Origin of the sequence: Prevotella sp. P5-64, from assembly GCF_002251285.1 — a bacterium.
GTDB lineage: Bacteria > Bacteroidota > Bacteroidia > Bacteroidales > Bacteroidaceae > Prevotella.
This window is the reverse complement of the sequence record NZ_NPJK01000016.1, coordinates 1-57,671: the sequence shown is the minus strand read 5'-3', so window position 1 is coordinate 57,671 and position 57,671 is coordinate 1. Positions and strand designations below refer to the sequence as shown.

45 protein-coding genes and 2 pseudogenes are annotated in these 57,671 nt (G+C 53.3%); 16 read left to right on the top strand and 31 right to left on the bottom strand.

Going from position 1 to position 57,671, the window contains the following annotated elements; all coding sequences use genetic code 11:
- Positions 1 to 176 precede the first annotated feature (176 nt).
- From CIK87_RS03670 to CIK87_RS03645, 5 genes are all read left to right on the top strand, one after another.
- On the top strand, positions 177 to 533 hold the full coding sequence (locus CIK87_RS03670) for a zinc ribbon domain-containing protein (RefSeq protein ID WP_094385564.1): 357 nt from the start codon (positions 177 to 179) through the stop codon (positions 531 to 533).
- Positions 534 to 541: 8 nt separating this feature from the next.
- Entirely contained in the window at positions 542 to 1,780 is a 1,239-nt protein-coding gene (locus tag CIK87_RS03665) for a hypothetical protein (RefSeq protein ID WP_144008095.1), read from the top strand.
- A gap of 1 nt (position 1,781) precedes the next feature.
- A complete protein-coding gene (locus CIK87_RS03660; protein WP_094385560.1) occupies positions 1,782 to 2,453 on the top strand; it encodes a DUF805 domain-containing protein in 672 nt (223 codons plus the stop codon).
- Positions 2,454 to 2,638: 185 nt separating this feature from the next.
- Positions 2,639 to 3,286 (top strand): hypothetical protein, encoded by a 648-nt coding sequence (locus CIK87_RS03655; protein WP_144008094.1) that lies wholly within the window; start codon positions 2,639 to 2,641, stop codon positions 3,284 to 3,286.
- A 1,012-nt stretch (positions 3,287 to 4,298) separates the two neighbouring features.
- Positions 4,299 to 5,057, top strand: a complete 759-nt coding sequence (locus tag CIK87_RS03645) for a helix-turn-helix transcriptional regulator (RefSeq protein ID WP_094385556.1) — start codon at positions 4,299 to 4,301, stop codon at positions 5,055 to 5,057.
- A gap of 46 nt (positions 5,058 to 5,103) precedes the next feature.
- On the opposite strand, the gene CIK87_RS03640 is transcribed toward CIK87_RS03645, so the two are convergent.
- From CIK87_RS03640 to CIK87_RS03610, 7 genes are all read right to left on the bottom strand, one after another.
- A complete protein-coding gene (locus CIK87_RS03640; RefSeq protein WP_144008093.1) occupies positions 5,104 to 5,691 on the bottom strand; it encodes a hypothetical protein in 588 nt (195 codons plus the stop codon).
- 50 nt (positions 5,692 to 5,741) lie between these two features.
- Positions 5,742 to 8,066: a TonB-dependent receptor domain-containing protein gene (locus CIK87_RS03635; RefSeq protein WP_094385552.1), complete on the bottom strand. Its 2,325-nt coding sequence runs from the start codon at positions 8,064 to 8,066 to the stop codon at positions 5,742 to 5,744.
- A gap of 426 nt (positions 8,067 to 8,492) precedes the next feature.
- Positions 8,493 to 9,104 carry a hypothetical protein gene (locus CIK87_RS03630; protein WP_094385550.1) on the bottom strand — a complete coding sequence of 204 codons (612 nt, stop codon included), beginning with the start codon at positions 9,102 to 9,104 and terminating at the stop codon, positions 8,493 to 8,495.
- A 12-nt stretch (positions 9,105 to 9,116) separates the two neighbouring features.
- Positions 9,117 to 9,596 (bottom strand): RNA polymerase sigma factor, encoded by a 480-nt coding sequence (locus CIK87_RS03625; RefSeq protein ID WP_094385548.1) that lies wholly within the window; start codon positions 9,594 to 9,596, stop codon positions 9,117 to 9,119.
- A gap of 402 nt (positions 9,597 to 9,998) precedes the next feature.
- Positions 9,999 to 12,494 carry a C10 family peptidase gene (locus tag CIK87_RS03620; RefSeq protein ID WP_094385546.1) on the bottom strand — a complete coding sequence of 832 codons (2,496 nt, stop codon included), beginning with the start codon at positions 12,492 to 12,494 and terminating at the stop codon, positions 9,999 to 10,001.
- A gap of 16 nt (positions 12,495 to 12,510) precedes the next feature.
- Positions 12,511 to 13,848, bottom strand: coding sequence for a hypothetical protein (locus tag CIK87_RS03615; RefSeq protein WP_144008092.1), 1,338 nt, complete (start codon positions 13,846 to 13,848; stop codon positions 12,511 to 12,513).
- Between the two features lie 55 nt (positions 13,849 to 13,903).
- A complete protein-coding gene (locus CIK87_RS03610; RefSeq protein WP_254046504.1) occupies positions 13,904 to 15,835 on the bottom strand; it encodes an endonuclease/exonuclease/phosphatase family protein in 1,932 nt (643 codons plus the stop codon).
- A gap of 364 nt (positions 15,836 to 16,199) precedes the next feature.
- Here CIK87_RS03610 and CIK87_RS03605 point away from each other — a divergent pair, with 364 nt between their 5' ends.
- A complete protein-coding gene (locus CIK87_RS03605; protein ID WP_094385542.1) occupies positions 16,200 to 17,528 on the top strand; it encodes an inositol-3-phosphate synthase in 1,329 nt (442 codons plus the stop codon).
- Between the two features lie 337 nt (positions 17,529 to 17,865).
- Here CIK87_RS03605 and CIK87_RS03600 read toward each other — a convergent pair whose 3' ends face one another.
- Positions 17,866 to 18,339 (bottom strand): N-acetyltransferase, encoded by a 474-nt coding sequence (locus CIK87_RS03600; protein ID WP_254046503.1) that lies wholly within the window; start codon positions 18,337 to 18,339, stop codon positions 17,866 to 17,868.
- Between the two features lie 126 nt (positions 18,340 to 18,465).
- Positions 18,466 to 18,627 carry a hypothetical protein gene (locus tag CIK87_RS14470; RefSeq protein WP_173823477.1) on the bottom strand — a complete coding sequence of 54 codons (162 nt, stop codon included), beginning with the start codon at positions 18,625 to 18,627 and terminating at the stop codon, positions 18,466 to 18,468.
- 368 nt (positions 18,628 to 18,995) lie between these two features.
- Between CIK87_RS14470 and CIK87_RS03590 the strand changes: the two genes are divergently transcribed.
- Together CIK87_RS03590 and CIK87_RS03585 are read left to right on the top strand one after the other, a co-directional pair.
- Positions 18,996 to 19,649 carry a DUF4476 domain-containing protein gene (locus CIK87_RS03590; protein WP_094385538.1) on the top strand — a complete coding sequence of 218 codons (654 nt, stop codon included), beginning with the start codon at positions 18,996 to 18,998 and terminating at the stop codon, positions 19,647 to 19,649.
- A 104-nt stretch (positions 19,650 to 19,753) separates the two neighbouring features.
- A complete protein-coding gene (locus tag CIK87_RS03585) occupies positions 19,754 to 20,122 on the top strand; it encodes a hypothetical protein (protein WP_094385535.1) in 369 nt (122 codons plus the stop codon).
- A 203-nt stretch (positions 20,123 to 20,325) separates the two neighbouring features.
- Here the strand turns inward: CIK87_RS03585 and CIK87_RS14720 are convergent, their stop codons facing one another.
- Positions 20,326 to 20,451, bottom strand: a complete 126-nt coding sequence (locus CIK87_RS14720) for a hypothetical protein (protein ID WP_256387365.1) — start codon at positions 20,449 to 20,451, stop codon at positions 20,326 to 20,328.
- Between the two features lies 1 nt (position 20,452).
- Here CIK87_RS14720 and CIK87_RS03580 point away from each other — a divergent pair, with 1 nt between their 5' ends.
- Positions 20,453 to 22,606, top strand: a complete 2,154-nt coding sequence (locus tag CIK87_RS03580; protein ID WP_094385533.1) for a TonB-dependent receptor — start codon at positions 20,453 to 20,455, stop codon at positions 22,604 to 22,606.
- Positions 22,607 to 22,683: 77 nt separating this feature from the next.
- Here the strand turns inward: CIK87_RS03580 and CIK87_RS03575 are convergent, their stop codons facing one another.
- The 5 genes and pseudogenes from CIK87_RS03575 to CIK87_RS03555 form a co-directional block, all read right to left on the bottom strand.
- A complete protein-coding gene (locus CIK87_RS03575; RefSeq protein ID WP_022310706.1) occupies positions 22,684 to 23,922 on the bottom strand; it encodes an ABC transporter permease in 1,239 nt (412 codons plus the stop codon).
- Between the two features lie 53 nt (positions 23,923 to 23,975).
- The gene (locus tag CIK87_RS03570) at positions 23,976 to 24,746 is read right to left on the bottom strand and encodes an ABC transporter ATP-binding protein (protein ID WP_094385531.1); all 771 of its coding nucleotides are present in this window, start codon (positions 24,744 to 24,746) and stop codon (positions 23,976 to 23,978) included.
- Positions 24,747 to 24,783: 37 nt separating this feature from the next.
- Positions 24,784 to 25,961, bottom strand: a pseudogene (locus CIK87_RS03565) (efflux RND transporter periplasmic adaptor subunit).
- A gap of 61 nt (positions 25,962 to 26,022) precedes the next feature.
- Positions 26,023 to 27,356, bottom strand: a pseudogene (locus CIK87_RS03560) (TolC family protein).
- A 140-nt stretch (positions 27,357 to 27,496) separates the two neighbouring features.
- Positions 27,497 to 27,946 carry a hypothetical protein gene (locus CIK87_RS03555; protein WP_094385529.1) on the bottom strand — a complete coding sequence of 150 codons (450 nt, stop codon included), beginning with the start codon at positions 27,944 to 27,946 and terminating at the stop codon, positions 27,497 to 27,499.
- A gap of 406 nt (positions 27,947 to 28,352) precedes the next feature.
- Between CIK87_RS03555 and CIK87_RS03545 the strand changes: the two genes are divergently transcribed.
- A complete protein-coding gene (locus tag CIK87_RS03545; protein ID WP_144008091.1) occupies positions 28,353 to 29,066 on the top strand; it encodes a hypothetical protein in 714 nt (237 codons plus the stop codon).
- A gap of 122 nt (positions 29,067 to 29,188) precedes the next feature.
- Here CIK87_RS03545 and CIK87_RS03540 read toward each other — a convergent pair whose 3' ends face one another.
- From CIK87_RS03540 to folP, 4 genes are all read right to left on the bottom strand, one after another.
- Positions 29,189 to 30,391, bottom strand: a complete 1,203-nt coding sequence (locus CIK87_RS03540) for an acetate kinase (RefSeq protein ID WP_022310700.1) — start codon at positions 30,389 to 30,391, stop codon at positions 29,189 to 29,191.
- Positions 30,392 to 30,413: 22 nt separating this feature from the next.
- Positions 30,414 to 31,457, bottom strand: a complete 1,044-nt coding sequence (gene pta, locus CIK87_RS03535) for a phosphate acetyltransferase (protein WP_094385523.1) — start codon at positions 31,455 to 31,457, stop codon at positions 30,414 to 30,416.
- A gap of 130 nt (positions 31,458 to 31,587) precedes the next feature.
- The gene (cdaA, locus tag CIK87_RS03530) at positions 31,588 to 32,361 is read right to left on the bottom strand and encodes a diadenylate cyclase CdaA (RefSeq protein WP_022310698.1); all 774 of its coding nucleotides are present in this window, start codon (positions 32,359 to 32,361) and stop codon (positions 31,588 to 31,590) included.
- 1 nt (position 32,362) lies between these two features.
- A complete protein-coding gene (gene folP / locus CIK87_RS03525) occupies positions 32,363 to 33,208 on the bottom strand; it encodes a dihydropteroate synthase (RefSeq protein WP_094385521.1) in 846 nt (281 codons plus the stop codon).
- A 25-nt stretch (positions 33,209 to 33,233) separates the two neighbouring features.
- On the opposite strand from folP, the gene CIK87_RS03520 reads away from it, so the two are divergent.
- Complete coding sequence (locus CIK87_RS03520) at positions 33,234 to 33,527, top strand: hypothetical protein (protein WP_094385519.1); 294 nt, start codon at positions 33,234 to 33,236, stop codon at positions 33,525 to 33,527.
- 18 nt (positions 33,528 to 33,545) lie between these two features.
- Here the strand turns inward: CIK87_RS03520 and CIK87_RS03515 are convergent, their stop codons facing one another.
- Positions 33,546 to 34,874, bottom strand: coding sequence for an ATP-binding protein (locus CIK87_RS03515; RefSeq protein WP_094385517.1), 1,329 nt, complete (start codon positions 34,872 to 34,874; stop codon positions 33,546 to 33,548).
- Between CIK87_RS03515 and CIK87_RS14270 the strand changes: the two genes are divergently transcribed.
- Positions 34,875 to 35,249 (top strand): hypothetical protein, encoded by a 375-nt coding sequence (locus CIK87_RS14270; protein ID WP_144008302.1) that lies wholly within the window; start codon positions 34,875 to 34,877, stop codon positions 35,247 to 35,249.
- Positions 35,250 to 35,516: 267 nt separating this feature from the next.
- Here CIK87_RS14270 and CIK87_RS03505 read toward each other — a convergent pair whose 3' ends face one another.
- The 6 genes from CIK87_RS03505 to CIK87_RS03480 are packed head-to-tail and all read right to left on the bottom strand — an operon-like array spanning position 35,517 to position 46,049.
- Positions 35,517 to 36,563, bottom strand: a complete 1,047-nt coding sequence (locus CIK87_RS03505; protein ID WP_094385513.1) for a BACON domain-containing protein — start codon at positions 36,561 to 36,563, stop codon at positions 35,517 to 35,519.
- A 43-nt stretch (positions 36,564 to 36,606) separates the two neighbouring features.
- Positions 36,607 to 39,204, bottom strand: a complete 2,598-nt coding sequence (locus tag CIK87_RS03500; protein ID WP_254046502.1) for a zinc-dependent metalloprotease — start codon at positions 39,202 to 39,204, stop codon at positions 36,607 to 36,609.
- Positions 39,205 to 39,232: 28 nt separating this feature from the next.
- Positions 39,233 to 40,780, bottom strand: coding sequence for a PKD-like family lipoprotein (locus tag CIK87_RS03495; RefSeq protein WP_094385510.1), 1,548 nt, complete (start codon positions 40,778 to 40,780; stop codon positions 39,233 to 39,235).
- A gap of 7 nt (positions 40,781 to 40,787) precedes the next feature.
- Entirely contained in the window at positions 40,788 to 41,594 is an 807-nt protein-coding gene (locus CIK87_RS03490; protein ID WP_094385508.1) for a DUF4843 domain-containing protein, read from the bottom strand.
- A gap of 8 nt (positions 41,595 to 41,602) precedes the next feature.
- A complete protein-coding gene (locus tag CIK87_RS03485; protein ID WP_094385506.1) occupies positions 41,603 to 43,057 on the bottom strand; it encodes a RagB/SusD family nutrient uptake outer membrane protein in 1,455 nt (484 codons plus the stop codon).
- 22 nt (positions 43,058 to 43,079) lie between these two features.
- Positions 43,080 to 46,049, bottom strand: a complete 2,970-nt coding sequence (locus tag CIK87_RS03480) for a SusC/RagA family TonB-linked outer membrane protein (RefSeq protein ID WP_254046140.1) — start codon at positions 46,047 to 46,049, stop codon at positions 43,080 to 43,082.
- A gap of 71 nt (positions 46,050 to 46,120) precedes the next feature.
- Between CIK87_RS03480 and CIK87_RS03475 the strand changes: the two genes are divergently transcribed.
- The 3 genes from CIK87_RS03475 to xylE all read left to right on the top strand — a co-directional run bounded on the left by CIK87_RS03475 (position 46,121) and on the right by xylE (position 49,679).
- Complete coding sequence (locus CIK87_RS03475) at positions 46,121 to 46,330, top strand: hypothetical protein (protein WP_094385502.1); 210 nt, start codon at positions 46,121 to 46,123, stop codon at positions 46,328 to 46,330.
- Between the two features lie 27 nt (positions 46,331 to 46,357).
- A complete protein-coding gene (locus CIK87_RS03470) occupies positions 46,358 to 47,779 on the top strand; it encodes an Ig-like domain-containing protein (protein ID WP_094385500.1) in 1,422 nt (473 codons plus the stop codon).
- Between the two features lie 445 nt (positions 47,780 to 48,224).
- On the top strand, positions 48,225 to 49,679 hold the full coding sequence (xylE, locus tag CIK87_RS03465; RefSeq protein WP_022310513.1) for a D-xylose transporter XylE: 1,455 nt from the start codon (positions 48,225 to 48,227) through the stop codon (positions 49,677 to 49,679).
- A 90-nt stretch (positions 49,680 to 49,769) separates the two neighbouring features.
- Here xylE and CIK87_RS03460 read toward each other — a convergent pair whose 3' ends face one another.
- The 5 genes from CIK87_RS03460 to CIK87_RS03440 all read right to left on the bottom strand — a co-directional run bounded on the left by CIK87_RS03460 (position 49,770) and on the right by CIK87_RS03440 (position 56,939).
- Positions 49,770 to 51,341: a S41 family peptidase gene (locus CIK87_RS03460; RefSeq protein ID WP_094385497.1), complete on the bottom strand. Its 1,572-nt coding sequence runs from the start codon at positions 51,339 to 51,341 to the stop codon at positions 49,770 to 49,772.
- A 25-nt stretch (positions 51,342 to 51,366) separates the two neighbouring features.
- A complete protein-coding gene (locus CIK87_RS03455; RefSeq protein ID WP_094385495.1) occupies positions 51,367 to 53,346 on the bottom strand; it encodes a DNA topoisomerase IV subunit B in 1,980 nt (659 codons plus the stop codon).
- Complete coding sequence (locus tag CIK87_RS03450) at positions 53,346 to 54,494, bottom strand: N-acetyltransferase (protein WP_094385493.1); 1,149 nt, start codon at positions 54,492 to 54,494, stop codon at positions 53,346 to 53,348. The genes CIK87_RS03455 and CIK87_RS03450 overlap by 1 nt, the downstream gene beginning before the upstream one ends.
- Positions 54,495 to 54,561: 67 nt before the next feature.
- Positions 54,562 to 55,752 carry a class I SAM-dependent methyltransferase gene (locus tag CIK87_RS03445; protein WP_094385491.1) on the bottom strand — a complete coding sequence of 397 codons (1,191 nt, stop codon included), beginning with the start codon at positions 55,750 to 55,752 and terminating at the stop codon, positions 54,562 to 54,564.
- A gap of 23 nt (positions 55,753 to 55,775) precedes the next feature.
- On the bottom strand, positions 55,776 to 56,939 hold the full coding sequence (locus tag CIK87_RS03440; RefSeq protein WP_144007677.1) for a sialidase family protein: 1,164 nt from the start codon (positions 56,937 to 56,939) through the stop codon (positions 55,776 to 55,778).
- 211 nt (positions 56,940 to 57,150) lie between these two features.
- Between CIK87_RS03440 and CIK87_RS03435 the strand changes: the two genes are divergently transcribed.
- Positions 57,151 to 57,671, top strand: a 521-nt coding sequence (locus CIK87_RS03435) for a hypothetical protein (protein ID WP_144008090.1), incomplete at its 3' end; no start/stop codon positions are given.

Genomic DNA, 57,671 nt, shown 5'->3' with positions numbered 1-57,671 from the left:
GGAATTATATACTTACATCAACGTGGGGCTTTCGGCGTTGCTCGTTTCGACTGGCAGGGCAATGCGAAGGCCTTTACACTGTGGGACGAGTGACAGGACTGGCTCCACGTTTCTTATTTTTTGTATATCAAACTATTGTATAACGTTTAAATTTCTCCTAAGGAGTCAAAGGAGATATGTTTGGAACTATGAAATGCAAAAACTGTGGAAAAGAAATCCCTGATGATTCTAAGTTTTGTACGTTTTGTGGGGGAAAAATAATCAAACAACAAAGCTTTCTGAAAATGTATTATGCTCAAATAAGAGATGTTTTATTTCTGAGCGTATTTATAGCTATTACTATTGAACTATTGCTAATATTTCTTCAAAATACAGGTGTTTTTTATACCGCCCCTGTAAGGATAAGTGGTGTAGTTGACGTTAATCTCCAGCAAATCAATGGGTCATCAGACGCTTTTATTTACAAGGAGAAGTGGAACAACTATGATGAAAAATATAGCTCAGAACCAACAATACCAGTAACAGCTAAATAATCATGAAAATGAAATGTATATTATTCTGTGGATTGCTCGCTTTTCTTGTGGCATGCTCCACTGATGAACAGACAGATTTGAATCGATTGAATATAAAAGGCAATGTTGTGAAACTTGAGGTTTCGACACAGACAACAATCCCCATAAGTGAATGGCTGTACACAGATATAGATAAGGTTGATTTCCATCGCAGTATCAGAAATGACGCAGTGTATTCGTTCTGTGGACAAAGCTCAATGACATTTGACAAAGCAGGTAAACTGTCTGAACTTATTGTGTTTGACAATATGGGAAACACGATATATAGAAATCCAGAAATTACACGACCGCTAACATTATATAATCCTATAAATATTAATGTAAATGAGTTGGCTGATGGCTGGAGTTATGAAAATGACAGTATGGGGCGCATCGTGAAACAAAAGAATGAGCATGACGGAAAATTAATCTTTGAGAGGTTTGTAACCTATAACAAAAGAGGCGATATAGATATGATAGTATGCAAATACAATCATCTAAAATTGCAAGCATACGACGAAACGTATACTCCTGCTGACACAACCTTTTTCAAATATACCCAATTTGACGGGGAGGGCAATTGGACAGCGGCAACTATACAAAAGCGTGGTCGGCTGAAAACAGACTCTTACGCAATGAATGTTCGGCGACAACTAACTTACGCCGAGCACGAAAAGCAGAAAGACTTGATTCGCAATTTGCAAAGTTGGAATGAGGGAATAATAAAAAGCATGCCCGTGCATATTAAAATGAAACCATGGTATTTCTTTGGAGATGCCCTCCAACTGGAAATGCCGGAACGCATGCGATTGGAAGAGACTTTGTCTACAAACGACAATTTGAAAGTCTACAAACTGGACACAGACAGTGGATATTTTTCTATTTCCGTATCAATAGGGCAACAAGACGAAAGTATATATGATGTGACAGATGAAGAGGCGAACAATGCAATGACGTATTCGTTGGCGCAGAGCGGAATCGTCATTCTTAAATGGCAAGGGTTCTCAATAGTAAATGTCAATGGAAAACGTTTTGGCGAAATAAATTACAGCCATTACGCTTCTGGGGGTTTTCTTTCCACAGGCGACCCAGTTGTCGTGAAAATACTGTCGTATCAAGAAAACGGAACAAACGCTTGCGCAAGTATATCATTCGGTTACGACTCGTGTCATGAGAGTTTATACAAGCCTCTTATAGAAAAAATATTATCAACTATAAAAATCAATTAACATGATGACATTTAGTGAATCAATCAAGACGTGCTTCAAAAAGTATTTTGACAGTGAAGGGCGTGCCACACGTGCAGAGTATTGGTGGTTTCAATTATTATGGTGGTGTGTCATAATATTCGGTATAACTATGATGTTTGCGACAAAAGGCGATACGGCTGGTGCATTTGCCATAGTATGGATGTTGTTCTTTGCATTTACAGTGGTACCGAACTATTGTGTATGCGTAAGACGATTGCACGATACGGGGTGGTCTGCCAGAGCTTTCTTCTGGTGCTTGTTGGGAGTTTGGGTAGGGCTTATTATCATCAATATAAGAAATATATTTCCAAGCGATGATGACAATGAGTATGGACGTAACCCATTTATGTTGAAAAAGTTAAAAGAGGCACAAATGGAGCACACATCCTGTATTCCAGTAAGAATTGAGGAAAATGAAATATCACAGGATGAAGATACTCGCTATATGCCACACAGCACAATGGCAGAAGACATTTCAAAACCGGCAGAAACCGCAGAAAGCACGCCTACAACGACGGCTATGTCTGCGGATGCAATAAATGTGGCATCGCAAGAAAAAGAACATACCCAAATGAGATATTGTCGTTTCTGTGGGGAAAAAGTGGCTAACAAGGACGCTGTGTACTGTAAGAAATGCGGAAAAAAGCTATAACAAACAAATAGAAGTATATGCAAAACTGTAATAATCAATCATATTGCCGTTACTGCGGCTATATGATTGATGCTGATTCAAAGTATTGTATCTATTGCGGTGTGAAAGTGTCATACAGCAACACTTCATATTATAAGTTGAAAAGGGTTGTCTTGAAATTTTTTAAGGTAATATTGGGTACAATAATGGCGGTTTTTGGGGGTCTGATTCCTTTTTTGATAGCATATTTATTATTTCCTTATACGTTATGTGACGTCCAGGAATGGATGTGGAATTTTTCGTTTACAGGTGGCGTAGCTTTTTTGTTAGGATGCTTATTATGTGTTTTCACGAAACTGAAATCTCGAAATGTTGCTTATAGCATCGTTTCATTGTTGATTTTAGCCTGGGGTATAATGATATATGTGCGTTATCAAGAAAAATCTTATGTTTTAAGGGATGAAAAGCAGGCAGATGAAATCTGTACATCATCGTTAGATGAATCTTGGCCAAATGATATTTATGATAAAGACAATAATGTTTTGCCAACACAGGAAGAAATAGACGAGACTAATGCCAGACTGCCTATTATAGAAGCAGAAGGAACATTGTTCACCCATGTTTCATATGATGAGGCGACAAACACACAAACCTTTTATTATGATTACACTCAAGAAATAGACGAATCCGTAATAACCGCTGAATTTATCAATCAGCGCAAAGCACTTATGATTCAGGCTCTGAAAGATGGAAATACGGAGAGATTAGAAGCTGGTGTTACTTACCTGTATGTATATCGTTCTGTAGGTGGTAGAGTTTTATACCAAATACAGATAGATTCTGACGATTTATAGGTACTGACAGTATGTTGCTTATAATGATTTCCATTACACAACGATTCACGGAATAGAATAACCCTTCTACGAAGGTTTGGTAAACTCACTTTCCCCAATAATAGGAAAGAACACCCTTATGGTCATGGCTTGCCCTAAATACATAAGGCGATGACAAAGGTAATGGCTTTTTTACAGATTGCCAAATAAATGGAGTTTCTTTGAGATTGTTTAACTATCATACTTGCTGTAGAAGCATAAATTAGACTTGAAAACGAGTCGTACACTATCTAATACAGGGAAAAAGTGGCAATATTGCCAAAAATTCCGTGTACATACTATATTGCACGACTAAAAAATGCCAACATTGACCTTTTTTAGTCGTGAAGGTTTGTCGACCTGAATTAAATCCGCTACCTTTGCATTACCAAAAAAATGCCAATATTGGCAAAAATAAGGAATGGCATGGAAGAGATACAAGAATCCCGATCACTGATGAGCATAGATGACTCTTTCAAGAAGATTATCATTGTTAAAGACCACATCATGCCCCGTCGAAATGAAGAAGGTATTCTTACAATCGGGCTTTTCGATTTCTTGCTCAAAGAAAACAGTTTGGATTTATAGCCTCTGAATAAAGTGTTTGTGTGGGTTAAGAGAATTCCTCCGATATCTGCGTAAACAATGCGTAAACAAACTGTTTGAGTCATGGATATTCAATGGTATAGTATAATATATCAAGTGGAGATAACTCGTTGATTATCATCAAAAGTTTATAATAACAAAATATCACGGACTATCATTCTATTGGTCTCATAATCTGGAGGCCCCTGGTTCAAGCCCAGTCTGGTCCACGCTTCTGTTACAGCGACTTACGCTTCGGCGTAGGTCGCTGTTTTGGCTGTACGCTCGCCATAAGTATTCTCCAACGGGTAAAAAAACAGCCTGCTGCCCCATAATTAAGCGATGTTGTAGACGCATAATTGGGGAAAATGCTGTACTTTTGTAGGCGAGGATAATAATCAAGTGGCTTATGAATAAAGAAAAAGGCAATTTCTTCCTCCGTTCCAACGAGGTGAATCATATCAGTAAGGAGGATTACGCCAAGGTAGAAGTATTGGTGAATGCAGTAAAGGCTTTTGCTCGTAGCACCTACCAGTGCGTCTATATCATCGACTATTTTCATCAGGATTTCGTCTATGCATCCAACAACCTCGCTTATCTCTGCGGATTGGAACCCGAGCAACTGATAGAGGCCGGCTATCAGATGTATATCGACCATGTTCCGGAAGACGACCTGCAGATGCTGCGCGAAGTGAACAAGAAGGGTTTCGACCTTTTCAACGAATTGCCTGTGGACGACCGGCTGGACTATACCATCTCATACGACTTTCATCTTATCAATGGCAGACACAGCCGATTGATTCATCATCACCTTACTCCTATCCTCCTATCTGAAGACGGAAGAATCTGGCTCGCCCTCTGCACCGTATCGTTGGCAGCTACTGATGAACCAGGACATATCATTATGCAGAAGAATGGTGAGAGTAGCTATTATGAATATTCCACCTCGCGCCACAAGTGGGAAAAGAAAGAAGGCATAACCTTGAGCGAGACCGAGAGAGATGTCTTGAGATTGTCTGCCCAAGGTTACACGATGAAGAATATCGCCGACCGACTCTGCAAATCGGAGGATACAATAAAGGCTTGCAAGCGCAACCTTTTCGCAAAGATGGGCGTGAAGAACATTGCCGAGGCGCTGTTTCATGCCGTCAATTATCAGATGATATAATGTCAGGCTGTATGGAAGTTAACTCCTAAAACTCCTGATATATGAATCATATCTCTTCCAACGATGGCGAGAGATAGAACTTGGGGAAGTATTTCACCTCCTTGCCTTCTGCAAGGTCAACGAGGATATTGGCACAATAGCCGGCGGCAATATATGTCCCGATGCCCAGTTGCGGAAAAGACTTCTCAGAATAGTGCCTGATGGCTTCACAAGGTGTAGGCATCTGCCAGAACATACCGTACTGCGAGATATACTTGCCCAATGAGCAACGGAAATCATCAGTTTCTCTTTTCACTACTTCGCTGAATGGATAGCCTTTCGGTTTTTCTACAGCGAGAAAGGCTGCCTTGCCAAGATTGACGGCATGGATAACGGTGATGCCCAGCTCCTTGCATTTTTCATCGAAAGCAAACGAGGTTTCGTTGTCATGCAAGGTTGCATTCACTGCATACCGGATGCCCGACAAGTCGCATGCATCCACATCTTCCATCGTCAGCGTATCCTTTCCTATGCGATAGATATGAAATCTATCTTCCTGCCGAGGGCTTTCATGGAAGTCATGGCGCAAGGCACAGGAGGCTATCAAGCCTCCCATGTCTGCGCCACTAATCAACAATTTTATTGGATTGTTCATTTATAGAGAGATTTATTGTCATTACACCATTACCGGATGCTGCAGACAGATTACATTCTGTTCTTCTGGCTTTCTCCGGCACCTGTACCTTTATACTTGCTTCTTGTTATGTTGAACTTATACCGTACAGTAAGCGACACTTTGCTTGTTGACTGTATATCAACAACCATGTCCTTCATTTTGCCAAAATGAGCAATCATGTGACTATTGTTTGTTCCAAACAAATCATAGATGAAGAGCTGAAACGACAAACGGTTTTTCAAGAAAGCCTTATATACGGAAACATTCGTACAAAACATAGGCTTGTACAGATACAGGTTCTCATTATGGCCTTTTGTAATATACGACATCATCCATGTAAACATTCCTAATTTGGTGTTGAGCGTATTGTCAAAACGGAATGAAGCCATTGGCTTGTTGAGTGATTTCCCATCGTGCGTCTCCATATCAAACCATTGCTTATCAATGGATGCTGTAAGCGAAGGGTACCAGATGCCAAACGAAGGGCGCAAGTTGATGGATGCAGCTACGTCATTATACGAATTCCCATTTACTGGCTTCATCAAGCCTATTGCAGGATTATCCTTATAAGTCTCCACTGTGGATATAATCGGATTGGAAGTATGGCTGTAGGTCATATCGAATGTCAACCATTTGTAAGCCAACTCGTAGTTGAGATTTCTACTTATCTGAGATACCAGAAATGGATTTCCCGTTTCATACGTGTATCGGTTGTCATACTGAATGCCACTGCGCAAATTATGATAGGAAGGACGATTAATGTCGGCTGCATAGCTCAATTGCATCTGTACCTTGCCTACAGGCATCGATAAGCTAAGCGATGGGAACCAATTGCCGTACGACTTGCTTTGCCCAGGCACATACTTGCCATATTCATAGTAATTGAAGTCGATGTACTCGTATCTCAGTCCTGCCTCCAAACTCAGATTACCGAAATCTCTTGAATAGGTCAAGAATGAAGATGTCATGCTTTCTGTAATACGGCTGTCGTCATCCGCTACCAAGTTAGTTGGCACTACTTGATACTTGGAAGTGTGATGGGTATTGGAATATTCACCACCCAAAGACAAATTACCTCCTAATAATGGGTAAGAAAGCACCAGTTTGGAAGCGAGCAGATGATAGTCCTTGTTAGTCAAGCTATGAGCCGTTTGGCTTTGTGCATTCATCCCCACTTCCTGGTATTGCTCTTTGGTAACATCGTTCTGGTATTCCTTCGACCATAGCCAATCTGTATTGAAATCGATGCTGAGCTTACCAATCTTTCCTACATAGTAAATATTGCTTGAAAGATTATTCTTCTGCCAAAAGAAATCAGCATGACTATCAGAATTTTCAGACAATTCTTCGTCTTGCAATATAGAAGAACTCATATCGCCGTTCCATGTTTGCTTAGGATTTCTAAGAAAACCAAAGTTGGCACCTATAGAGTTGTTGGCATCCAACTGGTAGCTGGCATCCAATCGAAAGTTCATGGCTTCGATAATACCTACTTGTCTTATCTCACTTTTCTGGTTCCAGGTCTTGTCAAGATAAGTCTTCTGCTGTAAGTCTTTATTGTCTGGCTGGTACTGCTTTGCTCCAAAGGCGTATGCGCCCAGCTCTAATCCATTCTTGCGATAGTTCATATTCAGCCTGCCATATCCTCCAATGTTCTTTTTCTCGTCGTACGATCCTTCTGTTGTAGCGTCAACCCCGAAGCCCTCGCCTTGTATCTTCTTCGTCGTGATACGGATGACCGCCTTGGTGCTGGCTGCGTAACGGGCACCAGGATTGGTGATGACTTCCACCGACTTGATGTTATCGGAATGCAAACGGTCCAGCTCGCTCTTATCCCTCATCTGTCGTCCATTGATATAGATAACAGGCTCACCGCGTCCGAATACCTTGATGCTGCCATTCTGGGCAGACACGTTAGGGATGCGGTCAAGCAGGTGCTCCATTGTTCCTGCCTTCTCAAGTATGGAGCCGACAACGGTTGTTGTCATTCCACCATTCTTCAGGATGGTCTTAGGCAGGGATGACTTCACGACTACTTCGCCGAGCATCTTACTGTCTTCTTCCATCTTGATGATGCCTACATTCTCGCCTGTGCAATCCTTGCAGACGGTCTTATAGCCTACGGATGTCACCTTGATGATTCCGCCGTTGCAGGAAGAGTCGATGACAAAGCTGCCATCCTCTCCACTCACTGCGCCCTTGACGAACGCCGAGTCTGTTCTGTTCAATAATACTACATTGGCAAACGCCAAAGGCTCGCCCTTGGCGTCCATCACCTTACCAGTGATATTCTGTGCCATCGTCTGCGTCATTGCCGTGAGGCACAATGCTGCGACTATCAGTTTCTTGTTCATATTTCCGTACTTTTATATTATTCTGAGTGCAAAAGTAGGGAAAACGGCGACGACGCCTTTGACACAAAAGTGTATTTCCGAGGTGGATGGCGGAAGAATTACACTTTTGTGTATGTCCGAATTAAGCTCATTTGCCTGTAACTGCTAACTATCTTACCCTGTTATTGGCTGATGCCGCCTTTCTGGCCATAATCAGAGATGTGCCCACATTATTTGATAGTTTGGGTGATATCGACCTAACCACTGTCCAGTCTTCTCCCCGAATGTCTATGACCGGGCGTAATCGTCTGGTCAATCCGCAGAGCGCGTTAGCTCATCTCCATAGGCACACCTATATATAATAAACAACTGAAGCATCGCAAGCAAATCGTTGCTGGCGACACTTCAGTTGTGATGTCTGTCTTTGCGTCTGTTGCTTATGCGCACCTATGCGTTTAGCTCGTTGATTTGTCTTATTACCTCATCGTTGCTGCGCTGCATTTTCGAGAAGATGCGATAGGCGAGGACGATGCCGCCGATAGCACCAATGATACCGCCTACAATACCGGCATATATGGAATTTTGTTCAAACTCGAAAGCCTCCGCAGGCAGATGTGTCAGCGCCTCGATGCCGCTCCACACCAGCCACACCACGATGGCAGGTATCTCAAACATCATCTGGATGACGCGCAGACGTTTCATGTGTGTGAGTTTTGTGATTGTGGTGACCAGGTTGTTCCGGCTATAGTCTGCATCGCTCAACGCAGAGATGTTGATACGATAGTCGGCGAAGATGTCTATGACCAATACCGTCATGAGGAAACCGTAGTTCAGCCATGAGAGGTTGGCATACATCTTGATGCCCAGCCATGCGATGGCGATGAGGGGCAGAGAGCATATCTCTATGTATACAAATTTCTTAATCCACGACATGCTGCTTTTCATCGACTTGATGATGAGTTTTTCGTTCACTATCTTCTGCTTGTCGAGCTGCTCCTTGAATTGTGCCATCTGTGAGCGTATAATCTCGAGCTCGGTATAATTCTGGTTGTTCTCCATATTTGTTACTGATTATTTGTTAGACATATTCTTCAGTTGCACTCTTATCCTTGCCAGCCTCACCGACACGTTCTTTGCACTTATGCCGACGATTTCGCCTATTTCGCCGTAGCTTATTTGTTCGAGCCACAACAGGATGATGGCTCTGTCCAGTGGCTGCAGCCGGGCAATGCGCTCGTGCAGTATTCTCACTTGTGCAGTTTCCTGTTCCTGACTGTCAAAATAGTCGACATCCATAGACAGCATAGCCCTGTTGCGCCTGCGCTTCTTGCGGTCTATGGTGACACAGGTGTTGAGAGTCACGCGATATATCCAGGTCTTGATATCGCTCTTGCCTTGGAATGAATCATAGCCGTTCCATAGCTTTACCAGCACCTCTTGAAAGAGGTCAGCCACCTCGTCGGCTTCGTTGGAGAACATGTAGCACACCGCATATATTGTGCTGCGATTGTCCTTGACGACCTGCGCGAATTGTTGTTCTTTAGGATTCATATCTTTATTGTTCAAATCTTTCTAATCCTTAGACTCGCACTTCCCGGTGTTTGCTACAGCGAGGCAGTTGTTTTTTTTCTTTCTTTGTTGACATTCCTCCTTGATGCCGTCAGCCCGAGTCACCCCGCTCAGCCTTTCCGAAACAAAAAAATGGGGGAGGGAAGTCCCGAATACTACGAAAAATGTATAACCTTGTACTTGCAGTCTACAATCACCTTAAGAGCAGCATAGGGTAAGAACTCCAGCGAGCAGTCCTTTTATCGCAATTTCCGCAAGTTTGCCGGCATGGCGCCCGGCGAGTGATATATCACGATGCGACTCAGACCTCCCTGCTTCGCGTCTTTGTCCGTGGGGCTGGTGGCGCCTGCCGGTTCCTTTTCCTTTCTTCTCTTTCTGCCCGACTTATCTGTCCTGTGCCATACGTTTCACGCCGTTCATGATATACAGCCCGCGCTGTGGAATGGATGGGAGTCTGCGTCCGTCTATTCCGTAGATGGCTGTGCTGCGGTTGGCGTTCTGACTGGTGGGGTCTGCTGTGGTTTCGTCTATCTTGGTCGATTCCGACGGTGTCTTCCTGTACAGCACGATTTTCCGGCGTAGGGTGTTGGCGTTCCATCTGTCCAGCCAAGCCCCGTTTCTCTCCACATCTACGTGTATCTCGTATGTACCCTCTGCCATACCGGCCAGGTCCACCGTGTGGCGTGTCATACTCGTCAGGTTGGTCTCGTTGTTGCGCGGTATGCTTACGCTGTAGCCCTCGCTTGTATATACCGTGGCGCCAGTGGCCGTGTCTACCATCCTGTAGCGTATTTGGGTCTTGCAGGTGGTCTGCGTCATGTATTTGGCGTAGCCCGATATGCCCAGAGTCACCTTCGGCATCTGCGTTAGGTCAAAGTGGTGCGACGCCACGCCGTTGCCGTTCTCGTCGAGCAGCTTTACCGAGGTCACCGTCACGCGCTCTGAGTAGTTCTGCGGCAACACCTCTATCAGGAAGTCCTCGGGCACGGCGATGTCGTATACCGCCGGGTCTTTGGTTTCCAGATTGTGGTCAAATTTGAGTGTCATCCTGTATTTGCCGGCTTTGAGCGCAAAGCTGCCATTGGTCCCTGTATACGAGGTCATAAACTTCACTATCCACGGAGTCGTCGTCATGCGTTGCGCCACCATGTGCATCAGATAGGCATTGGGCACCACGTAGGTCTCGCCTTCCAGACTGCCCGTCCCGTGCAGCACCACCTTCAGCTCGCCTCTTGCCTGGCGTCTGCTCAGGTTGGATATGTTCAGCTGGATGCCCGTCATCTGACTGCTGTATTCATAGGCAGGCTCCAGTATTTCGGGTTTGCCCGCGAGCAGCAGATGGGGCTTGTTGTCGTCTTGGACCAGGGTCACTTTGCCATTGTCTACAACCATCGGCACACTGTTGCCGTTGACCATGGTGGTCCAGTCGCCCCACTTGTCGGTGGCGGCGTCTATCCTGCGGCGGCCCAACGGGCGCAGATAGTATGTGCCGTCGCCAGGGCCGTCTATCTCGCTGAGGTCTATTCCCCACCAGTCGTAGTCGTAACTGTACGACCCGTAATAGGTAGACCATGTCTGTGTGGCGGTGATGCCGAAGACGTGCAGACAGGTGCCGTCCTTGTCAAAGAGGCCGATGCCCAACTTGCCGGTATAGGCGCCGTCCTCGTTCTGTGCCAGATTGCGAGCGCCTACGCCTTTGAGTTGCGCCGGTATATAAGAAGAGGTGGTAAGCCCTTCACTCACCTTGAACTGCAGTCCTTCATCGTTGTTTATCGAGAGCACTACGGGTTTGGGCTTGAGCGGCTCTATGGTGCCGTTGTTGGGGTGTATCAGCAGCGCTATCTGCTTCTCATAGTAGCGGCCGTCGCTGTTGTATCCTCCGCCAGCCGTCGCAGCCGTGTTGATGTCAAAGTAGCCGTTGTCCAGACCTCCCCATCCCCAGTTGACATGCACCAGACCGTTCTCGTCATAGCCGTCATACACAAAGGCATGGTCTCCACCGGTCATAAACAGTGGACACCCCAATGACAGTTCGTTGTATACGACCTGCAGAAACTCTCCGCCGGGGAGCAGGTCTTTCTCGAGCTGGCGCACAGTGCAGTCATAGTAGTATTGCAGCGCGTTCCACACCTTGCCTTCGTCACTGAGGGTTCCGTGCACGCCGTATGTGGCGCGCGCCAGTCTGCCCAGGTCGCGCATCAGCACTCCCACAGCCTGGGCCTGGGCTATGCTGTAGCCGCCATTGCTGTAGTTGTCTATCATGTTGTCCCAGTCGTAGTAGTCGTATGCCATGGCTCCTTCGCCCTTGGGCACTCCCTTGGGTCTCATCTTCGGCCACTTGTGAGCCGACAGCACCTGTGCTGCCGCCGTGATGGTACATCCGGTATAGGTCGGCTTGCCGCTGCTGCTCTTGGGCGTGTAGTAGTTGTAGGGATATTCCTGGCTCCACTCTGCGCTTATCAGTGGCTTTACGCTGGCTTTGGGCCTGTTGGCGTAGACCGGAATCACGTTCGCCTCGTCTGTGCGCACACTCTCTACAGTGCGTGCATAGCTGTCCAGCAGTGCCCTTAATCCATCGGGCATATTGTCGGTGTCCAGCCTGCCCTTGTCGCTGTAACCCAATACGCCGCCCACTCTGTCGTCGGCAGCCACGATGACAAAGCCTTCACCCTCCTGGCTGTTAAACAGGTGCAGCGCCGGGGCTTTGTCCTCTGCCGTGGTGTTGGCCTTGACCCTCTGCATGGTGCTGGCATTGGCCTTTACCGGATTGTTGATGTATTTCTGCGCCAGAGCTTTGGCCTTTGCCTCGTCTACCGGGCCTGCCCAGATGCTGGTTGCGGCAGCCATTGCCACTACGAGGCTACATATAAGTCTTTTCATAAGTGTCTGTTATATTTTACTTTACGATAATCTTTCTGCCGTTGATGATATAGAGCCCCGGTGCAGGTTTGCCGTAGACCTGGCGCCCCATCATGTCATACATGCGGTCGTCGCCATCGCGCTTGTCGCCCACGGCCTCTCCGATGCCCGTGGTGTCGCCTCCGTAACCATCCACACGACAACGCGCGGCGTTTTCTATCTTGTTGGTTTTGTTGTTGAACAGCACGGCCACTATCTCAATCTTGCTCTTGTCGCCTATGACGCCGTATCTGCTTATGTTGCTGAAGGTGGTGCTGTGCTTCTTCACCTCGTCCATGGCATATGGCGCGCCGAGTGAGTTGGCGATACCTCTCTCCATACCCTTCGACTCGATGGCTACATGGTTATACACCATTCCCTTGACCTTGCTATAGCCATCGCTATAGTTGGCGGCGTCGGCATAGAACTTCATCTCCTCGGGGGCATCGGCGTAGCTCGGACTTGAGTATTCGGCGTAGCTGGCCTCCTGCCGCCAGGCGGGGTTGGTCAGCCCGCTGGCGGTGAGCACATAGCCTACGCTGTAGCTGCTGCCCTCCTCGGGCGTCATGCAGGGCTCCACCTCGGTGGTCACGTCGATGGCGTCGCCCGTCGCGTCCCACCGTGCGCTTACCCCGATGTTCATATATGTCACCTTGCTCTTCTCGCTCTGGTAGGCTGTGGTCACATCATATCCCGCCGCCTTGTTGTCGCGTGCTATCCATACTGCCGGCAGGGTGGCGGCATATCTGTCTATCAGACCTTCATACACCGTCGGCGACACCACCTTGCTGATGTCGTCGGTCTTGTGTACCGACACCGCCACGACATCGTCGGGAAATCTGCGTGCCAGCGCATCGGTGGCCACCAGACCTACTGGGCAGTGCCAGCACCACATGGCGGCATAGTCTTCTACCAGCACCCGCTTGACGGGCATCTTGTTTACCGTGCAGCGGGTGATGTAGGTATAGCTTACCGATGCCTCGTTGTAGGTTCCGTTTACCTGGGTAATGTTCAGCAGCACGTCTTCCTTGCCCAGCGTCTTGCCAGCCTTGATGGCTATCCCCATCGTGCGGGTCTCGCCGTCTTCGAGCGGAGTGTCCAGCGCGACGGTCATCGGTCCCTCGCTCTCTTTGCTGTCCATGTAGTACAGGGTGTAGGTGAAGCTGGTCACGCGGGTGTCGCCCCAGTTGGTCAGGTTTATCTGGGCCATGACTTCCGCATCGCCCGGCAGCATAAATACATAGCCCGCGGTCATGGGGGCTACTGAGTTTTTAGCCCGGCAGCCTATGGCGGCGAGCATACAGAGTAATAACAGTGACAGGTATCGTCGTCTCATGCGTCTGTTGATTGGGTTTCTATTTGTTTGAGTCTCTTCTCTGCCGTCGTTGAGTTTATCGGCCCAGGTCCAGCGTCCATTGGTTGTCGTCGTTGTCTGCCAGCACCTTCAGACTCAGCCTCCCCTCGCGGCAGGTCAGCACCGCCACGGTGGCAGAGTCCATCTTATATCCCCCGCCGATGTACACCGGGAACCCGCATCCGTCTACTCCCCGGCGGTGCAGACGCGCGGTGTGGGTATGGGCACCGATGCCCAGGTCAAAGGGAGCCTTGGCGAGCATCCCTCCCCACATCTCGGTGCAGGGGCGATACTTGTCGATGTTGCCGAAGATGGGGATGTGGCTTATCAGCACGCGATGGCGCGCCTGCTTGAACTCCTTGCTCTTCAGTTCATGCTTGATAAACTCCGTCTGGTCCATCCTGAGCTGTGTAAAGTCGTTGAGGCCGCCGTATACAGGCGTCGAGTCGGGCTTGTCTTCGCCCGGGTCGAGCATCACAAACCGTGTTTTGCCCCAGGTGAAGGCAGCGTAGGTCTTGTCGCCATAGTAGCCTATGAGGCTGTGCATGCCTGCCGAGTAGAAATTGCGTATCTCGTGGTTGCCGCGCAGGAAGATGATGGGCTTCTCGGCACCTCCGATGGCATCGGCCAGACAGTGTATCATGTCGATGGCGTGGTTGCGGTTGCGCGGTTCGGGCAGACAGTCGCCGTTGAATATCACGAAGTCGTAGTCCTCGTCCTTGACCAACTCTCTCAGCCTGCCGAAGGTCTTGCTCTGGTCGTGCAGGTCGTTGAAGACGAGGCAGCCGAAGTCGCCGTCATCGCCCGGAGTGCGGAACGAGTAGAACCTCGTGCGCAGCGTGTCGCCGCCGAAGTGGTTGGCATAGGCGCTCTTGTGCAGGATTTCCTGCACGCACACGCGGTAGTAGTAGCGGGTGCCGGGCTGCAGATGGTCGAGCTTTATGTTGTTTTCGATGTCATAGCACACCTCCTGGCCGTCCATCAGAGCGCGAGCCCTACGGGTGTTGAGCGTGTCGGTGCCGTATTCTATCCAGCAGTGGCCCACGCAGTTGGTCTGGAACATCACGTTCATCGATGTCTTTGTCGCCAGTTGCAGATAGGGCTGCGTGGTGAGCAGCTGCGCTGTGGGCGTGGGCAGTACGATGTCGGCGTAGATGGGGCGGTGGTCCGACGCCTGCGTGTTGACCACCTGCGCATTGAGCGTCACCGCTGGTTCGCCCACATAGGGGCGGTAGTTGGCCCACTCGTCGTCGGCTCCCGGCCGCTTCACGTCGCCATAGCTCTTGTATGCGGCGATATAGTCCAGACAGGCTTGCGGAGAGTCTGCGGGCCACGACTTGGCGTTCTTGCTGCAGATATGGAAGTCTTTCTCCAGCTCGCCGATGAAAGTAGACCCTGGCTCGGCGTTCATGTCGCCGGCTATGATGAAGGGCTTGCGGCTCGTCCGTGCCATCTCTGTGATGATGGCGAGCGACGCCATGCGGTCTTCCTCGGTCAGCGACAGGTGGGTGGCGGCAAACACGTAGTCCTTGAACTCTGCCACGATGATGGCGCGTGCTTCCTCGCGTCCGGGCAGTGCCCTACGCTCTATCCGCAGCGGACGCTGTCGCGAGAGGATGCCTATGCCGTATCGGCCGCCGTCGAAGTCTATGGCCGCGGCATACGAGGCATAGTAGCGCATCGCGTCGGCTATCTCGCCCAGGGCATAGGTGTGACCCGTGCGGCGTGTCATGCTGTCCACCTCCTGCACCGCCACCACGTCGGCATTGATTTTCTCGAGCACCCGGGCTGTGCGCAGATAGTCCAGGCGCCCGTCCATACCCATACCGTGCTGTATGTTGTACGACGCCACCCTCAGCCGGTTTTTCCCGGTCGGGGTCTGTGCTTTGGTGGCTATGGTTGTAGACACAATGGTAGCGAGCAGCGCCAGTACGGCGCTTCTCATCAGGGCGAGGGTTGTGGTCTTCATCTCTTTTATTGCTTATGTAGTAAGTTATTTGTAGACTGCAAAGTTCGCAATAAATCGCAAAAAGAGCAAGAGTAAAGCCATAAATCCTTTGTTTTTCATGACAAATCGTGGTTCCGCCTCTGTCTCTGCCGCCTTGTCGTCCGCCCGAGTGGGGGCTGTCTGTGTGCCCGTTGCCAGTGATGGTTGGCTGACGGGTAGTCCTGAACTCGCAAAAAATGTGAAAAACAGCCACGTTTTTCATAAAAAACACATCCGAGGCATTGCCCTTCACCCAACTTTCTCTACATTTGCAGCGAGTGTATTATGAATTATCGTGCAGCGCCAGCCCTTATGGCTGCTCTGCGGTGTAACTTAATTGTGTAGTATGAGAAAAACCAATGTTCTCCCAGCCGATGGCAAGTTGGGAATTATGCTTGTAGGTTGTGGCGCCGTGTCCACCACCTTCATGACAGGTGTGTTTATGACCCGCCGAGGTCTCGCCAAGCCCATAGGGTCGATGACCCAGTACAACCGGATACGCGTGGGACGCGGCTCCGACAGCCAGTATCTCCATTATTCAGACATCGTGCCGCTGGCGCAGCTCGACGACATCGTCTTCGGCACCTGGGATGTCTATCCCCAGAATGCCTTCCAGGCAGCCATGTATGCCCAGGTGCTCCAGGAGAAGGACATCCTGCCCGTGCGCGACGAGCTGGAGCAGGTGGTGCCCATGCCGGCAGCCTTTGACCGCAACTATGCCAAGCGGCTCGATGGCGACAATGTCAAGCCATGCCATACGCGATGGGAGATGGTTGAGGCGCTGCGTCAGGACATACGCGACTTCAAGCGCAAGCATGGCTGTGCGCGCATCGTGGTGCTCTGGGCGGCTTCCACCGAAATCTATGTGCCTGTCGACATGCAGGTGCATGGCACCCTCGAAGCCCTTGAGGCTGCCATGAAGGCCGACGACCGCCAGCACATCGCTCCCTCTATGTGCTACGCCTATGCGGCGCTGGCAGAGGGTGCCCCCTTCATCATGGGTGCCCCCAATACCACGGTCGACATACCCGCCATGTGGCAGTTGGCTGAGCAGACCCGCATGCCCATCGCCGGCAAGGATTTCAAGACCGGACAGACGCTCGTCAAGAGTGGCTTTGCGCCTATCATCGGCACGCGCTGCCTCGGACTGAGTGGCTGGTTCTCGACCAACATCCTCGGCAACCGCGACGGACTGGTGCTCGACGAGCCCGCCAACTTCCACACCAAGGAGGTGAGCAAGCTCTCTACCCTCGAGACCATCCTCAAGCCCACCGACCAGCCCGACCTCTACGGACATGGCAACGACGAGGACACGCAGTATTATCACAAGGTGCGTATCAACTACTATCCGCCGCGCAATGACAACAAGGAGGGATGGGACAATATAGATATATTCGGATGGATGGGTTATCCCATGCAGATCAAGATCAACTTCCTCTGCCGCGACTCCATCCTCGCCGCTCCGCTGCTGCTCGACCTGGCGCTGCTGAGCGACCTCGCCGCCCGTGCCGGCCGCTATGGCATCCAGCGCTTCCTGAGTTTCTTCCTCAAAGCGCCCATGCACGACTATACCCGTGGCGAAGAGCCCGTCAACAACCTCTACCAGCAGCACGCCATGCTCAAGAACGCCATCCGGGAGATGGGTGGCTACGAGGCTGACGAAGAGCTCGACTAACCCACGCCCCTCTACATATTTCTATCCTGTAGACAGGACTCCCGAACAAACGGCAGCGCCCAGTGCGTTGCCGTTTGCTTTTTGCAAGGCTGTCGCTACGCCCATGGTCCATGCTTCTTCTTAAGTAGGAGTAGAAGCGGTAATGGTCAGGGTTGTGGTGGGTTGCGTCGCCATTGACGAGAACCCGATGCACATGATACATAGGTGGAAATAGGTATAAAATAATTTTAGGCAGTAACGCATCCGTATGGATTTCATTACTGCCTAAAATGTAGTGATGCCCTTGAGTAGTCTTTCTTTCGGTGCGCCCGATGGGGGCAATGTCTTTACCTTATTATTATGTACGTAGATAAATCAAATCAAAATACATGAGCCGCGTTCTCATAGGTTCTACAGGAGCGGTTGGCTCTTGGCCCTTGTTATGTAAGAATACCCATTCTTCCTCATCAGAGGAGAACAGAAACTTGAAACCGTTTCGCTGATAATAGTCAAATACCTTGGGATGGTTGACGGCATCTACGATGACATAACGGCATCCCGTTTTATTTAATGGGTCGATAAACCATGATTTGATGAAGTCTAACAACTCGTCTCCAATATGATGGCCACTAAACAAGTCGCTTACAGCCAATTGGCCGACCAATACAGCGGGATATTGGGGACTGCGCTTGGCATTGGGTATCTTTCTATTTAGTTTGTTTCTAAGGCCAGAAGGAAGAGAAGCAACCTTTACACTTGAATTGGCGACTGTGAAAGCACAGACGATTTCAGATGTGTCCGGTTTGACAAAGCAATATGATTTTCCTAACAACTGATAGGTGTAGTCGGCATAGTCATGGGTGAGAACTCTGTAATGTCAGCATCCTTACAAGTGAAGCCATTGCATTGCTGCAAGACTTCCTCTGTAAGTTCCATGAAATCACATTGTTCTAACATGTTAAATATACAGTTTAGAACGCTTTAATATAGCTCGGGCTTTGGCTAACTGTTTGGAGAAGTCAATGGAGCCACGCTTTTGCAATGCCTCATCAGCAGCTTCAACGAAGCAAGCTGCAGCCTCACCATGAAGGACAGGTATTGTCTTTAATTCTATTGCCATTATCTTCTTGTTTATAACGTTACACACTTCATCAATTTGCAAAAATATGATTCTATTTTCATATTACCAAGGCTTTTGTCAACTTTTTGATAATCATGCGGCCTACCACCATGACCAATAACATCGCCGCTATTGAGTCAGTAGCGGCTTGGAGGCAGATGATAGTTCCACCTCTCTTGCAGCGGCGACCGTCAGCGCCAGGTTGACTTCGCTGCTTGGTGCCGCTGGCGGCAGCGGGTCAATCCCTCTGCATCTTTAGGGAATTCCCCCGCCACCTTTAGGGATTATGCCTCGGCTGCTACGTGCAGATGTGCTAACTTTGCAGGCATAAGATAGATACAATCACATCCATAAACACATAGAGACCCATGAAGAGAAATGAATGGTTGGCGCTAATCGCCACAACACTGATGATGCTGGCAGTATGCCAGTCTGCACTCGCCAAGAACAGCAAGACCGTAGAGCGCGGGATGACCAAACAGCAGGTAGAGGCCATACTCGGCAAGCCCAAGTTGACCAGCTTCGATGCCTCGGGCGACCGATGGGAATACCGCAGCGGCGTATCGCTCTCGGGCAATGTACGTAGAACCCTCATAGGCTTTGACCTCAGCGGACGCGTAGTCTCCTACGACTCGCAGCTGGTGCCCGTCTATGAGAGCGGGGCGGCAGGCAGCCGCGAGCCCCGTCGCGGTGGCGAGGTGGGGTGCCCCATAGTGCCCGGCTACTACGACGCCAGCCTCGACGAATCCTCGTTTGGCATACTGCGGGGCAAGATACAGCGTGCGGGCTTTGACTCTACCAAGTACGACCTGATAGAGGTGGCGTGTCTGGGCTGCTGCTTCACCTGCCAGCAGACCGCCGAACTGATGAAGCTCTTCTCCTTCAGCGACGAGCGGCTCAAGGTGCTCGGACTGATGGCGTCGCGCATCGTGGATGTGCAGAACGCTGCCACCATCTACCGCCTCTTCACCTTCGACAGCGACAAGGACAAGGCTGCCGACATCATCAGCCGCAGTCGATAGACCGCCGACGGCGGCGTGGGCATCTGCAAAAAAAGATTAACAGTAGATAGAAATCAGGAGATTTGCCTTTGACTTAGGCAGCAAATGATTAACTTTGCAGTCGTATGCAGGATACCAATTACAAGCGTCTGCGCTCTTCATGGCTGCTGCTGTTGGTCTATGTGCCCATGCTGCTGGCTGTCACGCTGCACCGCCATGATGGCGTGCAGGAGGCCGATGCTGCCTTCTACTGTGAAGACTGCGCCCGCAATGTACATCACGACGGCCACCTGGTGGCTTTCCAGCCCACCCTGCATGCCTGTGTGCTCTGCCAGTTGCAGAGTATACCCTATCTTCCACCACTCCTGCTCACGTGCGCGGTCATTGCCGTGCCGTTCTGCGTGTTGCGCCGTGTGGCCGCAGCCCCCTGTATGCGCCGCGCCCACGACGCCAGCCCAGCCCGAGCACCTCCTTATTATGTCTCTGGACTGTAACAGCCGTTGCAGCCACTTCCTCCCAGCCTGTCGTGGTCGTCTATAGCGGTCGCGGCGCATTGTCTTGCCTGTTGTCGGAGTCATCTCTGGCGGCGCCGCAAGCCCTGCTGCCGGTTCGTGACGGATGATACGTGGACGCGTGCCTTATGTTACGAACTCACGTGCCTTACGAAACGAGCCCACGTATCAAATGATACGAGCCGCTATCCATGACCACGGCGCCACCCCAGACCATCACAGATGATGACCACCGCAGCAGCGGCGGGGCACGACAGGCATGCCCGCGCCGTGGCGCAACGGTCGTCGATACACATAATAAGTAGAAACAAAATGAACACAATACAGACAACGATATGGCTGACCGCCCTGTGCGCGTCGGCCACAGCCCCGGCTATGGCTATAAACGAGCCGCAAGACACTACACGACATCTGCCCCTGACCGAGACCACCGTGAAGCTCGGCGAGGTGGTGGTGACCGGGCTTACCGGCAGCCAGCGGCTCAGCCAGTCGCCTGCTCCCGTAACCCTCATCTCGCCCCGCCAGCTGGCCATGCAGCCCGCCACCAACATCATCGACGCCATAGCCCGCCAGCCCGGCGTGGCGCAGATTACCACCGGCAGCGGCATCTCCAAACCGGTGATACGCGGACTGGGCTACAACCGCGTGGTGGTGGTCGACGACGGCATCAGGCAGGAAGGCCAGCAGTGGGGCGACGAGCACGGCGTGGAGACAGACCCTCACTCGGTACACTCGGTAGAGATACTCAAGGGGCCTGCCAGCCTCATGTACGGTTCTGACGCTATGGCGGGCGTCATCATCTTCCATCGCTCACCCGTGCCGATGGCTGGCGACATGAGCGCCAATGTCGCCACCGACTATCAGACCAACAGCGGGCTGCTGGACTACTCGCTCGACTTTGCCGGACACAAGGGGGCTATGGTGTGGGACACGCGCTACAGCGGCAAGATGGCCCATGCCTACAAGAACGCCTATGACGGCTATGTCTACGGATCGTCCCTGCGCGAGCAGTCGTTGAGCCAGTTGCTCGGATGCAACTACCGCCAGGGCCACACGCATCTCACGCTGAGCTACTATCACCTCACGCCCGGCATCGTGGAGGGCGAGCGCGACCCGCACACTGGCGCGCTGGAGGTGCCTCAAGGCTACGACCCCAAGAGCTATGGCAAGCCCATGCCGTATCAGCAGATACACCACTACAAGGCGGTGGCAGACAACTCATGGATGGTGGGCGAGGGCAACATAAGGCTGCTCCTGGGCTACCAGCACAACCGCCGGCAGGAGTTTGAGGACGAGGAGCATCCCCAGGAGTGTGGCCTCGACTTCATGCTCCATACCGTCAACTACGACCTGCACTACCTCTCGCCCGAGAGGGGCGGATGGAAATTCTCTACGGGCATCAACGGCATGTGGCAACGGTCGCTCAACCGGGGAGAGGAGTTTCTGATACCCGCCTACAGGCTCTTCGACTACGGCGTGTTTGCCACGGTGAGCCGGGAGATGGGCCGCATCAGTCTGAGTGGCGGCGTGAGAGTGGACCACCGTCATCTGCACAGCGACGCCCTCGCCGATGCTGAGGCCGACGGGGGCTGGCGCTTCAAGGAGCTCAGGCGCGGCTTCGACGGCGTGAGCGGCAGCGTGGGCATGGCCTATGAGGTGGCCGACGGACTGCAGCTCAAGCTCAATCTGGCACGTGGCTTCCGTGCGCCCAACATCAGTGAGCTCTCTGCCAACGGCGTGCACGAGGGCACGAGCCGATACGAACTGGGCAACCAGGCGCTGGGTGCGGAGCAGAGTTGGCAGATGGACCTCGGCATGACCTATTCGTCGACGCTGGTGTTGGCAGAGGTGGCGCTGTTTGCCAATCGCATAGACCACTATGTATACAGCCGGCGTATGGCCGACGCTCAGCAGCGCCCCGTGGTCATCGACGGCACGCCTGTCTACCAGTTTAGCTCGGGCGACGCCCGCATCCTGGGCGGCGAGGTGAGTGTCGACGTGCACCCCGTGGAGCGCCTGCACATCGGCAACGCCTTCTCTTATGTCAACTCGGTGCAGCTGCACCAGCCGGCAGAGTCGCGGTATCTGCCGTTTACCCCTGCGCCGCGCTGGAGAGCCGATGTGAGATACGAGTTGATATGCAATAGCCGCTGGGTAGACCACCTCTATGTCAAGGTCGAGGCCGACTGCAATCTGCGGCAGAACCACTGCTATACCGCCAACGACACCGAGACTCCCACACCGTCGTATACGCTGCTCAATCTCTATGCCGGTGCCGACATCAAGAGCCGTGGGCGGCGCATCTGCACCCTCGCCCTCGCGGGCGAGAACCTCACCGACCGTGTCTACCAGAACCATCTGAGCCGGTTGAAGTATCTCGACACCAACCCCCAGACCGGGCGCCGCGGCGTCTACAATATGGGCCGCAATGTGTGTCTGAAACTCATGGTACCGATAGTCCTATAACCACCAAAAAAGCAGCGCCAGTGACGGCGCTGCTTTTTTTAGCTCTGAGAGTGATGGCTCCCGTGGTGAGGGTGACATTATTCGTAGCGTATGGCCTCGATGGGGTCGAGACGGGCTGCCTTCTTGGCGGGATACCAGCCGAAGAAGACGCCGGTGAGGGTGCATACGGCGAAGCTCATGATGATGCTCCACGGCTCTATCTGCGTGGCGATGTGGAGGAAGGTGTTGAGGCATAGCGAGAGGGTCACTCCCAGTATGACTCCGATGATGCCTCCTGTCACCGAAAGGAGTATGGCCTCGATGAGAAACTGGTTGAGGATGTCGATGCCTCGGGCGCCCACACTCATGCGGAGTCCTATCTCGCGGGTGCGCTCGGTGACCGAGACATACATGATGTTCATGATGCCGATGCCGCCCACGAGCAGCGAGATGCCGGCGACGCTGCCCAGGAGGATGGTGATGGTAGACATGGTGGAGTTCATCATGCTCGAGATTTCCTCCTGCGAGCGTATGTTGAAGTCGTCATCGTCGGCCTCGGTGGTGTCGGTGGCATCCTTGAGCTTGTGGTTGCGGCGCAGGATGTCGGTAATCTGGTTCTGGGCGGGCTCGGACGCCTCTTCGGTGATGGCCGAGCAGACGATGCCTCCGAGGTAGGTCTGGGCCATGATGCGCTTCATGACGGTGGTGTAGGGGGCAAGCACCAGGTCGTCCTGGTCCATTCCCATGCTGTTGTAGCCTTTCTTCTGCAGTACCCCAACGACGCGGAAGGGGATGCTGTTGAAGCGGACTACCTTGCCGATGGGGTCGCTGCCATCGGGGAAGAGGTAATCGACCACTGTCTGGCCGAGGATGCAGACCTTGGCTGCTGCCTTGATATCGGCGTCGGTGAACATCTCACCGTCGGCGACCTTGAGCTGGCGTATACTGAGGTAGTCCTGATTGACGCCGTAGATGGAGCTTTGGGTATTGTTGTTGCCGTAAATCCACTGCCCCGCGCTGTTGACCGTGGGCGAGATGGCGCTGATGTAGTTGCAGTCTTCCTTGATGCTCTCGTAGTCGGCCTGCTTGAGCGTCTCCATGGATGAGGCATCCTGTCTCACGCCGCCCCTCATGTCGGCTCCGGGCGATATCATAATCATGTTGCTGCCCATCTCGGCGATGTTGGCCTTGATGCTGGCCTTGCTACCCTGACCTATGGCGAGCATGGTGATGACGGCGGCGATGCCGATGATGATGCCCAGGGCGGTGAGGAAGGAGCGCATCTTGTTGGCGCCTATGGCGCGCAGGGCTATCTTGAATAGATTCTGATAATTCATATCCTTCTGTTGGGTTTGTGATGGTCTTGTTGTGGGTGAGTGTCACCTGGGGGCTACTCGTCGGTGGTCACAGGCAGCGCAGCCAGCCCCTCGGCGGCAGAGAGTATGTGCTCGTTGGGGGTGTCGCTGATGATGTGGCCGTCGCGCAGCTCGATGTTGCGGCTCGAGTAGCGGGCGATGTCGGGGTTGTGGGTCACGAAGATGATGGTGCGCCCCTCGGCGTAGAGCTTCTGGAAGAGCACGAGTATCTCGAAGCTGGTGCGCGTGTCGAGGTTGCCCGTGGCTTCGTCGGCGAGGATTACGGCGGGGGTGTTGACCAGCGCGCGGGCTATGGCTACGCGCTGCATCTGTCCGCCCGACATCTGGTTGCTCTTGTGGTAGAGTCGCTCGCCCAGTCCTACGGCCTCGAGGGCGGCGATGGCACGCTCCTTGCGCTCGTCGGCACCCATAGCGGGGTTGTACATGAGCGGCAGCTCGACATTCTCCACGCTGGTGGTCTTGGGGAGCAGGTTGTAGTTCTGGAAGATGAACCCTATCTTGCGGTTGCGCAGGATGGCGCGGTCGTTGCGGCTCATGGTGCGCACGCTCACACCGTCGAGGTAGTATTCGCCGCTCGACGGCGTGTCGAGGCAGCCAAGCTGGTTGAGCAGGGTGGACTTGCCCGAGTCCGACTTGCCCATGATGGTGACAAACTCGCCCTCGTAGATCTTGAAGCTCACTCCCTTGAGGGCGTGCACAGTCTCGTCGCCCACCTGGAAGTCGCGGCGCACGTGGTCGAGTTCTATCACGACTCGGCGGTTGTCGTTGTTGGTTGTATCAGCCATAATAGTCCTTTCTGTATATGGTTATCCTGTCCTTGGCTTACTTCTTCTTTCTTGGGCCGGGGCCTGAGATGAGTCCCTGGCTCTGCTGCGGAGCCTCGTCGGCATCGGGGGTATTGACCACAATCTCGGTCACAATCCTGTCGCCCTGCTTCAGACCCTTGGTGATTTCGGTGTTCATGCCGTCGGTCTGGCCGATGGTGACGGGGTGGGCGGTGAGCACCTTGTCGCTGAGCGTCCATACCTTGTTCTTGCCCTTGCAGTCGACAATCTTCATGTCCTTGCCCACGGTCTCCTTGGTGGGAGTGAAGCGGAGAGCCTTGTTGGCACAGCGAGAACTCCGGCGCGCTCCTGGGTGAAGATGGTGACGTTGGCGGTGAGTCCGGGCTTGAGCTTGAGGTCGGCGTTGGGGGCAGAGATGACCACCTCGTAGGTCACCACATTGTTGGTGGTGGTAGGCTCGAGTCTCACCTGCTTGACCTCGCCCTCGAAGGTATCGTCGGGGTAGGCGTCGACGGTGAAGGTGACGCGGTCGCCCTCCTTGACGCCGCCTATGTCGGCCTCATCGACATTGGCTACCACCTGCATATTGGTCAGGTCCTTGGCGATGGTGAAGAGCTCGGGGGTGTTGAAGCTGGCAGCCACGGTCTGGCCTTCCTCCACGCTCTTGGAAATCACGGTGCCGTCGATGGGCGAGGTGATGGTGGCGTAACCCAGATTGGTCTGCGCTCTCTGTACGCTCTCTCTCGACGAGGCTGTCTGCTCCTTGGCCTGACGGTAGGTGAGCATTGCGTTCTCGTACTCATCGGCGCTCACCAGTCCCTTCTTGAAGAGCGTCTGGTAGCGTTCCATGTTGGCGGTCTGGTACTTGAGGGTGCTCTGGGCACTGGCGAGGTTGGCTTTGGCGATGTTGAGTTCGCTCATGAGATTGGTCTTGTCGAGCTCGGCAATCACCTGTCCCTTCTTGACCTGAGTATTGTAGTCTACATAGAGCTTGCTGACGATGCCGCTCACCTGCGTACCCACGGTGACAGAGGTTACAGCCTCGATGGTGCCCGTGGCGGTCACGCTGTTCTGCAGCGTCTTCAGCGCCACTTGGTCTTGCTTGAAGTTGATTTCCTCCTTCTCCTTGCCGCCGGAGAGTGCCCAGGCAGCAATGCTGATGACTGCCACCACGATGACGGCAATCCAGATTTTGCTGATTCTCAGTTTCTTCATAATCGTGTATGTCTATTTGTTGTTGTGCGTTGTGATGTCAATAAGCGTTGGCAAGACGGCTCTAAAGGCGTCCGTCTCTGTAGAACTTGAGCATATTGACGTTGAGGATGGTGAGATATTTGGCCTGGAGCTCGTTCTGCTTGGCTGCGAGCAGATTGTCTTTGCCAGTGCGCAGCTCGACGATGTTCTTGAGGCCCAGCCTGAACTGCTCGCTCAACAGGTTGTAGCTGGTCTGGGCGCTCTCGCTGCTGGCTTTGGCTGCCTTGTATTGGCTCTGGTTGGTTGACGCCTGTAACCAGTAGTTCTCGATGGTCGAATAGAGTGAAGTCTGCTCGTTTTTGAGGTCAAGCTGGATGCTCTCGCGCTGTATAATCGCCTTGTTGACCTGTGTCTTGGTGGTGCGGTTCTCGAAGAGTGGGATGCTGATGCCTATGCCGGCGCCCATGTTGAAGTTGGTCTTCAGCTGGCGGGCCAGGGCGTTGTCGTTCATCGATGTGTTGTTGGTTGAGATGCCTGCGTTGGCGCTGATGGTGGGCAGCTTGCCAGCCTTGCAATCTTGATGCTCAGCTCGTTTTGTGCCAGCTGGTTCTGGTATGTCTTAAACTCGGGGCGGTTGTCGAGAGCGGCGGCGTAGACACCGTTGAGTGCAGGGATGGCGTCGAGCGCCATCTCGTCAGTGGTGGTGGGGGTGGCGATGTCGAATTCCTCGTCGCTGGTAATCTGCAGGAGTTCCTTGAGCTGGCGCTTGAAGTTCTTCACGTTGCTCTGCGCCTGCACCACGTTGTACTCGTCTTGCGCGCGCTGGGCAGAGAGCTGTGCGAGATCGGCTTGGCTCATCTTGCCGATGCTCACCATCTCCTTGCCGCGCTCTTCGTTCTGTCTGCTCGAGGCACAGCTCTCCTCGTTTACCCTGACGGCTTCGGTAGAATAGAGTATCTGCACATAGAGTTGGGCTATCTGTTCCTGCAACTTCAGTGCCTGCGTGGCTGAGTCGAGTTGGGCTGCCTCTGTAGCGAGCTTGTTGAGCTTGACTTGATTATGATTTTTGTTGCCGTTCCAGAGGGTGTAGTTGCCCGAGACCGAGTAAGTGCCGTTGTAGTAGACCTTGTCGACGCTGGCTCTGGAGAAACCGTCGCCGCTGATACCGCTGGCCATCCAGGGCGTGTAGTTGACATTGTGGCTGGTACTGGCACTGAGCGAGGGGAGCAGCGCGGCTTTGGACTGGAGATAGTCCTCGTTAGCGCTGGCCTTGGCGAGCCGCGTCTTCTGAAGCGCGATGTTGTTGGCAAGGGCATAGTCGATGCAGTCCTTGAGCGTCCACTCTCTGGCGTGGGTCACCGCAGGCGCCGTCACAAGGAGCAACTCCACCATGAATAGTTTGAAGTTCCTGTTCATAATCATCTTGTTGTTTCTTTTTACCTTTATTTTGGCTGGTTTTGTTATTATATTGATGATTTTGATGGAAAAAAGTTTATTATCGGGCTTGATTGTTAACAACTTTTGTGATTACTGTGCCCGAGAGTAACTATCCAGCGTTAGGACCATGGCAAGTCTTCAAGCCCCGAATAAGGCTTGAATGGTGTTTTGTCGTGTTTCTTTGCTGTTTCGATAATTGAATGTAATTCGAGAAAAGCGTCTGCTCCTAAACCGATGCGGAATGTACAGGAGTTTTTCAGTTTGATTTTCAACTTGCGTATTCCGTGTTCACTTCCGTTATTCCCTGATGGTATTAGTGGGTCTTCAAGAAAGTTGAAGATGTGGTCACGGCACTTTATCAATCCCTTTTTGAATGTCTCAAACTTTTTGCCGAGGTTGCCGATATTTATTTTAAGCAGATAGTCCAAACGTTCTGTCCACGATGCCTTGGGGATTATTGCGGAAGGGTTCGAGTTCCTTTCATGTATGGCTTTACGGAACAAGTCGACTATCTTGTCTGACCAAATTTTATTAGTTATGTTTTTGTTAATCAGCTCGCTTATTTTCAAACGATTATGTGATTATTGATAATATGTTGATTTTTTAACACAAAATATTTGCTCATTATCAGAAAAATCCATTAAATTTGCGACATATCATAAGCTCATTGATAACATCACCATTGTCAAACCCCTAAAAAAGAAAAGCATGAAAAAGTTTATTCTTTACAGCATTCCATTCTTTTTTATTAATGTGATGCTTTTGTTTTCCTGTAGCGAGAACGCTAACGATATGCTAACAACTGCCAAGGCCTCGTCTGTCACCACCTATGTAGAGGAGAACGTATCGCTCGATTATACCGAATTGGGCAAACTCCCCGAAGTATAATAATTATTGGAAATACCCTGTTAGTGATTATTCGACTTGTGATTTATACGAACAATTTATAAAAAACAAACCTCAATGCTGATAATTATGAAAAGAATTACGATTTTGATAAGCATGTTGCTGATGGCACTATGCTGGGCTTATGGGCAGAATCATGTCCCTGGTTATATGCCACATACTAAGCGTGGAGAATTGCCGCCCGCATGGATTAAGAACAAGGTGACCGATGCACAGTATGACTCGTTGGCTATGCTGTCTAAGTATTATTGGGTGAATTATGACTACTTCAAGCAACGCAATCTTACAAAGGAACGCATCAGCACCTATGTAAGCGGCATAAAGAGATTGCTATCTGAAGAGAACTTGAAGCAGATAAAGCAACTGAAGGACGCCCCCAACTATTACGACGCTTATCCTGAGACTGCGTTTCTAAAGCCCTTTATGGTGTCGCCCAATGCCGATGGATCTAAGCAGATGAAGTATATCGTCTATTCGGAAATAGATGGTTATGATGCCCATGTGATGGTCGAGGTTCGGGTAAATAAAAACAAGAATGGCAATATTGTTTTCTCGAATTTCAGGTTGATTCCTTATAGTGTATCTGGACTAAAGGTGGAGATTGATAATATGAATTTCAAATCAGAGAACCGTCCAAGTTACCCAATAGTATATGAAGGAGTCTATGATATGCAGTCGCTTGTGTCCGCATTTAGTATATGTGGCTTGCTCAAATATGAAGATGCCAAGGGATATAATCATACCGAACTGGCGCAGCGGTCATTCTATCTGTTAACCGAGTAATTGGCAGATAATTTGGATAAAACGAGGAGAGCCATCCGCCTCAGCCTATAGGTTGAACGGATGGCTCTCCTTTTGGTGTATGCAGCACCATGATGGTGCCATGTGTTGCTTGCGAGTCTTTTTTACTTGCCCTTAGATACCAGCTCTACGGTGTCGCGTGCTATAACGATTTCCTCGTCGGTAGGAATCATAACCACCTTGACCTTGGAGTCGTCGGCAGAGAGAACCTGCTCGACGCCGCGGCAGTGGTTGCGCTCCTTGTCCATCTTGACGCCAAGGTACTCCAGGCCAGAGCAAGAGTCCCAACGCACACCTTCCTGGTTCTCGCCGACGCCGGCGGTCCACACGATGATGTCGACGCCATTCATGGCAGCAGCGTAGGCACCGATGTACTTCTTGATGCGATAGTTGTACATCTGGAGGGCCAGGTGGGCACGCTCGTCGCCAGCCTTGTCGGCAGCCTCTACCTCGCGCATGTCAGAGCTGAGTCCGGTGATGCCGGCCACGCCACTCTCCTTGTTCAGGAACTCTGCCATCTCCTGGGGAGTCTTGCCCAGCTTCTCCATGAGATAGGTTACGGCAGAGGGGTCGATGTCGCCCGAGCGCGAACCCATCATCACACCAGCCAATGGGGTCAGACCCATAGAGGTGTCGATTACCTTGCCATACTGAACGGCTGCAATCGAGGCGCCGTTGCCGATGTGGCAGGTGATGATACGCTGCTTCTTGATATCCACACCCAGGTACTCGCACACGCGCTGAGAAACATAGCGGTGGCTGGTTCCGTGGAAGCCATAGCGGCGCACGTGGTACTTCTCGTACAGCTCGTAGGGCACGGCGTAGAGATAAGCGTAGGCGGGCATAGTCGAATGGAAGGCGTTGTCGAAGACAGTCACCTGGGGAGTATGGGGCATGAGCGCGTCGACGGCACGGATGCCACGCAGATGGCCTGCATTGTGAACGGGAGCCAGGTCGCAGAGGCTCTCGATACCGTCCTCTACTTCCTTGGTTACGATGCAGCTCTTCTCAAAGAGGTCGCCACCCTGCACGATGCGGTGACCTACGGCGTCAATCTGGTCGAGGCTCTTCAGCGCACCATACTTGGGGTCGAGCAGCAGGCTGAATACAAACTTCACTCCTTCCTTGTGGTCGGGCATGTCGTGCATTACCTTTTCCTTGCTGCCGTCTTTGAGGGTCACTTTCACGAAGGCGTTGTCCAAGCCTATACGCTCGGCGCCACCCTGTGCCAGCACGCTCTCGTCGTCCATGTTGTACAGCTTGTACTTGATGGAGCTGCTGCCACAGTTCAATACTAATACTATCATTGTCTGTTTCTTGTTTTAACGGTTATGCTTTCTTGGCGTCCTGTGCCTGGCAGGCAGTGATGGCGACCATGTAGTAGATGTCGTCGACCGAGCAGCCGCGGCTGAGGTCATTGACGGGGCGTGCGATACCCTGGAGGATGGGGCCGATGGCGATGGCTCCGCCCAGACGCTGTACCAGCTTGTAGCCGATGTTGCCTACCTCGAGGTTGGGCACTACCAGCACGTTGGCCTTGCCGGCGATGTCAGAATCCTTGGCCTTCTTCTCTGCCACAGCGGGCACGAGGGCGGCGTCGGCCTGCAGCTCGCCGTCTACCTTGAGTTCAGGATATTTGTCGTGGGCTATCTGTGTGGCCTCAATCACCTTGTCTATGATGTAGACGCTCTTGCCGGTAGCCTTGTCCTTGGCATCCTTGGCGCTGCCCTTGGTCGAGAAGCTCAGCATAGCCACGCGGGGCTCTTCGATGCCAGCCACGCTGTGGGCGGTCTGGGCTGTGGTGTAGGCTATCTGGGCCAGCTGGTCGGCAGTGGGGTTGGGGGTTACAGCCACGTCGCCCATGACTACTACGCCGTCCTTGCCATACTGCTTCTGGTCAGTGATGAGCAGCATAGCGCCACTCACGCATGAGATGCCGGGAGCGCACTTGATTATCTGCAGAGCTGGACGCAGTGTGTCGCCAGTGGTGCTCAGTGCGCCGGAAATCTGGCCGTCGGCGCCGTTGGTCTTGATGATCATACAACCGAGGTACAGGTTGTTCTTCACCAGTTCGCGAGCCTGCTCGATAGTCATGCCTTTGCTCTTGCGGAGTTCGGCGAGCAGAGCGGCGTATTCCTCGCTCTTGGGATTGTCAGATGGATTCACAATCGTAGCCTTGTCGATATTCTCCAAGCCCCACTCTTTGGCGAGCTTGTGGATGTTGGCAGGGTTGCCGATGAGAATGATGTCTGCGATGTCGTCAGCCAATACCTTGTCGGCTGCCTTAAGAGTGCGTTCCTCTTCAGCTTCAGGAAGCACGATGCGCTGCTTGTCTGCTTTGGCGCGCGCTACAATCTGTTGTAATAAATCCATAGTTATTCTATATCTATTCTTAACTTAGTTCCTTATGGTTTTAGCGGTTCACGTTAAGCCGCTGCAAAAGTAGTAATTTTTTTTGATAATCACCCCTTTGCACGCATCTATTTTTTCTTTGTCTCTGCCCTCAGCTTATCAGCTGCTGGGCGAGGATACTCTCGAGTTCCTCGGCAGAGAGTCTCAGTCTGAAAGTGCCGCGGATGGCCACGGCTATGCGGCCCGTCTCTTCGCTCACCACGATGGCTATGGCGTCAGAGCTCTGGGAGATGCCCATGGCGGCGCGATGGCGCAGACCGAGTTCCTTGGGGATGTCCATGTCGTGGCTCACGGGCAGGATGCAGCCCGCAGCCTGGATGCGGCGGTGGGCGATAATCATGGCACCGTCGTGCAGCGGCGAGTTCTTGAAGAAGATGTTTTCGATGAGCCGCTGGTTGATGTTGGCATTGATTACATCGCCCGTCTCCATGATATCGGTCAGCGGGGTGGTGCGCTCGATGACGATAAGTGCGCCCACCTTGCCGCGCGACAGGTTCATGCATGCCATCACGATGGGCATGATGGCCTCCTTGTCCTCATCCTCCTTCTTGGTGGCGGTGTAGAACAGGCGGAAGATGTTTTTGAACCGCTGATGGGCGCCCAGACTGTACAGAAACTTGCGTATCTCTTCCTGGAAGAGGATGAGCAGGGCCAGTACACCCACGCTTACCAGTTTGTCCATGATGGCTCCCAGCAGGCGCATCTCGAGTACATGGGTCACGAAGAGCCATAACACCACAAACACCATGATGCCGATGAACACATTGAGCGACCGGCTTTCCTTCATCAGCCGGTAGATGTTGTAGAGCAACAGCGCCACCAGCAGGATGTCGATTATGTCTTTTATGCCAAAATCAAAAAACACGTTATATAACTTCTTTGGTTAGTGATTGCTTCATTTTCTCTACCACCGCCACGGTCTGCACCGCCTCTGCTACATCGTGGACGCGCAGTATCGAGGCGCCGCGTTCCACCGCCAGTGCGTGGAGGGCTGTGGTGCCGGGCAGAGATGTGGCGGGAGTGCCCCCGATGAGCTTCCATATCATCGTCTTGCGCGATATGCCCACCAGAACGGGCAGATGGAGTGCCTGCAGTTCGGCCATGTCGGCCATGAGCTCATAGTTCTGTTCGAGGGTCTTGCCGAAGCCAAATCCCGGGTCGAGTATGATGTCCTTGGCGCCGCGGTCGCGCAGCTGCTGTATCTCTCCGGCAAAGGCTTTCATCATCTCCCTCAGTGTGGGCTTGACCGACATGAGAATGTAGGGGCACTTCAGTTCGCCCACTACGTCAAACATGCTTTCCGCTTCGTGTATCGGCGTGTTGACGATGCCCGTCAGACCGCCTTCGCTCACATCGTTGATGATGTCTGCACCCCAGTCGTTGATGCAGCGTCGGGCGAGTGCGGGGCGGTAGGTGTCTACCGAGACCACGGCATCGGGCACCTCGCGGCGCACGATGTCGAGAGCCCAGCGCAGTCGCCGTCCCTCTTCCTCTTCGCTCACTTCATAGGCACCCGGACGGGTAGAGAATGCTCCGATGTCTATCATGCTGCCGCCCTGGGCCAGAATCTCTTCTGCGCGCATAGCTATCTCGCGCTCGGTCTGCTTGCGGCTGCCCTCGTAGAAGCTGTCGGGCGTCACATTGATTATTCCCATGACCTGCGGATGCGAAAGGTCCATAAGGCGTCCACGTATATTCAGCGTATATTCCATGTTATCTTAATATGTTACAAAGGTAGTGCAAGTCGAAGACAATGCAAAGAAAAAACAAATGTTTTTTCTAATTTGCATTGTTGAGGCGACGCCTACCTTATCCAAAGGTAGTGCAAACCGAAGAGAATACAAAATAAACTTGTTTATTTTTATTCTTGAGGTGCAGCCTGCCTTCACGGCGGGAGCCGTAAAGGGGCAAGTCGAAGACAATGCAAAGAAAAAACAGATGTTTTTTCTAATTTGCATTGTTGAGGCGACGCCTACCTTATCTATAGATAGCGCCAGCGGAGGCTCACGCAGAGTCGCCTCGATGATATAGGGGATTGCCCACCAGCCCTTAATGACAGTCCTTGAGCAGAAAGGCCATATAGAGCGGCAGGATGAGAGTCTGCGGAGCAGTGCCAATGTTCACATCACCCAGTTTGATGACACTCGATACATGATACTTGTCGGGGTTGCCAAGGATGGTCTTGGCGCTTTTGATGTTGCCGTTGTTAGCTTTAACTTCTACCAGCGTACATTCGTCGTTGTATCTTGTAACGAAGTCAATCTCCAGGCCCGAATCCTTGCGGAAATAATAGAGCTTGCGATTCATTTTGCCGAAGATGTCGGCCACGAGATTTTCGAAGATGGCACCCTTGTATCCATAGAGATTGCCTCTCAGGATGTCGGCCGCAGTGCCCTGTTCGAGCATGCTGATGAAAAGGCCCGTGTCTGCCATATACACCTTGAACTGGTCGGTGATGGCGTTGCCGTCGAGGGGAAGTTCGGGCGTCGAGAGGTTGTAGCAGCGACGTATGATGCCGGCATCTTCAATCCATTGCAGACTGCCCTGATAGTTGCGGCCTCTGCCGCCAGGCCTCACGGTGGTGTAGGCGAACTTCTTGTTCTCCTTGCTCAACTGGCGCGGTATCGACTCGAAACATTCCCGTATGCGTGGCTTGTCTTCCTGGGGCGCGTATTTCAGCATATCGACTTTGTATTCATCAACGATGGCTTGCTGTATATGCAGAACGGACTGCATGTTGTGGGTCTCCATAAATACGCTCACCGCTCTTGGCATTCCGCCGACAAGGCAATACTGCAGCAGCAACTGTCGCATCCTCTCGTGGACAGCTTCCTGCACAGGAGTCCTTTGGTCCAGACAGCGTTGCAGATAGCCGATGGTCATATCGTTGATGCCATTGGCCCAAAGCCATTCCTCGAAATCCATAGGATACATGTCGATGATGGTCTCATAACCCACGGGGATAGGGCCTTCGGTCAACTCGCTGGTATGGTAACCGCTGACACCCAGTAGCGAACCAGTGCCGATGACATCGTATCTGCCGTCGGTCTTGAAGAATTTCAAGGCAGTGCGCGCACGTGGACACTCCTGTATCTCGTCAAAGATGATGCAGGTCTTGCCAGGCACGAAGTTGCAATCGGGGATTAGGGTGGAAAGCGTCATACAGAGGATGTCGATGTCCAGACCACCCCCAAACACAGCCTTGTATTCCGGGTGTTGGAAGAAGTCGAGATAGACCACATGCTCATAGTTTTTGTGGGCAAAATCGAGCACTGAGTATGTCTTTCCACACTGGCGACATCCCTTAATGATGAGGGGCATCTTGTGCTCATCGTTCTTCCATTCTTTGAGATACTTCTCAATTTTCCGTTGAAACATTTGGCTATTAGTGAATTAGTGGTTGTTGATATTGTGACCGTGCACATTTTTCAAGGGACTTTTCTTGAAACCGCGCACATTTTCCAAGGGACTTTTTATGGATTTGCGCACATTTTTCAAGGGACTTTCCGCTGCAAAGATAAGACAAATTGGCGAAAAAGCAAAGAAAAATGGAGAAAAGACAGCCCGCCTGGGCAAAATAGTTACGCTCTCTGCCCTTATCGCGGAAGTCTGCAAAAGCAGAGTGTGGCTGTCGCCATGTGCTCCAGTGGTCTCTGCGACCAGTCTGAGGGCTCTTGCGGGCAACGCTATTTATGCCGTTTCCACCGAGTAGCCCGCAACCCGCTGCATATCAGCCCGTCGGCGGCGTGGTGACCATCGTGGCGGGCTCGTATCATATGAACCGTAGGCTCGTGACATTTGAACCGTGGGCTCGTGACGTAAGATACGCGCTCTCGTGCCTATTGATACGAGCCAGCCATCGTCACCGCGGTGCCAGCAGCTGCCCTCTCGATATGGGCGAGGGTCTCTCTGCGCTCCAGCGGACTAACGGTATAAACGGCGAAGAGGCTGTCAGACTCTCTCGGGGAGATGGGTCTGGCAGCCTCTTCTATGGTTTAGGCTCTATAGGGAGCTGTAGGCTTACTTGGCAGCCTGCACCACGGGGATGCGGAACAGCTCGCTCCAGTTGTCGCTGTCTACGATTACCACGTCGAGCTTGCGCTCGGCGCCAGTGGTGTTAGAGGTAGCGCTGATGCGGAGTGCATCGAGGTTACCACCGGCTGTGAGCCATGCTGCGTCGCCTTCAACCTCGGTGTCAGTGCCTGCCTTGCATACCAGTGTCACGTAGCCGCCGTCGGTGGTCACGTAGAATGTCTTGATGTGCTCGGTGGTGTCGTCCTTGTCAAAGGTGGCTGCGAAGTTGAGGGTGGTCTTGTTGGCGAAAGCCTTGGTCTTGTTCTCGTCGGAGAAGAGCTTGAACATGGTGGCTCCGTTCATGGTCATCTGGTTTACGGTGATGTCTACAGACTGGTCGCCGGCAGTGATGGTGATGGTACCTGCGAGCATCTCGCTCATGCTGGGCTGGAGGTAGAACTCCATCTCCTCGCCGCTCTTGCCGCGGGCCTTGGTGATGACGAAGTCGGCGTCATTGCCCATCATGGCTGTTGCTGTGGCGTGCCAGCGGCTGGCGTTGGTGGTCACCTTGACCTTGACTACGGCCTTGTCGTTCTGGCCCATGTATGAATACATGCCGCTATACTCCTGCAACTGCTCTGACTCGATGCTGAGGGTCACGTTCTGGGGGTTGGCACCCGCCTGTGTGACTGAGAACTCGAGTACTGATGAGCCTGCGAGTAGCTTGAATTTGGCAACGCGGTCGGCGGTAGATGTGTTGGCACCGGCGGTAACAGCTATCTCAGAGGTGCTCTTTACCGTGGCGATACACCATGACTGCTCGGTGACTTTCTGGATAGAGAGGTCGGTCAGCGGAGCGTCTGTCTGTATCTTGATAATCTGCTCGCTGAGTGCGGCGGGGTCTACGTCGAGGGCTGCATCGCTCTCGTTGACCAGGCTCACATTGTAGGTGGGTGCTGGTGCGGGGTCGTCACTACTCGAGCATCCGCTCATTGCCATAGATATGGTCAGTGCTACGACTGCCACTCTCAAATAATTCATAAACTTCTTCATCTTTGTTTTCTATTTAATGATTTATATTGGGTTGTTAACTCATTTACTTCTTGAAGAGCTTGTTGAGCACCGTAACCTGGTACTCGTAGAAGGCGCGTGTACGTGCGTCGCCGCTACCCATTCTCGACTTGTAGAGATTGTGTATCTTCTTGAGGGCAGCGGTGATGAGAGGACGGCCCACGCCGGCAGAGAGCTTGGAGCCGCTCATGTTGTGGCGGGCATAGGATACCTCGTCGCTGCTGACGGCACAACCGGCGTTGCAGAAGCTGTGAGAGTCGGCTGTGGCCTGGGCCATAAACTCGCTGAGTGCAAGCTCGGGGTCCTTCTCGGCAAGGCCTCTGCCACCAAGGGGTGACTCCTTGGACATTGAGGGGTCGAGGTTTGAGAATTTGCTCAATGCCAGGACTACTGTAGTCTGCAAGTTCATGTCCTCCTGGGTAAGATTCTTGCCCTGGATGGAGTTGCGGAAGACGATACCATAAGCATCGTTGAGATAACCGTCAAGGGTATAGAGTCCCTTCTGGCCTGAACGCTCGCCCTCGTAGATGCCTCCCATCGCTCCGGGGCTGTATATCTTGGCTGCAATGGTCGACTGGAAGTTGTCAAACGAGTTGGAATCGATGCCCAACACACGCATAATTTCTTTGGGGAGCATGATGTCGCTGCAGTGGAGGGCCTGGTTTACGAGCCACTCCATCGCTGCCTTCTGCTTGGCCTTGGGAATGTATGCCTTGGCATACTCCTTGCTGCCGTCCTGAACCAGGTCGGTATATTCTACACCGCCGAGGTAGGGCATCACATGGGTGAGGTAGCGCATGTACTGGCTAAGACAAGCCTTGTACATCTCCTGGATTTCCTCGTAGTCGTCGTTCTTGACGCCGAGCCACTGGGGTATGTTGGCGATAATCTTCTTGAGGTTCTTGATACCATAGTCGTTGGCCTTCATGTGGTCGTCGCCGAGGTCTTCCATCTGGTCGGTGGGGTCGACGGTGAGGAACAGCTGCTGGGCACCGAACTTATACATGGGGTCGCCCTTCTTGGCCTCGATGATGGCGTTGAGATACTTGTACTCGTCTTCGGGAGTCTTGGTGTCCTTGAAGAGACGGTAGCCCCAGTTGATGGCGTGTATATCGTATACACCGATGATTGGAGGAACCATGCGCACACCGCGCTCGAGGTCGCCGGGCTGTGCCACGTAGTTGTTGCGGGCGTAGTCCATGATACTGGGCGTGGTGCCATACTTCTGGGTGAACGAGGGGCTGCGCAGTGAGTCGACGGGGAAGGCGTAGCTGGCGCCCATGTTGTGCATCAGACCCAGGGTGTGGCCCACCTCGTGAGAGGTGACATAGCGCAGCGACTCAGACATCACGTCGTCGTCGAAGGTAGACTTGCGCACGCGGGCATCGACGGCTGCGGTCTGGGCAAAGCGCCACTCATGAACGAGGGCGATGACATTGTGATACCACATCACCTCGCCCACCAGGATTTCTCCGGTGCGGGGGTCTACGTAGCTTGGTCCGGCGGCGTTGGCAGTACCGGTGGCCATGTAGCGGATACAGTTATAGCGGATATCGTCGGGGTCGAAGTTGGGGTCGTCGGTGGGGTAGTCTTTGGCGACCATCACGTTCTTGAAGCCGGCAGCCTCGAAGGCCAGGTTCCAGTCTTCGATACCAGCCTTGATGGCTCCCCTCCACTTCTCGGGGAAGGCAGAGTCTACATAGTACACTATCTGCTTCTTGGGCTCAACCAGCTCGCCGTTGTAGTACTTCTCCAGGTCCTCGTCCTTGGGCTCCACGCGCCAGCGGTGGATGAACTCCTTGGGGTCGATGTAGTCCTTGTTGGACGAATAGGTGTAGAACTTGGTGCTGAAGTATCCCACGCGGCTGTCCTGATAGCGCATCTTCATGGGATCCTTGGGCAGAGCCACGATAGAGCGGCGCATCTGCACGGTGTAGGCTCCCGACTCGGCGTTGTAGTTCAGTCGGCTGGTAATCTCAAGGTTCTTTTCAAAGCTCTTTACTCCCATCAGCTTGGAGGCAGATGCGTCGAACGAGGCCGACTTGGTAGAGCGTGTGTTGACACTCTGGCGGATGGGGGTGATGCACTTCTCGTTGGATACAAAGAACGATGTCATGTCGATGAGCAGTGTATCCTTGCGCGAAGCCTTTATCTTGAAGGTCTTCATAATGGGGTGTACGAAGTTGCGGTTGAATGCCTTCTCAATGGGGTCTCCGGGCACTACGCGCTCGTAGTTCTGGTAAGAGTGCATGTATACGTTGGCCGTGTCGGCAGAGAGCGAGAACATGAAGGGAGTCCCCACCATTTCGCCGGCATTGAAGTTGGCGTTCTCGCTGGTGCTTACCATGCGGTTGGCCATCAGGTAGAGCACATCGAGGTTGCTCTTGGTAACCTGCAGCAGCAGCTCGCCCTTCTTGTTGACATAGGCTGTGAACATACCGTGGTAGGCGGTAGCGCCGTTGATGGCCTTGTCAAACTTGTCGGTCTTCTTGGCAGATGACGAGGCTTCGGTAGCTGCTTTCTTCTTCTTTTTCTTGAAAATGCTCATTTCTACATTGGCAGCAGCGTCGGCAGTAATCGCAAGAGCCATCGTGGCTAACAATAATGATTTGATCTTCATCATAATTTAGTTGATTATAGTATAGTTTATATTAAAAATTCTTGTAACTGATATTGACTATCTCGGGGAAGCCCTTCCACACGTGCTTCTGGCTGACCTTAATCTTGTCGGCGGTATCGGTGACGGCAAACTTGTAGAACTTGCCGCCGCGCTGGTTGCTGGCGCCGTCGCTATAGGTGGCCACATAGAAGCAGTCGTTCTGCTTTTCATCGGTCACGATATCGTTGAAGATGGCGGTAGCCGTGCCGTCGAACGTGCAGAGCAGCACGGGGTCCTTGCCGTTGCGGAAGTTGTAGCCGTAGAGGTGGTTGCCCTCGGCGTAGATGAGGTAGCCCTGCTTGGTGGTGAGGCTGAAGAGGCGTGCCTGGTAGAAGCCGGGAGCCGTGAGGGGTATCTCGTAGCGCTTGCCCTTGGTGGCCACACCGCTCTGGCGGGTGATGGTGTAGGTGTAGATATAACGCTTGCCGCCGATGGGGTCGTAGAGGATGGTGGCGGTCTGTCCGCCGCTGTAGAGCGAGTTGACATTGGCCACAAAGGTGAGTCCGCCAGTGGTGAAGTCCTTCTTGGTGTCCCAGCTGAAGGGCTCGTCGGTGTCAGAGTCGGCGAGGTTGTTCATCGAGGTACCCATGGCGCGGAGGTTGCAGAACACGCGGTCGCGCGAGTTGTACACGACATACTGCTCGATGGCAGCCGCCGAGTTGTCCTCACCCGTGTGGTTGCAGGCGATGCCTGGCGCGGGGGTGAAGTAGTCGTAGCCGTTGCTCTGGAGATAGTAGCTCACCGGCGTACCAAACTCTCCCTCGTTGAGGCTGTTCAGCGCGTAGGCATACTTGTCGGCAAGGAAGAGTGCAGGCTTGTTGCTAATCTTCTGGATGTCGTGCATCACGATGGAATGGCGGTAGCCCTTGATGTCGGGGTCAAAGATGGTCAGCTCCTGTGGGTTGTCCAGGTCTTCGCGACCATAGCGGTAGGTGCCGTTTTCGGTGCAGACATACACCTGGTTCTCATACGACTCGGGGCTGTTGTCTGTCCACACCATGATGGGCTGCTTGAGCGCCAGGCCCTTGTTGGCAAGGATGTCGGTGAGGTGCAGGGTGTCGCGGCTGATGGAGAGCATGTCTACCACCATGTTGCCAGACTGGTCCTTGCCGGTGAGTATCCAGCCGCGGGTATAGAGGTTGTTGACCTTGAGCGTAGCTTGACGGCTGTAGACGATGCCCGTGGCAAGGTCAGTAACCTTGAAGAACAGGTGGTAATCGTCGGCCTTGAGCTTGACCTTGTAGTCCAGATTGCGGTCGGTTCCCAACTGGGTACGCTGACCCACATGCTTGTTGGTACTCACAGCTACCCACTCGTAACTGTAGCCGCCAGCCGACTCCTGACCCTCACGGTAGCTCAGTTCGGGGCTGATTTTAAGGCCATCCACGTCGGAACGCAGCAGATAGACAGTGTCGCCGTCGAATCCTTTCTGTCCGATGGTGACATCGTTGATCTGGCTGTAGCTGTAGTTGCCCTTGTCGTCGAAACAGGCGCTAAGCATCACGCCAGCCAGGGCGAGCAAAAATATGTTTGTTCTCATCTCAGTCTTAGTATTTGATGCCTTCGCCGGCAGTCATCTTCACGCGCTTGCCGTTGGCGTCTCTATAATCTTCATAAATCGTATTTCCCTTGCTCTCCTGGTCCTTGAGGTACTGGTCAAACTTGATGGCGAGTGCCTTGGCCTTGGTAAACGACATGCTGTCCTCGGTGGCGAAGTCGAGCAGCGTCAGACCGAAGAGGCTGCATATCAGCTTGCATTTCTTCTCGGAATAGGTGCCGAAGAAGTAGGTGCGGAAACCTGGCAGCTGTACCCACTTGTTGCTGATGGTAATGGTGTGGTGCAGCACGTCGACTCCGGTCTTGTCAGAGCTGTTGGGGCGCAGCCATTGGGCCATCGGGGTCGCGAAGTCTTCGTTGGCGACGAGCTCGAGCTTCAACTGGCGCTCCTTGCCCTCAAGGTCGTCTCTCAGGTAGAAGTGTATGGGGATGAGCACATAGACCTCGCCAGCCTTGACGGTATAGCTGTTGTCCAGCGCGTCGTAGTCCCAGCCTTCCTTGGCCTGCTCGGCATCCTCGGGAGCCACCACCTGCACCGTCACCTTGCGGTCGTGGTCCACGGCGGGACCTATGACCTTGGCTCTCACCATGAGGGTGGTGTCGCTGATGGTGCTGTATACGGCAAAGGGTATCTGGGTCTCTGCGGTGTAGTCCTGCTTGCTGTCGTCGAGTCCTCCCTTGGTGGCCGACATGGCAAAATAGATGCCGCTCTCGCCCGAATAGGTCTCTATCTCCTCAGTACATGCGGCGAGCATCCATCCCGCCAGGCATGTGAGTAATATATGGATATGTTTCATCTTGTTTCTTATTTGCGTAGTTGCTGTTCACTGTCGGGGAGGTCGAAGACATAGGTGCTGTTGGTTATCTGCATGTCTTGGAGGTTGGGGTTGTAGAGTCGGGGGATAGAGGTGATGCCCTTGCGCTTGTAGTACCAGAAGAGCTGACCCTCGCCGATAAACTCGCGCACATACTCGTCCTCGATATATCCGTTGAGGCCGATGTTAGACTTGAGCTGGGGTATGTTGCGGGCCTTGCGGATGGGGTTCAGCGCCTTGTAGTCCTTCGTACATTCGGCCTTGATGAGATACATCTCAGACATACGAATCATGGGCAGCAGCCGGGCAAACTCAAAGCCGTTGTCGGTCACGTCGCCGTACTTCACGAAGAACTGGCCCACATTGCCCTCGGTGTCGCGCTGGGTCTGCCACTGACACTTGCGCAGGTCGCCGTCGTCCTCGTAGAGCTGGCTTATGCCGTAGTCACTCATCTTGAGCACGTTTTTGGCTTCGAGCTTGTAGGAGAATATCTTGTCAAAGATATCGGTGGTGCGCTTAGAGTGGTAGTTGCCGAAGAGTATCTCCGACGAGAAGATGCGGTCCTCGGCACTGGTGTTGGCAGAGCCCGATGTGGCCTGGCCGTTCACCTGCTCACGGGTGGCAAAGGGGAAGAAGCGCGAGGCTCTGTCTATCACGTCGTTGGCATATTTCACCGCATTGCCGGTGTCGCCGGCATAGAGGTAGACTCTCGCGGTGAGAGCCAGGACGGCGAAATAGTTCATGCGCTCGTTGCGGAATCTGTAGAAGTTGTTGCCCGAGGCATCCTCGGTGGCGAGCTTGCCCTCGGTGATGACGGGGTCATAGTCTGCCAGCAGCTCTTCGGCTGCCTTGAGGTCGGTGGTGATGTTGAAGATCACGTCCGAGGCTGGTAGGAGCGGCTTGACCTTACGCTCGGTGTCGTTGACATAAGGGATGCACTCCTTGCCGGGCTCATACTTGTAGATGGGACCGAAGATGCGCAGCAGGTCGAAGTGGAGCATGGCACGCAGCGCCAGCGCCTCGCCCTTGATGATGTGGTAGCCCTTGTCAGAGAGCACGTTGCGGTTTTTCTCACAGTGCTCCAGCAGCGTATTGATGTTGCCAATCAGCGCGTAGCCCTTGGCCCAGGTGTCGCTTACGGCGTCCTTCATCTTCTGGTGGTCATAGTTGGCCAGGAGCACATAGGCGTGGGTGTTGAGGGGCTTCGAGGTGTCGTAGTATTGGGCCAGCACGTCAAAGGTGGTAGTGGTGAGTGTCTGCCCGTAAAGGCTGCTGTTCAGCAGGTCGATGTAGATACCGTTGAGGGCGGTGCGGAAACCGTTCTCGTTTGAATAGAGTGCATCTTCCATGATGCGGTCTTCTGAGTCGACCTTCAACCACTCCTCGCAGGATGTGCAGCAGAGCAGTGGGATAATCAGCAGGAGTGCCAGTTTATATTTGTTCATATTTTTAGCTTTTTTCTTATCGTTAGAATCTGATATCAAATGACAGTGATACGCTTCTGGAGAACGGATATTCGGTTCCGCGTTCCTCCTTGAACGAGGCGAGACGGAAGATGTCGTTCATGTAGACTCTTACCGAAGCTCCCTTGGCTCCGAGGGCACGTATCCACTTGGCGGCGGTCTCATAGCCCACGCTGAACGACTCGCCAGTGAGCACGTTTTCATCCATCACGAAGCGCGAAGACATTGGGGTCGACTCAAAGTTGTTGATGGCTTTGAAGCGGGCAATGTCGCCAGGCTGCTTCCAGCGGTCGTACAGCGCGCGACGGTCCACGTTGTAGTACATCAGGTCTTCCGACAGGTTTTCCACCTTGTTATATAATGTAGAGGCAAAGACCTGGGCGCCGAGACGGTAGCGCAGGTTGGCGCTGGCAGAGAACTGCTTGTAGTAGAAGCTCACGCCCACCACGCCTTGCAGCTTGTCGGCGGTAGTACCCACTACCACCTCGTCGTTCTTGTCGTACTGGAAGGTGTAGGTGCCGTCCTTCTTGATGAATATCTCCTGACCGGTAGCGGGGTCGATGCCGGCAGAACGCACGGCCCAGATGTCGTCGGGGCTGCCGCCATCGTAGTAGCGGCGGTAGGAGTTGTTGTTGCTCGCAGCCTCGTTCATGGCCTGCAGCTTATTGCCGATGTTCTTGTACTGGGTCTCGCTGTGGTTGAAGCTCAGGTTGAAGTTGAGGCGCATGTCGTCGCGCTTGATGGCATTGACCATCACCGTACCCGAGAAGCCCTGCGAAATCTGGCCGCCGAAGTTGGTGTAGAGCGAGGTGAAGCCCAGCGATGGGGGCATGGTCACCGATACCAACAGAGGGTCGGTCACCTTGTGGTAGTAGTCGGCCGAGATGCGCAGACGGCTCTTGAAGAGCTCCAGGTCTATACCCCAGTTCTTGTCGATGGTCTTCTGCCATGCCAGATTGGTGTTGGCAAACTTCGACAGGATGGCGCTGGTGCCGAAGTGGTTGGTGTAGCCCGAGTTGTAGATGTATGTACCCGATGAGAGGTAGGCGTCAAAGTTCTGGTTGCCGGGGTTACCGATAGAGAAACGCAGTTTGACCAGGTCGGCCCATGGCAGATGGAACCACGATTCCTTGTTGATGTTCCAGCCCACACCCACAGCCCAGGTATTGGTGAATACCTTCTGGGCGCCGAAGACTGAGGAACCGTCCCAACGCAGGTTGGCGTCAAAGAGATAACGGTTCTTGTATGAGTAGTTGCCGTTGAAGTAGAAACTGGTCGAACGGCTTATCGTTTTGTTGTATGTCGGCTTGTCGCCTTCGGTAAATCCAGCCGAGAACTGTGGGTTCTGATGCAGGTCGCTGGTAAATCCATAGACCATATAGGCGTTGCGGTTCACGGTCTTTTCGCTGAAGTACCAGCCGCCCACCAGGTTCACGGTGTGGGCGTCGTTGAACACCTTGCCGAAGGTGATGGTGGTCTCGCCGTTGTAGGCGAAGTTGTCATCGTTTTCACTGCCGTAGCTGCCCTTGAGCGTGGCGCTCAGGAAGTCGGGGTGCTTGGGCGACTTGAAGGTCTCGTTCTTGGAGACCGACTTGCTCAGACCCAGTCGGCCACGCAGCTGGAAGGCGTTCCAGAACCGCCAGATGAGGCTGAAGTTGTTGCGCAGCGTCATCTCGTTGGTGTGGTTCTTGTTGACGATATTGTAGAGATACAGGGGGTTGTAGATGGTGTTGCCAGCCACGTCGGTCGACTCGAGCAGCGTGGGGATAGAGCCATCGTCGTTGTACTTCAGATAGTAGGGGTTGGCCTGTGCGAAGGTCGAAAACTCCACCGGCTCGTGGTCCGAGTTGGTGATGTCGATGTTGAAGTCATTGCTGAAGATGAGCGACTTGGTGCGGTAAGTCAGCTTGATGTTGCCGCTCACGGTCGAGCGGTCAGAGCCCTTCATCACACCGTCGTCATTGCTGTACGACAGACCGACGCCGTAGACCATTGAGTCGTCGCCGCCGTCGATATACATGTTGTGCGAGTGGTTGAGCACGGCGCGCAGAGGCTCAGACAGCCAGTAGGTGTTCACACCGCGTTTCACCTCTCTCAGACGACTGTAGTAGAGGGCGTCGAGAGCGTCCTGGCTGGTATAGGCGTCCTTGGCGGTATAGCGGCCAGCCAGGCGTTCATACTCCAGCTTCTCCGAGGCGTTCATCAGGTTGTAGTCGGTCAGATCGGGCATCTGCACGGCAAAGTTGCCTGAGTACGATACGCGCAACTTGCCCGACTCGGGTCTTACGGTCTCGACCACGATTACACCGTTGGCAGCCTTCGAACCGTAGATGGCCGACGAGGCGGCATCCTTCAGCACGGTCACGTTGGCGATGCGGTCCATCGGCAGTTTCATGATGTCCTGGATGGTCACTTCGACGCCGTCCATGATAAACAGGGGCTGGTTGCCGGTGTTGTCATAGTCAGACTCGAGCGAACCCACGATACTGGTCTTGCCGCGTATCTCCATATCGGGCATGCGGTTAGGGTCGGAACCCCAACTGCTGTTTTCGACCACGTTGAGCGAAGGCTCAAGGGTCTTAAGACTCTGTATCAGGTTTTTGGTGCCTATCTTCTTGAGTTCGTCCTTGGTGTAGGTGCTGGCCGAACCCGTAAAGCTCGATTTCTTTCTCACGTAGATACCCGTAACCACTACATCCTTGATTTCGTTGGCTTTCTCCACCATTGTTACGGTTATCGACTTTTGCCCGGTGTAGGCAATCTCCTGGCTTTCCATGCCCAGGAATGAGATGACGATGGTCTGTTTGCCGCTTGGGATATTCTTCAGTACGAAGTTGCCATACATGTCGGAAACACAGACGATGTTGGTGTGCCCTTTCACCTGGACTGTTGCACCAGGGATGGTTTCTCCAGAAACTTCTTTGACCACGCCGGTCAGGGTTCGTTCGTAGGGCTTGGAGGACTCGTTGTTCACTTGCGCTAAACATACACAAGGTAGTAGAAGAGCGAGCAGAAAAAAATATCTCATTTACAGTAGTTATAATTATGCATGCAAAAGTAGTAAAAAAAAACATATTTATCGTTCCTTTGATGAAAAACTTTCAGTTTGTACACGTTTTCTTGACTTTTATGTATCATCTGTTTTCTTTTGTGGCGGTTTTTGCGGTTCTGGGGGATGCTCGGGTTTATGAAAGTTTAACGCTTGGCGGCGCAATGATGGTCCAGAAATTTGGAAAGTATGCGGAAAGGGAGTAATTTTGCATCTCTACAACATAAACAATCATGAATACTAAGAATTTGGCTTACCGCATCATCGCTACGGCTGTCGTCTGCGTCGCTACTCTCAGCATCAACGCTGCCGAGGTGGTCTACCGCATCGTGGAATACAACAAGACCATCGGCGATTTCACCCTTGCTGCAAGCGGCAGCGTGCCCCACAACTCCTGGGCTTATTTCGAAAATGACTTTGGTGCCACTACAGGCAACCGCTACAACCAGATACCGCGCAACCGCAAGGCTTCGCTTGTGCTCCAAGGCTGGCAGGGATGCCGCATCAAGAACATCACGCTCAGCATGTGCTCCAACAACAAGGAGGGCGAGGCTGCGCTCGTCGTCGCCGACGGAGAGACCACGGTCTACACCGAGGCTGCCGCCGAGTTCGGCAGCGACAAGTGGTTCGGACGCTGGGTGAGCAAGGACCTGGGCGTCTATGTCGACGTGACGCGCCAGCTCGACCTCGCCGCCTTTACCTCCGACGAGGCAGTCATCACCGTCAAGGGTGGCACAGCCAAGGGCTCGGTCTATCTCGACGCCATTACCATCGAGTATGATGCTCCCGAGGGCGCAAGTCTTGAGTCTCCGCTGGGTTGGAGTTACGAGAAACTGGAAGCTAAAGGCACCCTCAACGAGGGCGACCAACTGATGATATTCCGCAATGGCTGCGCCGCTGCCGACATCGACGGCATGGAGAAGTCGCAGTATCTCGATGTGGTGGCGCTTGCCAATACCACCGATGTCAGCGATCCCGATGTGCTGCGCTTCAAGCTCGCCAAGGGCGAGACTGCCGGCTGCTGGACGCTCACCGACCAGTTCGGACGCCGCCTGGGTGCCACCGCCAAGGGCAAGTTGGCTTGGAACGCCGGCGACACCCAGTGGAAGATAGAACTGGGCTATGGAGGCGCCACCATCACCAGCGCCACAGCAGCCTATGGCACCCTCAGGTTCAATGAGCCTGAGAGCAGCTACGCCCGATTTGGACTCTACACCTCCAAGACGCTCCTGCTGCCGTTCCTCTATCGCAGGACCACTCAGCAGCAGCCCGTCGCCATCTCGTCGATAGACTTTGGCGCGAGCGAGCAGTCGGCGAGCATCGACCAGAGCGTTCTGGTGCTCCGCCCCGAGCTCAAGCCTTCCAAGGTGACCGACCGCCGCCTCGTATGGACCACCGACAATGCCGATGTGGCTACGGTCAACGGCGGACTGGTCATGCTCAACGGCGTGGGCGAGGCCACCATCACCGCCACCTCGCATGATGGCGGCGCCAAGGCCTCGATACTCATCAAGGTCACCGCCTCGACGGGCATCTCTCCCCCCGCCCCCCCCGCCACTGCCTCCCCCGCCGCGCGCAAGGTCATCGAGGGCAACCGCGTGGTTATCATCAAGGGCGACCACCGCTATAGTCTCGACGGTCGGCTGCAGAGATAGCATCACCACCGCTATAGTCTCAACGGTCGGCAGCAGAGATCGCATTACCTTCACCATATTCACCCCACGGCAAGGGCTGGGCACCACATCGGCGTCCAGCCCTTGCTGCGTCTGTAGCCCACATTTCTCTCTCCCTTTGGGCTGAATGTGCTCCGCCATCACCGATTATATCTTCGCAGAGTTTGATTTCATCTTCGCAGAGTTTGATTTCATCTTTTCAGAGTTGGAAATAATCATTGCACAACTTGATTTCACCTTTTCAGGGCATGAGTTTATCTTTACCGTCATCGCGCCGCTCTTTGGCGTGGGCGTGTATTAGACGCTGGCAATTATGACATTACCACTAAAAAATAGCCCGACTTATTTTGCCATCATCCGAAGAATGATTATCTTTGCAACCAATAAAACCTAAATAAAAAATATAGTCAATTAAATCAACATTGTTATGGAAACAACCAATGGGGGTAGCCGTGGCTATCTCGTCAGCATCGTCATGGTGGCTGTGCTTGGCGGACTGCTTTTCGGCTACGACACCGCAGTTATCTCCGGAGCCGAGAAGGGGCTCCAGGCATTCTTTATGGGTGCTACCGATTTCACGTATACCGACTTCTGGCACGGGTTCACCAGCTCGAGCGCGCTCATAGGCTGCATCATCGGCTCTGCGCTTTCGGGTGTGCTTGCCACCGGCCTCGGCCGCAAGCGCACGCTTATCCTTGCCGGTATCATGTTCTTCATCTCAGCGTGGGGGTCCATGTGCCCGGAGAGCATGATACTCCCCGTGGGCAAGCCAGACCTTACGCTGCTGGTGGTGTTCAACATCTACCGCATCATCGGCGGTGTGGGCGTAGGATTGGCTTCGGCTGTGTGCCCCATGTATATCGGCGAGATAGCGCCGAGCCGCATCCGCGGCATGCTGGTGAGCTGGAATCAGTTTGCCATCATCTTCGGTCAGCTGGTGGTCTACTTCGTCAACTTCTTCATCCTCGGCGACCACATCGCGCCGCTCATCCAGAGCGTGGGAAGCGGCATGAACGAAATCGTCAATGGCACTGAGGCTGCCTGGGCCATCGAGACGGGCTGGCGCTATATGTTTGGCTCCGAGATGGTGCCCGCCGGACTCTTCGCCGTGCTCATCTGCTTGGTGCCCGAGACTCCGCGCTACCTCGTGATGGTGGGCAAGGATGACAAGGCCGAGCGCGTGCTGGCGCGCATCAACGGTGCCGACGAGGCGCGCCGCGTGCTGGCAGATATCAAGAACACGGTGACCCAGAAGACCGAGCGCATCTTCACCTATGGCGTCATGTGTATCGTGGTGGGTGTCATGCTGTCGGTATTCCAGCAGGCCATAGGCATCAATGCCGTGCTCTACTATGCGCCGCGCATCTATGAGGCGATGGGATTTGACAACCCGATGAAGCTCACCGTCTTCAACGGCGTGCTCAACCTTGGCTTCACCTGCGTGGCTATCTTCACGGTCGAGAAGTTGGGCCGCAAGCCGCTGCTCATCGCCGGCTCGCTCGGTATGGCGCTCGGCGCCATCGGCGTGGCGTTCACTTTCGGCGTGGCAGAGCTCAAGCTGCTCTGTATGATTAGCATCATGCTCTACTCGGTGTCCTTCATGTACTCCTGGGGCCCCATCTGTTGGGTGCTTATCGCCGAGGTGTTCCCCAACACCATCCGCGGTGCTGCCGTGGCCATAGCTGTGGCGTTCCAGTGGATCTTCAACTGGATAGTCTCGACCTCCTTTGTACCTATGGCCAACAGCATGGGATATATGTTCACCTACAGCCTCTACGGAGTCATCTGCATCCTCGCCGCCGTCTTCGTATGGCGACTGGTGCCTGAGACCAAGGGCAAGACCCTTGAGGATATGAGCCGCCTGTGGCGCAAGGAGAAGTAGGCGGTCATCTCTGACATTACAAACGACAAAGCGGCGGGAGAAACTGCACTGGTTTCTCCCGCCGCTTTCGACTTTATGGGGGTGGTGATACTACTTGAACAGCTTGAGCGCCTGCTTGACGGCGGGGCTGCTCTCGTTGACCACGTGGAAGTACTCGCTCATATCCCAGAGGTCACGGGCAATGAGCCCTTTGATTTGCAGGCCCAACGTGCGACGCGTGGCGCGCAGCTCCTCGTCATCACGGGGCTTGATATCCTTCTTCCCAGCCTCTTCCTCTATCTGCTCAAAGAGCTCTTGGGGCACTTCAAAGCGGGCGTTGAAGTCGGCAAAGGTGGGGTAACGCTCGCCCAACTCGCGGCGATGACTGTCGAGCCAGGAGACCATAGCCGGAACCACCACGCCGGCTGCCGTAATCTTGCGGTGCAGCTGGCTGTACTGCGTAGTGTCAAGGGGAATGAAGTAGTCGGGCATGATACCGCCGCCGCCATAGACCGTGCGATGCTGGCGCAGCGTCTGGTACTTCAGCGAGTCAGCAAAGTGGATGCTGTCGGCGCTGTAGAACTCGCCGTGCTTGTAGCGGGTGTCGATATCCTTGTTGTAGTCTACCGCGTTGCCCTTGGTGTAAGGCTTCTGGATGCAGCGGCCCGACGGGGTGTAGTAGTGGGCGATGGTAAGACGCATCATCGAACCGTCGGGGAACTCGATGGGGCGCTGGACGAGACCCTTACCAAAGGTGCGACGTCCCACGATGACTCCGCGGTCCTGGTCTTGCAGCGCACCGCTGACGATTTCTGACGCCGAGGCAGAGAACTCGTTGACGAGGACCACTACCTTGATCTTGCGCAGCTTGCCGTTGCCGTCGGCATGATATTCGCGTCGCTTGTCATTGCGTCCTTCGGTATAGACGATGAGGTCGTTTTTGCCCAGAAACTCGTTGACTATCTGCGTGGCGCTCAGCATATAGCCGCCGCCGTTCTCCTGAAGGTCGAGGATAAGGTTCTTCATCCCCTCTTTGTTGAGCTTCTTCACCGCGTCCATGAACTCCTTGTAGGTATATGCCCCGAAACTGCCTATGCGTATATATCCCACCTGTGGACGTATCATATAGGCTGCGTCGATGGTGTTGAGGGGTATCTTGTCGCGCTTCACGTCGAAGTAGAGTACCTCTGCAATGCCTCTGCGCACCACTCCCAGCCGTACCATGGTGCCTCGCTTGCCGCGCAGCCGACGCATGATTTCGCTCTGGTCCATCTTGACGCCGGCTATGGCTGTATCGTTGACGCTGATGATGCGGTCGCCTGCCATGATACCCACCTTCTCTGACGGGCCTTTGACCACGGGCTTGATGACGAGCAGTGTGTCGGCAGAGATGTTGAACTGCACGCCTATGCCGTCAAACGAGCCGCCCAGCGATTCGTTGAAGGCGCGCGCCTGCTTGGCGGTAGAGTAGCTCGAGTGTGGGTCGAGATTCTCGATCATGCCGCGGATGGCGTCTTCTGCCAGTTTGTTGTCGTCGACCGTGTCCACGTAGAGTGCGCTGATGGCCAAGGCGGCCTTGCGCATCTTGTCGTAAGGATTGTATGTCCCCTTGGCAAACAGACTTTGCGCCATAAGGGTAGAGGTTATAGCCGACAGGATGGCTATAATCAACATTCGTTTCATAACTATATATAATATAAGGATGTGATTAATCGAGTGGTGCAGAGTCGGGCTCGGGAACGTCTTCTTCGATTACGAGGTTGTCGATAATGAAGTTCTGGCGCTCCATAGTGTTCTTTCCCATGTAGTATTCCAGCAGTTTCTTGACCTGGTCGTTCTTGTGGAGCGTCACCTGTTCAAGTCTGATGTCGGGGCCGATGAAGTGGGCCATCTCATCGGGGTCTATCTCGCCCAGTCCCTTAAATCGGGTAATCTCGGGCTCAGGCCCCAGCTCGGCGATGGCAGCCAGACGCTCTTCCTCGTTGTAGCAGAACCTCACCACATAGTCCTTGTTGCCCTTGCCGGCAGACTTTCCTTCGGCTTCGAGCACCTTCTTGTCCTTTATCTTGTTGCGTTTGTTACGTACTCTGAACAATGGCGTCTGCAGAACATAGACATGGCCCTTCTTGATGAGGTCGGGGAAGAACTGGAGGAAGAAGGTGATGATGAGCAGACGGATGTGCATACCGTCGACATCGGCATCGGTAGCCACGATGACCTTGTTGTAGCGCAAGTCATCAAGTCCCTCCTCGATGTTGAGCGCCGCCTGCAGCAGGTTGAACTCCTCGTTCTCATATACCACCTTCTTGGTGAGTCCGAATGAGTTGAGTGGCTTGCCGCGGAGTGAGAATACCGCTTGGGTGTTGACATCGCGGCACTTGGTGATACTGCCGCTGGCAGAGTCGCCTTCGGTGATGAAGATACTCGATTCCTCCTTGCGCTCGTCCTTGGCGTCAGAGTAGTGTATACGGCAATCGCGCAGCTTGCGGTTGTGCAGATTGGCTTTCTTCGCACGCTCTCGGGCGAGCTTGGTGATACCTGCCATCGACTTGCGCTCGCGTTCGCTCTCCTTGATTTTGTTCTCGATGATTTCGGCCACATCAGTGTGGATGTGCAGATAGTTGTCCACCTCTCTCTTGACGAAGTCGCCCACGCACTTGTTGATAGATTCGCCGTTGGGAGCCATCAGGGTGCTTCCCAACTTAATCTTTGTCTGACTCTCAAACACCGGTTCCTCCACGTTGATGGCGATGGCAGCCACCAGACCATTGCGGATGTCGGTGTATTCATAGTTCTTGTTGAAAAACTCTTTGATGGTGCGGGCAATATGTTCCTTGAACGCCGACTGGTGAGTACCTCCCTGCGTGGTATGTTGGCCATTGACAAACGAGTAGTACTCTTCGCCATACTGGTTGGTATGGGTAAAAGCGATTTCGAGGTCTTCGTTCTTGATGCGGATGATGGGGTAGAGGCCCTCGACGGTCATGTTGTCGGTCAGCAGGTCTTCCAGTCCGTTTCGACTGCGTATGCGTCGGCCGTTATACATGATGGTAAGCCCCGAACTCAAGTAGGTGTAGTTGCGGAGCATGGTCTCGACGATATCATCGTGGTACGAGTAGTTCTTGAAGAGGCTGTTGTCGGGCTCGAAGTAGATGTAAGTACCGTGTTCGTCCTGAGTCTCTTCGGTGGTGTCGCTCTTGAGGATGCCACGCTCAAAGACCAGACTGCGCACGAGTCCGTCGCGATAGGAGCGTACCTCGAATCGGCTGCTCAGTGCATTCACCGCCTTGGCACCTACACCGTTGAGGCCCACGCTCTTCTTGAAGGCTTTGGAGTCATACTTGCCGCCGGTGTTGAGCACGCTCACTGCCTCTACGAGTTTGCCTTGGGGGATGCCGCGGCCATAGTCGCGCACGCTCACACGCAGATTGTCCATGACATCGACCTCGATGCGGTCGCCCGCCTTCATCTTGAACTCGTCTATAGAGTTGTCTATGATTTCTTTGAGCAGTACATAGATGCCGTCTTCGGCCAGATTGCCGTCGCCCAGACGACCGATATACATACCGGGACGCGTGCGCACGTGCTCCATGTCAGAGAGATGGCGTATATTGTCGTCGGTATAGTCGACGGGGGCTTCGTTCTGTCCGTCCACGACGGGCAATGTCTCTTTTTCGTCTTCTTTCATCATTCTATTGTTTTGCGGTAACAGCGGCGGCGCTTATGGTTGGTAGGAGCCAATGGACCCCACTGGCTCTGCACACCCTCGTTAGACTCCATTTCTACCTGGCTCTCGCCCCACTTGAAGCCGTAGGCCTGGTAGCGGGGGATGAGGTCGGCAAAGAGCAGCGCGTTGGCTCCCTTGGTACGGTATTCGGGCAGAAATCCCATCAACAGCAGGTCCACGCCTTCGGTCTTGTGGAACTTTATAGCACGCAGTAGGTGGTACCAACCGAAGGGGAAGAGGCGGCCGCGACGGCATTTCTGCAGCGCGCGGGAAAGCGAGGGGATGGTTATGCCCATTCCGGCCATCTTGTTGTCGTTGTTGCCGTCCTCGATGACAGTGATGAGGCTCAGGTCAGCCAGTGGCAGATACATTTTTATGTATTGTTCTATCTGCCGGTCGGTAAGTTCGGAGAAGCCATAGAGGTCTTTGTAGGTCTCGTTGACCAGTTCAAAGAGCTTGCGGCCATATCCGCCCTTGAATATGTCCTTGCGGGTGAGCTTGCGCACGTGCAGATTGTAGCGTTTCTCAATCATCTGCGCTATCTTTGAGTATTTCTCTGGTATCTGGTCGGGCACTTCGAGGAAATACTCCACATAGTCGTTGTCCTTGCTCCATCCCTCGAGACGCTCCATGTGCTCGGGGTAGTAAGGGTAGTTGTAGATGGTGGGCATGGTACCCAGTTTGTCGAAACCCATGGTGAGCATACCCTCGGGGTCCATGTCGGTAAAGCCCAGCGGACCCACGATGCTCTTCATGCCTTTCTCGCGGCCATAGTCTTCGACAGCCTGGAGCAGCGCGCGCGTCACCTCGATGTCGTCGACGAAGTCTATCCATCCGAAGCGCACGTCCTGGCGGTCCCAGCGCTCGTTGGCACGGTGGTTGATGATGGCTGCCACGCGCCCCACCAGGCGTCCGTCGCGATAGGCGAGGTAGTATTCGGCCTCGCAGAAGTCGAAGGCGGCATTGCGTTCGCGGCTCAAAGTGTTGAATTCATCGCTGTAGAGGTTGGGCACGTCATAGGCGTTGCCGGCATATAAATCGTAATGGAAATCGATGAAAGTACGGAGGTCTTTCTTGTTTTCCACACGCTTGATTACTATATTTGACATATTATTATGGTGGATATCATTAATATGCAAAAATAGTAAATTAAACGGAGATTGCTGCAGAAAATTATCAGATTTTTTCGCAGACGAGCAAAATATGGCTGCCGTCGCGCTGGGTAGTGCCGAAGATATAGGTGGTCCCGCCGTCTTTCAGGCGCAGCCGTTGACGCAGTTGGACGGCGCTGAGCGGCATGTTGCGCACCGTGATGTTGGCGCGGTCTCTGCCGTCGAGGGCACGGCGCAGCTGTTTGCGGTTGAGGGTGGTTGTGGCGGTGATGCGGGAGCCCCGACCCGGAAAGCGGGCTATGGCTTCGCTGCCTATAAAGAGGTTGGAATTTGGGGCTATCATCCTCGTCTGGTACCGTTGGCATACTTGTGCCATCAGTCCCGACTTCATTACCGATGCGTTGGGTTCATAGAGATACATCCCCTCGCCAGCCGGGGTGTCGAGATAGCGCGGTTGCGAGTCGTCGGGGGTGAAGACGCACACTTGGCGGTCGTTCACGCAGTACACGGTGGGCACGCCCTTGCTCTCTGCCGAGCATACGAGCAGCAGTTCCTTGCACTCGCCGCCCACCGAGACGATGTGTACCTCGCTCACGCAGCCCAAGGCTCTCACCGCCTCGTGCCAGTCGAGCATGGGCGAGAGCTTCACCATCACCCATCTGCCTTTGGCACATAGGGAGGGGGCAAGCCCGAGCACATCGGGAGTGCAGTCGGCGATGGCGTAGGTGCGGCCGCCGGCGGCGTCGCGTCGGGCGGGGTCTATGTATATCAGCGTCTGTGGGGCGATGGCGTCGAGTGCCTGTTCTGCCTCGGTACACATCACCGTGGCTGTGCGCCCGAGCACTGAGAGATTGTGGCGCATCAGCGCACACAGCTCCTCGTTGCGCTCCACATAGGTGGCGCTTCTGAATGTGGTAGAGAGTGCCAGAAAGTCTATGCCGAAACCGCCTGTGAGGTCGGTCATCGACGCGCGGTCGCCCTCGGCGATGAGGCGGCGTGCCACGCGCAGTTTGTAGTGGGCTGCCGTTTGCGACGAGCATTGCTCCATTGACAGATGCACGGGATAACGTATGCCCTCGATGCGTGCCAGCAGCGGCAGTTTGGCTGCCGCCACCTGCCGCCCCCGTATCTGGTCGAGCGCCCAGGACATATCCACCTCGGGATGCTTGCTCCCCATGAGTGCCAGTTGCCTTACATCGTCGCCGGCATGGTCGCGCACAAACTGCAGTGTCTTTTCGTCCACTCTCTTGGTCATGTTATCTCTGTCAGGGGGATGGGTTATGGATGTCCGTCGCTCTTCTTGACCAGTCGTCTGAAGTTCTTGATGCGGTGGAAGGTCAGCATATTGGCGTCGTGACCGCTGTGAGCGAGTTCGCCGTCGGGACCTTCGTATGCGGTGCGCGATACGTAGATGATGTCATTGCCCTCGGTCATCCAGTCGATATACTGGAAGGCGTGGCGCTTCATGTCGGGATGGGCGAGCAGCGTGGCGTGGCGCGTCCATTCACGCAGGTCGGGCGAACTGATGAGTACCACGTAGTTGCGCACGTACAGACCGGTGGCGGAACCTTCTCCCTCGGGCGCGGCGTTGACCAGGCTCCAGTAGCGATGGGTGAGCGAGTCGTAGCGGATGGTAAACTTCTTGCAGCCGCCAGGCATATCCACCAGGTCTTTGTCGTCAAACGACAGCTCGCGGCAGTCGTCGCTTACCTTGATTATCGCTGCCTTCTCGGTCACTCCGTTGGGCGTGTTGGCTCTCATCACGTCTACCATATTGCCGTCAGGGGCTACCACGGCGTTGCCGTCCAGCCATCCGTAGACCTTCTCCTTGAGAAGGGGCATGGCGTGCAGGTTTACCGAGCGTGTCCAGTTGGCGGCTTCGAGCAGGTCGGCACCCACGGGCACCGATATCATCATGGCGCTATACCGCATGGGCCATGTAGTAGCGGGTGCTTTGGCATATTCTATGGCCTTCCATATCCTTCCTTGATGCACCACCACGGGAGTGGGGGCGCTGTGGTATTCGCCCTCGGCGAGCAGACCATGGTGGCTGTCGCTCGGAGTGGTCCACGACTTGCCGTCGGTAGAGCGGCGTACGACCAGGTTGCCATACTCACGGTCTGTACCGATGAGGTAGAGCGTGTCTGATATGCAGAATACTGACGACCAGAACTGCCCTTTGACCACCGACTGTCTTTCCCATGTCAGTCCGCGGTCTTCCGACTTGTATACCTCTGTATTATATTCCGTCTGGCCGTTGGCAAAGAGGTCGTGGGTGGCTATGTAGTCACCGTTGGACATGATGCAGATGGAGGGTGAGCCCACATACATGCCTTTGCTTGCAGGGTGATAGCAAATGGTTACTCCGGGTGCCGAAGCCCACATCCAGGAGAGGTGCAGCAGGCACCCTAAGAGAAGCACAGTTCTACGTATTGTCTTCATTAGGTTTATGTTTTGTATCCACAAAATTACGCAAACTATCGCGGAGAACAAAGAAATGTGGGTAGAAACTAAAATAGTTGACGGAATATTTGTCGATTACGTTGTCTTTTCATATATTTGCAGCTATAAAACCATACAGGGCATAAGCGTACTGCCTGCAACCTATATAAAAACGACTAAAGTCAGTCTAAATAATAAAACCAATGCAATTATGAAAAAATCATTACTCATTGCCGCTATGTTCGGCATGTCTGTTGCTGCAAGTGCCCAGCAGACCTTTACCCACATTACCATCAAGAGTGGGTTCAACCAGGACGTTATCTGTGAGGATAAAGACCGTATCACCGAGACTACCACCCAGTCCGATGCACCCGACCTGCAGGGCATCGACGGCTCAGGCTTCGCCTTCTTCACCACCAGCGTGCAGACCAATGGTGCCATGTGTGGCGACGACGGTTTGTTCAAGTCTTCACGCACCGGCGCCACCTTCAAGGTGATGCCCACCCAGCTCAATGCGCTTGTGCTCAAAGGCACCAAGAAGACCACTATCGCTGGCAACTCTGTCGTCATCCCCGGTAGCGTGGTTCAGGGCGAGCTCGTCTTTGAACCTGAGTTCGGGATAAGCGACAGTCGTTTTTCTTGCTATGCCAGATTTCCGACAGGTGCATATTACATTTGCCCTCCAAACAATATGGATGGCAAAATGCAGAATTGTAAAGTCCAAATGAAGTT

Coding starts and splice junctions, on each gene's coding strand:
- folP (WP_094385521.1), bottom strand. CDS start 33,208: ATGGAATATACGCTGAATATACGTGGACGCCTTATGGACCTTTCGCAT.
- xylE (WP_022310513.1), top strand. CDS start 48,225: ATGGAAACAACCAATGGGGGTAGCCGTGGCTATCTCGTCAGCATCGTC.
- CIK87_RS03635 (WP_094385552.1), bottom strand. CDS start 8,066: ATGAACAAGAAACTGATAGTCGCAGCATTGTGCCTCACGGCAATGACG.
- CIK87_RS03540 (WP_022310700.1), bottom strand. CDS start 30,391: ATGATAGTATTAGTATTGAACTGTGGCAGCAGCTCCATCAAGTACAAG.
- CIK87_RS03475 (WP_094385502.1), top strand. CDS start 46,121: ATGCATGCAAAAGTAGTAAAAAAAAACATATTTATCGTTCCTTTGATG.
- CIK87_RS03580 (WP_094385533.1), top strand. CDS start 20,453: ATGAACACAATACAGACAACGATATGGCTGACCGCCCTGTGCGCGTCG.
- CIK87_RS03490 (WP_094385508.1), bottom strand. CDS start 41,594: ATGAAACATATCCATATATTACTCACATGCCTGGCGGGATGGATGCTC.
- CIK87_RS03645 (WP_094385556.1), top strand. CDS start 4,299: ATGAATAAAGAAAAAGGCAATTTCTTCCTCCGTTCCAACGAGGTGAAT.
- CIK87_RS03590 (WP_094385538.1), top strand. CDS start 18,996: ATGAAGAGAAATGAATGGTTGGCGCTAATCGCCACAACACTGATGATG.
- CIK87_RS03570 (WP_094385531.1), bottom strand. CDS start 24,746: ATGGCTGATACAACCAACAACGACAACCGCCGAGTCGTGATAGAACTC.
- CIK87_RS03440 (WP_144007677.1), bottom strand. CDS start 56,939: ATGAAGACAATACGTAGAACTGTGCTTCTCTTAGGGTGCCTGCTGCAC.
- pta (WP_094385523.1), bottom strand. CDS start 31,457: ATGGATTTATTACAACAGATTGTAGCGCGCGCCAAAGCAGACAAGCAG.
- CIK87_RS14470 (WP_173823477.1), bottom strand. CDS start 18,627: ATGGCAATAGAATTAAAGACAATACCTGTCCTTCATGGTGAGGCTGCA.
- CIK87_RS03455 (WP_094385495.1), bottom strand. CDS start 53,346: ATGAAAGAAGACGAAAAAGAGACATTGCCCGTCGTGGACGGACAGAAC.
- CIK87_RS03615 (WP_144008092.1), bottom strand. CDS start 13,848: ATGAGACGACGATACCTGTCACTGTTATTACTCTGTATGCTCGCCGCC.
- CIK87_RS03665 (WP_144008095.1), top strand. CDS start 542: ATGAAATGTATATTATTCTGTGGATTGCTCGCTTTTCTTGTGGCATGC.
- CIK87_RS03655 (WP_144008094.1), top strand. CDS start 2,639: ATGGCGGTTTTTGGGGGTCTGATTCCTTTTTTGATAGCATATTTATTA.
- CIK87_RS03495 (WP_094385510.1), bottom strand. CDS start 40,780: ATGAGAACAAACATATTTTTGCTCGCCCTGGCTGGCGTGATGCTTAGC.
- CIK87_RS03620 (WP_094385546.1), bottom strand. CDS start 12,494: ATGAAAAGACTTATATGTAGCCTCGTAGTGGCAATGGCTGCCGCAACC.
- CIK87_RS03640 (WP_144008093.1), bottom strand. CDS start 5,691: ATGAACAATCCAATAAAATTGTTGATTAGTGGCGCAGACATGGGAGGC.
- CIK87_RS03470 (WP_094385500.1), top strand. CDS start 46,358: ATGAATACTAAGAATTTGGCTTACCGCATCATCGCTACGGCTGTCGTC.
- CIK87_RS03575 (WP_022310706.1), bottom strand. CDS start 23,922: ATGAATTATCAGAATCTATTCAAGATAGCCCTGCGCGCCATAGGCGCC.
- CIK87_RS03545 (WP_144008091.1), top strand. CDS start 28,353: ATGAAAAGAATTACGATTTTGATAAGCATGTTGCTGATGGCACTATGC.
- CIK87_RS03610 (WP_254046504.1), bottom strand. CDS start 15,835: ATGAAGACCACAACCCTCGCCCTGATGAGAAGCGCCGTACTGGCGCTG.
- CIK87_RS03445 (WP_094385491.1), bottom strand. CDS start 55,752: ATGACCAAGAGAGTGGACGAAAAGACACTGCAGTTTGTGCGCGACCAT.
- CIK87_RS03670 (WP_094385564.1), top strand. CDS start 177: ATGTTTGGAACTATGAAATGCAAAAACTGTGGAAAAGAAATCCCTGAT.
- CIK87_RS03450 (WP_094385493.1), bottom strand. CDS start 54,494: ATGTCAAATATAGTAATCAAGCGTGTGGAAAACAAGAAAGACCTCCGT.
- CIK87_RS03625 (WP_094385548.1), bottom strand. CDS start 9,596: ATGAATCCTAAAGAACAACAATTCGCGCAGGTCGTCAAGGACAATCGC.
- CIK87_RS03630 (WP_094385550.1), bottom strand. CDS start 9,104: ATGGAGAACAACCAGAATTATACCGAGCTCGAGATTATACGCTCACAG.
- CIK87_RS03585 (WP_094385535.1), top strand. CDS start 19,754: ATGCAGGATACCAATTACAAGCGTCTGCGCTCTTCATGGCTGCTGCTG.
- CIK87_RS03485 (WP_094385506.1), bottom strand. CDS start 43,057: ATGAACAAATATAAACTGGCACTCCTGCTGATTATCCCACTGCTCTGC.
- CIK87_RS03500 (WP_254046502.1), bottom strand. CDS start 39,204: ATGATGAAGATCAAATCATTATTGTTAGCCACGATGGCTCTTGCGATT.
- CIK87_RS03505 (WP_094385513.1), bottom strand. CDS start 36,563: ATGAAGAAGTTTATGAATTATTTGAGAGTGGCAGTCGTAGCACTGACC.
- CIK87_RS03660 (WP_094385560.1), top strand. CDS start 1,782: ATGATGACATTTAGTGAATCAATCAAGACGTGCTTCAAAAAGTATTTT.
- CIK87_RS03515 (WP_094385517.1), bottom strand. CDS start 34,874: ATGTTTCAACGGAAAATTGAGAAGTATCTCAAAGAATGGAAGAACGAT.
- CIK87_RS03605 (WP_094385542.1), top strand. CDS start 16,200: ATGAGAAAAACCAATGTTCTCCCAGCCGATGGCAAGTTGGGAATTATG.
- CIK87_RS03460 (WP_094385497.1), bottom strand. CDS start 51,341: ATGAAACGAATGTTGATTATAGCCATCCTGTCGGCTATAACCTCTACC.